The organism is Pseudomonas sp. RIT-PI-q (assembly GCF_001297125.1).
Taxonomy (GTDB): domain Bacteria; phylum Pseudomonadota; class Gammaproteobacteria; order Pseudomonadales; family Pseudomonadaceae; genus Aquipseudomonas.
The window spans coordinates 1-57,671 of sequence record NZ_LHPC01000013.1; the positions used below are offsets into that span (position 1 = coordinate 1).

General features: G+C 60.1%; 50 protein-coding genes (1 of these 50 running past the window's edge). 19 read left to right on the top strand and 31 right to left on the bottom strand.

The window, feature by feature from the left end; translation table 11 throughout:
* Positions 1-336 precede the first annotated feature (336 nt).
* The 5 genes from AEQ67_RS02855 (at position 337) to AEQ67_RS02875 (ending at position 6,201) form a co-directional block, all read left to right on the top strand.
* Positions 337-2,001, top strand: coding sequence for an AMP-binding protein (locus tag AEQ67_RS02855; RefSeq protein ID WP_059402376.1), 1,665 nt, complete (start codon positions 337-339; stop codon positions 1,999-2,001).
* Positions 2,002-2,017: 16 nt separating this feature from the next.
* Positions 2,018-2,779, top strand: a complete 762-nt coding sequence (locus AEQ67_RS02860) for an SDR family NAD(P)-dependent oxidoreductase (RefSeq protein WP_059402377.1) — start codon at positions 2,018-2,020, stop codon at positions 2,777-2,779.
* 12 nt (positions 2,780-2,791) lie between these two features.
* Positions 2,792-3,985, top strand: a complete 1,194-nt coding sequence (locus tag AEQ67_RS02865) for an acetyl-CoA C-acyltransferase (protein WP_059402378.1) — start codon at positions 2,792-2,794, stop codon at positions 3,983-3,985.
* 142 nt (positions 3,986-4,127) lie between these two features.
* On the top strand, positions 4,128-5,255 hold the full coding sequence (locus AEQ67_RS02870; protein ID WP_059402379.1) for an acyl-CoA dehydrogenase: 1,128 nt from the start codon (positions 4,128-4,130) through the stop codon (positions 5,253-5,255).
* A gap of 172 nt (positions 5,256-5,427) precedes the next feature.
* Positions 5,428-6,201, top strand: a complete 774-nt coding sequence (locus AEQ67_RS02875) for an enoyl-CoA hydratase (RefSeq protein WP_059402380.1) — start codon at positions 5,428-5,430, stop codon at positions 6,199-6,201.
* Between the two features lie 97 nt (positions 6,202-6,298).
* On the opposite strand, the gene AEQ67_RS02880 is transcribed toward AEQ67_RS02875, so the two are convergent.
* Both AEQ67_RS02880 and AEQ67_RS02885 read right to left on the bottom strand, forming a co-directional pair.
* The gene (locus AEQ67_RS02880; protein WP_059402381.1) at positions 6,299-7,450 is read right to left on the bottom strand and encodes an acyl-CoA dehydrogenase family protein; all 1,152 of its coding nucleotides are present in this window, start codon (positions 7,448-7,450) and stop codon (positions 6,299-6,301) included.
* Between the two features lie 3 nt (positions 7,451-7,453).
* On the bottom strand, positions 7,454-8,560 hold the full coding sequence (locus AEQ67_RS02885) for an enoyl-CoA hydratase/isomerase family protein (protein WP_059402382.1): 1,107 nt from the start codon (positions 8,558-8,560) through the stop codon (positions 7,454-7,456).
* A 494-nt stretch (positions 8,561-9,054) separates the two neighbouring features.
* Between AEQ67_RS02885 and AEQ67_RS02890 the strand changes: the two genes are divergently transcribed.
* The 7 genes from AEQ67_RS02890 to astA all read left to right on the top strand — a co-directional run bounded on the left by AEQ67_RS02890 (position 9,055) and on the right by astA (position 14,955).
* On the top strand, positions 9,055-9,834 hold the full coding sequence (locus tag AEQ67_RS02890) for a transporter substrate-binding domain-containing protein (RefSeq protein ID WP_059402383.1): 780 nt from the start codon (positions 9,055-9,057) through the stop codon (positions 9,832-9,834).
* A 62-nt stretch (positions 9,835-9,896) separates the two neighbouring features.
* Positions 9,897-10,622 (top strand): ABC transporter permease, encoded by a 726-nt coding sequence (locus AEQ67_RS02895; RefSeq protein WP_059402384.1) that lies wholly within the window; start codon positions 9,897-9,899, stop codon positions 10,620-10,622.
* Positions 10,619-11,329 (top strand): ABC transporter permease, encoded by a 711-nt coding sequence (locus AEQ67_RS02900; RefSeq protein ID WP_059402385.1) that lies wholly within the window; start codon positions 10,619-10,621, stop codon positions 11,327-11,329. The genes AEQ67_RS02895 and AEQ67_RS02900 overlap by 4 nt, the downstream gene beginning before the upstream one ends.
* Positions 11,330-11,392: 63 nt before the next feature.
* Positions 11,393-12,154 carry an ABC transporter ATP-binding protein gene (locus AEQ67_RS02905; RefSeq protein ID WP_059402386.1) on the top strand — a complete coding sequence of 254 codons (762 nt, stop codon included), beginning with the start codon at positions 11,393-11,395 and terminating at the stop codon, positions 12,152-12,154.
* Between the two features lie 12 nt (positions 12,155-12,166).
* Entirely contained in the window at positions 12,167-12,646 is a 480-nt protein-coding gene (locus AEQ67_RS02910; protein ID WP_007974731.1) for an Lrp/AsnC family transcriptional regulator, read from the top strand.
* Positions 12,647-12,985: 339 nt separating this feature from the next.
* A complete protein-coding gene (gene ctlX / locus AEQ67_RS02915; protein WP_059402387.1) occupies positions 12,986-13,921 on the top strand; it encodes a citrulline utilization hydrolase CtlX in 936 nt (311 codons plus the stop codon).
* Positions 13,921-14,955 (top strand): arginine N-succinyltransferase, encoded by a 1,035-nt coding sequence (gene astA / locus AEQ67_RS02920; protein WP_059402388.1) that lies wholly within the window; start codon positions 13,921-13,923, stop codon positions 14,953-14,955. Before ctlX ends, astA begins: the two co-directional genes overlap by 1 nt.
* A 194-nt stretch (positions 14,956-15,149) precedes the next feature.
* Here the strand turns inward: astA and AEQ67_RS02925 are convergent, their stop codons facing one another.
* The 9 genes from AEQ67_RS02925 to argH all read right to left on the bottom strand — a co-directional run bounded on the left by AEQ67_RS02925 (position 15,150) and on the right by argH (position 24,831).
* The gene (locus AEQ67_RS02925) at positions 15,150-15,857 is read right to left on the bottom strand and encodes an HPP family protein (protein ID WP_059402389.1); all 708 of its coding nucleotides are present in this window, start codon (positions 15,855-15,857) and stop codon (positions 15,150-15,152) included.
* Positions 15,858-16,019: 162 nt separating this feature from the next.
* Positions 16,020-17,198: an MFS transporter gene (locus AEQ67_RS02930; RefSeq protein ID WP_059402390.1), complete on the bottom strand. Its 1,179-nt coding sequence runs from the start codon at positions 17,196-17,198 to the stop codon at positions 16,020-16,022.
* 149 nt (positions 17,199-17,347) lie between these two features.
* Positions 17,348-18,697: an MmgE/PrpD family protein gene (locus AEQ67_RS02935; RefSeq protein WP_059402391.1), complete on the bottom strand. Its 1,350-nt coding sequence runs from the start codon at positions 18,695-18,697 to the stop codon at positions 17,348-17,350.
* Entirely contained in the window at positions 18,694-19,581 is an 888-nt protein-coding gene (locus tag AEQ67_RS02940) for a polysaccharide deacetylase family protein (RefSeq protein ID WP_059402392.1), read from the bottom strand. Before AEQ67_RS02940 ends, AEQ67_RS02935 begins: the two co-directional genes overlap by 4 nt.
* Positions 19,574-20,422 carry a polysaccharide deacetylase family protein gene (locus AEQ67_RS02945; protein ID WP_059402393.1) on the bottom strand — a complete coding sequence of 283 codons (849 nt, stop codon included), beginning with the start codon at positions 20,420-20,422 and terminating at the stop codon, positions 19,574-19,576. Before AEQ67_RS02945 ends, AEQ67_RS02940 begins: the two co-directional genes overlap by 8 nt.
* Positions 20,423-20,713: 291 nt before the next feature.
* Positions 20,714-21,538: an ABC transporter substrate-binding protein gene (locus tag AEQ67_RS02950; RefSeq protein WP_059402394.1), complete on the bottom strand. Its 825-nt coding sequence runs from the start codon at positions 21,536-21,538 to the stop codon at positions 20,714-20,716.
* A 39-nt stretch (positions 21,539-21,577) separates the two neighbouring features.
* Positions 21,578-22,342 carry an amino acid ABC transporter ATP-binding protein gene (locus AEQ67_RS02955; RefSeq protein WP_059402395.1) on the bottom strand — a complete coding sequence of 255 codons (765 nt, stop codon included), beginning with the start codon at positions 22,340-22,342 and terminating at the stop codon, positions 21,578-21,580.
* 10 nt (positions 22,343-22,352) lie between these two features.
* Positions 22,353-23,231 (bottom strand): amino acid ABC transporter permease, encoded by an 879-nt coding sequence (locus AEQ67_RS02960; protein ID WP_059402396.1) that lies wholly within the window; start codon positions 23,229-23,231, stop codon positions 22,353-22,355.
* Between the two features lie 172 nt (positions 23,232-23,403).
* Complete coding sequence (gene argH, locus AEQ67_RS02965) at positions 23,404-24,831, bottom strand: argininosuccinate lyase (protein WP_059402397.1); 1,428 nt, start codon at positions 24,829-24,831, stop codon at positions 23,404-23,406.
* Between the two features lie 296 nt (positions 24,832-25,127).
* On the opposite strand from argH, the gene AEQ67_RS02970 reads away from it, so the two are divergent.
* A complete protein-coding gene (locus tag AEQ67_RS02970; RefSeq protein WP_059402398.1) occupies positions 25,128-26,093 on the top strand; it encodes a LysR family transcriptional regulator in 966 nt (321 codons plus the stop codon).
* A 447-nt stretch (positions 26,094-26,540) separates the two neighbouring features.
* Here the strand turns inward: AEQ67_RS02970 and AEQ67_RS02975 are convergent, their stop codons facing one another.
* From AEQ67_RS02975 to arnB, 9 genes are read right to left on the bottom strand one after another with little or no spacing between them, the layout of a single operon-like run.
* Complete coding sequence (locus tag AEQ67_RS02975; RefSeq protein ID WP_059402399.1) at positions 26,541-28,160, bottom strand: ArnT family glycosyltransferase; 1,620 nt, start codon at positions 28,158-28,160, stop codon at positions 26,541-26,543.
* Positions 28,133-29,512, bottom strand: a complete 1,380-nt coding sequence (locus tag AEQ67_RS02980; protein WP_059402400.1) for a UDP-glucose dehydrogenase family protein — start codon at positions 29,510-29,512, stop codon at positions 28,133-28,135. The genes AEQ67_RS02975 and AEQ67_RS02980 overlap by 28 nt, the downstream gene beginning before the upstream one ends.
* Entirely contained in the window at positions 29,509-29,910 is a 402-nt protein-coding gene (arnF, locus tag AEQ67_RS02985; protein ID WP_059402401.1) for a 4-amino-4-deoxy-L-arabinose-phosphoundecaprenol flippase subunit ArnF, read from the bottom strand. Before arnF ends, AEQ67_RS02980 begins: the two co-directional genes overlap by 4 nt.
* Positions 29,907-30,251 (bottom strand): 4-amino-4-deoxy-L-arabinose-phosphoundecaprenol flippase subunit ArnE, encoded by a 345-nt coding sequence (gene arnE, locus AEQ67_RS02990; RefSeq protein ID WP_059402402.1) that lies wholly within the window; start codon positions 30,249-30,251, stop codon positions 29,907-29,909. The genes arnF and arnE overlap by 4 nt, the downstream gene beginning before the upstream one ends.
* Positions 30,248-31,897 (bottom strand): lipid IV(A) 4-amino-4-deoxy-L-arabinosyltransferase, encoded by a 1,650-nt coding sequence (arnT, locus tag AEQ67_RS02995; RefSeq protein WP_059402403.1) that lies wholly within the window; start codon positions 31,895-31,897, stop codon positions 30,248-30,250. The genes arnE and arnT overlap by 4 nt, the downstream gene beginning before the upstream one ends.
* Complete coding sequence (gene arnD / locus AEQ67_RS03000; protein ID WP_059402404.1) at positions 31,894-32,778, bottom strand: 4-deoxy-4-formamido-L-arabinose-phosphoundecaprenol deformylase; 885 nt, start codon at positions 32,776-32,778, stop codon at positions 31,894-31,896. The genes arnT and arnD overlap by 4 nt, the downstream gene beginning before the upstream one ends.
* Positions 32,778-34,769, bottom strand: coding sequence for a bifunctional UDP-4-amino-4-deoxy-L-arabinose formyltransferase/UDP-glucuronic acid oxidase ArnA (arnA, locus tag AEQ67_RS03005; protein WP_059402405.1), 1,992 nt, complete (start codon positions 34,767-34,769; stop codon positions 32,778-32,780). The genes arnD and arnA overlap by 1 nt, the downstream gene beginning before the upstream one ends.
* Positions 34,766-35,785, bottom strand: a complete 1,020-nt coding sequence (arnC, locus tag AEQ67_RS03010) for an undecaprenyl-phosphate 4-deoxy-4-formamido-L-arabinose transferase (RefSeq protein ID WP_059402406.1) — start codon at positions 35,783-35,785, stop codon at positions 34,766-34,768. Before arnC ends, arnA begins: the two co-directional genes overlap by 4 nt.
* On the bottom strand, positions 35,782-36,930 hold the full coding sequence (arnB, locus tag AEQ67_RS03015) for a UDP-4-amino-4-deoxy-L-arabinose aminotransferase (RefSeq protein WP_059402407.1): 1,149 nt from the start codon (positions 36,928-36,930) through the stop codon (positions 35,782-35,784). The genes arnC and arnB overlap by 4 nt, the downstream gene beginning before the upstream one ends.
* A gap of 703 nt (positions 36,931-37,633) precedes the next feature.
* On the opposite strand from arnB, the gene AEQ67_RS03020 reads away from it, so the two are divergent.
* Positions 37,634-37,858 carry a hypothetical protein gene (locus AEQ67_RS03020; protein WP_059402408.1) on the top strand — a complete coding sequence of 75 codons (225 nt, stop codon included), beginning with the start codon at positions 37,634-37,636 and terminating at the stop codon, positions 37,856-37,858.
* A gap of 137 nt (positions 37,859-37,995) precedes the next feature.
* The gene (locus AEQ67_RS03025; RefSeq protein WP_059402409.1) at positions 37,996-38,886 is read left to right on the top strand and encodes a site-specific integrase; all 891 of its coding nucleotides are present in this window, start codon (positions 37,996-37,998) and stop codon (positions 38,884-38,886) included.
* Between the two features lie 10 nt (positions 38,887-38,896).
* On the opposite strand, the gene AEQ67_RS03030 is transcribed toward AEQ67_RS03025, so the two are convergent.
* From AEQ67_RS03030 to AEQ67_RS03075, 10 genes are all read right to left on the bottom strand, one after another.
* The gene (locus AEQ67_RS03030) at positions 38,897-39,967 is read right to left on the bottom strand and encodes an ABC transporter ATP-binding protein (RefSeq protein ID WP_059402410.1); all 1,071 of its coding nucleotides are present in this window, start codon (positions 39,965-39,967) and stop codon (positions 38,897-38,899) included.
* Positions 39,964-41,562: an ABC transporter permease gene (locus tag AEQ67_RS03035; protein WP_059402411.1), complete on the bottom strand. Its 1,599-nt coding sequence runs from the start codon at positions 41,560-41,562 to the stop codon at positions 39,964-39,966. Before AEQ67_RS03035 ends, AEQ67_RS03030 begins: the two co-directional genes overlap by 4 nt.
* 3 nt (positions 41,563-41,565) lie before the next feature.
* The gene (locus AEQ67_RS03040) at positions 41,566-42,579 is read right to left on the bottom strand and encodes an iron ABC transporter substrate-binding protein (RefSeq protein WP_059402412.1); all 1,014 of its coding nucleotides are present in this window, start codon (positions 42,577-42,579) and stop codon (positions 41,566-41,568) included.
* A gap of 433 nt (positions 42,580-43,012) precedes the next feature.
* Positions 43,013-43,570: a PqiC family protein gene (locus AEQ67_RS03045; RefSeq protein ID WP_059402413.1), complete on the bottom strand. Its 558-nt coding sequence runs from the start codon at positions 43,568-43,570 to the stop codon at positions 43,013-43,015.
* Positions 43,571-43,587: 17 nt separating this feature from the next.
* On the bottom strand, positions 43,588-45,243 hold the full coding sequence (locus AEQ67_RS03050) for a PqiB family protein (RefSeq protein WP_059402414.1): 1,656 nt from the start codon (positions 45,241-45,243) through the stop codon (positions 43,588-43,590).
* On the bottom strand, positions 45,224-45,883 hold the full coding sequence (locus tag AEQ67_RS03055; RefSeq protein ID WP_059402415.1) for a paraquat-inducible protein A: 660 nt from the start codon (positions 45,881-45,883) through the stop codon (positions 45,224-45,226). The genes AEQ67_RS03050 and AEQ67_RS03055 overlap by 20 nt, the downstream gene beginning before the upstream one ends.
* Positions 45,880-46,476, bottom strand: a complete 597-nt coding sequence (locus AEQ67_RS03060) for a paraquat-inducible protein A (RefSeq protein ID WP_059402416.1) — start codon at positions 46,474-46,476, stop codon at positions 45,880-45,882. Before AEQ67_RS03060 ends, AEQ67_RS03055 begins: the two co-directional genes overlap by 4 nt.
* Positions 46,477-46,773: 297 nt before the next feature.
* Positions 46,774-48,075 (bottom strand): NAD(P)/FAD-dependent oxidoreductase, encoded by a 1,302-nt coding sequence (locus AEQ67_RS03065; protein ID WP_059402417.1) that lies wholly within the window; start codon positions 48,073-48,075, stop codon positions 46,774-46,776.
* Positions 48,072-49,160, bottom strand: a complete 1,089-nt coding sequence (locus tag AEQ67_RS03070) for a polyamine ABC transporter substrate-binding protein (RefSeq protein WP_059402418.1) — start codon at positions 49,158-49,160, stop codon at positions 48,072-48,074. The genes AEQ67_RS03065 and AEQ67_RS03070 overlap by 4 nt, the downstream gene beginning before the upstream one ends.
* 179 nt (positions 49,161-49,339) lie before the next feature.
* On the bottom strand, positions 49,340-50,698 hold the full coding sequence (locus AEQ67_RS03075) for a glutamine synthetase family protein (protein WP_059402419.1): 1,359 nt from the start codon (positions 50,696-50,698) through the stop codon (positions 49,340-49,342).
* Between the two features lie 161 nt (positions 50,699-50,859).
* Here AEQ67_RS03075 and AEQ67_RS03080 point away from each other — a divergent pair, with 161 nt between their 5' ends.
* Positions 50,860-51,768 (top strand): helix-turn-helix domain-containing protein, encoded by a 909-nt coding sequence (locus AEQ67_RS03080; RefSeq protein WP_059402420.1) that lies wholly within the window; start codon positions 50,860-50,862, stop codon positions 51,766-51,768.
* 243 nt (positions 51,769-52,011) lie between these two features.
* Here AEQ67_RS03080 and AEQ67_RS03085 read toward each other — a convergent pair whose 3' ends face one another.
* Positions 52,012-54,390, bottom strand: coding sequence for a DUF3772 domain-containing protein (locus AEQ67_RS03085; RefSeq protein WP_059402421.1), 2,379 nt, complete (start codon positions 54,388-54,390; stop codon positions 52,012-52,014).
* Positions 54,391-54,818: 428 nt separating this feature from the next.
* Between AEQ67_RS03085 and AEQ67_RS03090 the strand changes: the two genes are divergently transcribed.
* The 3 genes from AEQ67_RS03090 to AEQ67_RS03100 all read left to right on the top strand — a co-directional run.
* Positions 54,819-56,165, top strand: a complete 1,347-nt coding sequence (locus AEQ67_RS03090) for an outer membrane beta-barrel protein (RefSeq protein ID WP_059402422.1) — start codon at positions 54,819-54,821, stop codon at positions 56,163-56,165.
* Between the two features lie 87 nt (positions 56,166-56,252).
* Positions 56,253-57,563 carry an ABC transporter substrate-binding protein gene (locus tag AEQ67_RS03095; RefSeq protein ID WP_059402423.1) on the top strand — a complete coding sequence of 437 codons (1,311 nt, stop codon included), beginning with the start codon at positions 56,253-56,255 and terminating at the stop codon, positions 57,561-57,563.
* A gap of 13 nt (positions 57,564-57,576) precedes the next feature.
* A protein-coding gene (locus tag AEQ67_RS03100) for an ABC transporter ATP-binding protein (RefSeq protein ID WP_059402424.1) crosses the window boundary here: on the top strand, positions 57,577-57,671 show its start. It continues 631 nt past the right edge of the window; 95 of the gene's 726 nt are visible here — the first part of the coding sequence; its start codon is at positions 57,577-57,579; its stop codon lies beyond the right edge, outside the window.

A 57,671-nucleotide genomic window follows, 5' to 3' on the forward strand; every position in this document is an offset into this window, starting at 1 on the left:
CACTCAGGCATTGGTGATACTGGCTCGCAAGCTTGCTCGGATCGTATTCGCTCTACTGAAAGGACAGGGCGAATACCAACCCAAAGCTGGTTGAGGGCTTCCCCTCAACCATAGAATCTCCCACAGGATTTGTACGTTTTCAAAATTGACACATGACCTGTGGGAGCGGGCTTGCCCGCGATGGCGGCCGCCCAGGCGCCAAACCTCTCCAACCTTGGCCAAACCAGTCAAGCAACTTGATAGCTTTGACCATTGCCCCACCCCCCGCGCAGAGCGAGTATTTCCCCGTAAATCAAGGTTCCCCCCACCTAATAAAAATACAGAGGGATTCTGGCAATGCGCGATTACTTGTCTGCTACATCACAGTTCAATTATCAGCACACCGTCGACGCCGCGCTCGCGGGCGATTTGACCGCACTCAACGCCTGCGTCGAGTGTTGCGACCGGCATGCCTTGCCGGGGCGCATCGCGCTGTTCTGGGAAGGCCGCGACGGCAGCGGCGCGACATACACCTTCAGCGACTTGCAGGACAAAGCCGCGCGTTTTGCCAATTTCCTCCTGGCCCAGGGCGTGAAGAAGGGCGACAAGGTCGCCGGCCTCTTGCCACGCAACATCGAATTACTGATTACCGTGTTCGCCACCTGGCGCATCGGTGCGGTCTATCAACCGCTGTTTACCGCCTTCGGCCCGAAAGCCATCGAACACCGCCTCGGCTGCTCCGGCGCCAAAGTGGTGGTAACCGACGCGGTCAATCGCAGCAAACTCGCTGAAGTCGCCGACTGCCCGACCATCGTCACCGTCGCCGGCCCCAAAGGCCAGGGCATTGTTCGCGGCGATTACAGTTTCTGGGCCGAACTGGCCAACTATTCCCCCGAGTGCGAACCGGTGCTGCTGACCGGCGAAGACCCGTTCCTGCTGATGTTCACCTCGGGCACCACCGGCCCGTCGAAAGCGCTGTCGGTGCCGCTCAAAGCCATCGTCGCGTTCCAGAGTTACACCCGCGACGCCGTCGACCTGCGCCCCGAAGATGCATTCTGGAACGTCGCCGATCCGGGCTGGGCCTACGGCATCTATTTCGGTGTCACCGGGCCGATGTCGATGGGGCATCCGATCACCTTTTACGATGGCCCGTTCACCCTCGAAAGCACCTGCCGGGTGATCAACAAATACGGGATCACCAACCTCACCGGTTCGCCGACGGCCTATCGTTTGCTGATCGCTGGCGGCGATGAATTCGCCAAGTCGATCAAGGGCAAGCTGCGCATCGTCAGCAGCGCTGGCGAGCCGCTGAACCCGGAAGTCATCCGCTGGTTCGCCGACAACCTTGGCGTGGTGATTCACGACCACTACGGGCAGACCGAACTGGGCATGGTCCTGTGCAATCACCACGCGCTGGAACACCCGATCCACATGGGCGCCGCCGGTTTTGCCTCGCCGGGCCACCGTATTGTGGTGCTGGATGACGAGTACAAGGAACTGGGCGTCGGCGAGCCCGGCATTCTAGCCATCGACCGCACCGAGTCGCCGATGTGCTGGTTCGCCGGTTACGAAGGTGCACCCACCAAAGCCTTCGTCGGCAATTATTACCTGAGCGGCGACACCGTCGAGTGGAACCCGGACGGCAGCATCAGCTTTGTCGGGCGCAGTGACGATGTGATCACCACTTCCGGTTACCGCGTCGGCCCGTTCGACGTGGAAAGCGCGTTGATCGAACACCCGGCCGTGATTGAAGCCGCCGTGGTCGGCAAGCCAGATCCGGAACGCACCGAGCTGGTGAAAGCCTTCGTGGTGATTTGCTCGCAATACCGTGCAACACCGGAACTGGCCGAGGAGCTGCGCCAACACGTGCGCAAGCGTCTGGCCGCGCATTCGTACCCCCGTGAAATCGAATTTGTCAGCGAGTTGCCGAAAACCCCAAGCGGCAAATTGCAGCGCTTTATCTTGCGCAACCAGGAAATCGCCAAGGCTCAAGAGGCCGCCGCGAAGAACGTTTCAGCTTGAATCCAAGGAAACAATGATGCAGATCGAAAACAAGGTTTTTCTCGTCACCGGCGGTGCGTCCGGCCTGGGCGCGGCCACCGCTGAAATGCTGGTCGCGGCTGGCGCCAACGTGATGCTGGTGGACATGAACGCCGAAGCGGTTGCCGCTCAAGCTGAACGTCTCGGCGCGAAAAGTGTGGTGGCGGACATCAGCAACGAAGCAGAGGCTGAAGCGGCGGTGCAGGCCACGGTCAAAGCCTTCGGCGGCCTCAACGGTCTGGTCAACTGCGCCGGCATCGTGCGTGGCGAGAAGATCCTTGGCAAGAACGGCCCGCACGCCTTGGCCAGTTTCAGCCAGGTGATCAACGTCAACCTGATCGGCAGCTTCAACATGCTGCGCCTGGCGTCGGCGGCGATTGCCGAAACCGAAGCCGATGCCGACGGCGAGCGCGGTGTGATCATCAACACCGCCTCGGCAGCCGCGTACGACGGCCAGATTGGTCAAGCCGCCTACGCCGCCTCCAAAGGCGCGATCGTCAGCCTGACCTTGCCCGCCGCCCGCGAACTGGCGCGCTTTGGCATCCGTGTGATGACCATAGCCCCGGGCATTTTCGAACCCCCGATGATGGCCGGCATGACCCCGGAAGTTCGCGCATCACTGGCCGCTGGCGTGCCGTTCCCGCCGCGCCTGGGCAAACCGGACGAGTATGCCGCGCTGGTCAGGCATATCATTGAAAACAGCATGCTCAATGGCGAGGTGATCCGTCTCGACGGTGCCTTGCGCATGGCCGCCAAATAAGGAGGATTTGTCATGACTATTGCCAACGATCCAATCGTTATCGTCAGCGCCGTTCGTACCCCGATGGGTGGTTTCCAGGGCGAACTGAAAAGCCTGCCCGCGCCGCAGCTCGGTGCGGCAGCGATCAAAGCTGCGGTTGAACGCGCCGGGATTGCGCCGGATGCGGTTGAAGAAGTGCTGTTTGGCTGCGTACTGCCCGCCGGTCTCGGCCAGGCACCTGCACGTCAGGCCGCACTCGGCGCCGGGCTGGATAAATCCACCCGTTGCACCACCCTGAACAAGATGTGCGGTTCGGGCATGGAAGCGGCGATTCTCGCTCACGACATGCTGGTCGCCGGCAGCGCCGACGTGGTGGTCGCCGGTGGCATGGAAAGCATGTCCAATGCGCCGTACCTGCTGGACCGCGCCCGCAGCGGCTACCGCATGGGCCACGGCCGGGTGCTCGATTCGATGTTCCTCGACGGTCTGGAAGACGCCTATGACAAAGGTCGCCTGATGGGAACCTTTGCCGAAGATTGTGCCGAAACCAATGGTTTCACCCGCGAAGCCCAGGATGCATTTGCCATTGCTTCGACCACCCGTGCCCAGCAGGCGATCAAAGATGGCAGCTTCAAGGACGAGATCGTCCCGCTGACCGTGACGGTCGGCAAAGAGCAGGTGCTGATCAGCAACGACGAGCAGCCACCAAAAGCCAAACTGGACAAGATCGCTTCGCTGAAACCGGCGTTCCGCGAGGGCGGCACCGTGACGGCGGCGAACTCCAGTTCGATCTCCGATGGCGCGGCGGCATTGGTGTTGATGCGTCGTTCCGAAGCGGAAAAACGCGGCCTCAAGCCGCTGGCGGTGATTCACGGCCACGCGGCGTTTGCCGACACCCCGGGCCTGTTCCCGGTGGCCCCGGTGGGCGCAATCAAGAAGCTGCTGAAGAAAACCGGCTGGTCCCTGGACGAAGTCGATCTGGTCGAAGTCAACGAAGCGTTCGCGGTGGTCAGCCTGGTCACCATGACCAAACTGGAAATTCCCCACGAGAAAATCAACGTACACGGTGGCGCCTGCGCCCTGGGTCACCCGATCGGTGCGTCCGGCGCGCGGATCCTCGTGACCTTGCTCTCGGCCCTGCGCCAGAAAGGCCTGAAACGCGGCGTTGCAGCCATCTGCATCGGCGGCGGCGAAGCCACGGCCATGGCCGTGGAATGCCTGTATTGAGGCTGACGCCAACCCCTGTGGGAGCGGGCTTGCCCGCGATGGCGGTGTTCCAGACGCCCACGATGTCGTCTGACAGATCGCTATCGCGGGCAAGCCCGCTCCCACAAGGTCTTGCGTTTCAACTTGATTTTAAGGATTCACCATGATTCCCAATGACGAACAACTGCAGATCAGCGACGCGGCCCGGCAATTCGCCCAGGAACGGCTGAAACCGTTCGCCGCTGAATGGGACCGCGAACACCGCTTCCCCAAGGAAGCCATCGGCGAGATGGCCGAACTGGGCTTTTTCGGCATGTTGGTGCCGGAGCAGTGGGGCGGTTGCGACACCGGTTACCTGGCCTACGCCATGGCCCTGGAAGAAATCGCCGCCGGCGATGGCGCCTGCTCGACCATCATGAGCGTGCACAACTCGGTGGGTTGCGTGCCGATCCTCAAGTACGGCACCGATGAACAGAAAGAACGCTTCCTCAAGCCATTGGCCAGCGGTTCGATGCTTGGCGCCTTTGCGCTGACCGAACCCCAGGCCGGTTCCGATGCCAGCGGCCTGAAGACCCGCGCCAGGTTGAACGGCGATCACTACGTGCTCAACGGCTGCAAACAGTTCATCACCTCCGGGCAGAATGCCGGTGTGGTGATCGTGTTCGCCGTGACCGACCCGAGTGCCGGTAAACGCGGGATCACCGCGCTGATCGTGCCCACCGATTCACCCGGCTACAAAGTCGCGCGGGTCGAAGACAAGCTCGGCCAGCATGCCTCCGACACCTGCCAGATTCTGTTCGAAGACGTGAAAGTGCCGGTAGCCAACCGGTTGGGCGAGGAGGGCGAAGGTTATCGAATCGCCCTGGCCAACCTTGAAGGCGGCCGTGTCGGCATCGCTTCGCAATCGGTGGGCATGGCCCGCGCCGCCTTCGAAGCGGCCCGCGACTACGCCCGCGAGCGTGAAAGCTTCGGCAAGCCGATCATCGAACACCAGGCCGTCGCATTCCGCCTTGCGGACATGGCGACCCAAATCGCCGTCGCCCGGCAGATGGTGCATTACGCGGCGGCGCTGAGAGACAGCGGCAAACCGGCGCTGGTCGAAGCGTCGATGGCCAAGCTGTTCGCTTCGGAAATGGCTGAGAAAGTCTGCTCCTCGGCGTTGCAAACCCTCGGCGGTTACGGTTGCTTGAACGATTTTCCACTGGAGCGGATCTACCGCGACGTGCGGGTCTGCCAGATCTACGAAGGCACCAGCGATATTCAGCGCATGGTCATTTCGCGCAATCTCTAAAGGAACCCCCGTAGGACCTGTAGGAGCTGTAGGAGCTGTAGGAGCTGTCGAGTGAAACGAGGCTGCGATCTTTTGATCTTGTCTTTAAAAAGAAACATCAAAAGATCGCAGCCTCGTTTCACTCGACAGCTCCTACGGGGGGATCGGGTCTTATGCAAAGCAGGAGTGAAGTATGAGTTACGAAACGATTTTGTTGGAAACCCACGGTCGAGTTGGCCTGATCACGCTCAACCGTCCGCAAGCCTTGAACGCGTTGAATGCGCAAATCGTCAGCGAATTGAACCATGCCCTCGATGGCCTGGAAGCCGATTCGAACATCGGCTGCATCGTCCTGACCGGCTCGAAAAAAGCCTTCGCCGCCGGTGCCGACATCAAGGAAATGGCCGAGCTGACCTATCCGCAGATCTACCTCGACGACCTGTTCAGCGACAGCGATCGCGTGGCCAACCGTCGCAAGCCGATCATTGCGGCGGTCAACGGTTTTGCCCTGGGCGGTGGTTGTGAACTGGCGCTGATGTGCGACTTCATTCTGGCCGGCGACAACGCCAAATTCGGCCAGCCGGAAATCAACCTTGGCGTACTGCCAGGCATGGGCGGCACCCAGCGCCTGACCCGCGCGGTGGGCAAGGCCAAGGCCATGGAAATGTGCCTCAGCGGTCGACTGATCGACGCGGTGGAAGCGGAGCGTTGCGGGATTGTTGCGCGGATCGTGCCAGCGGATGAGTTGCTGGAAGAAGCGCTGAAAGTCGCGGCGTTGATCGCCAAGAAATCGTTGCCGATCGCGATGATGATCAAGGAAAGCGTTAACCGCGCGTTTGAAGTGAGCCTGTCGGAAGGCGTGCGCTTTGAACGTCGGGTGTTCCATGCGGCGTTTGCGACGCAGGATCAGAAAGAAGGGATGGCGGCGTTTATTGCCAAGCGTGAGGCGGAGTTCGTCGGCAAGTAATGTAGCGTTCTCGCGGACGCTTTCGCTGGCAAGCCAGCTCCTACAGGGGAATGCATATCCTTGTAGGAGCTGGCTTGCCAGCGAAGCTTTTAAGACTTCAAACCAGATAGTGCTTGAGCTCCCGGGCAATCACCATCCGTTGTATCTCGCTCGACCCTTCATAAATCTGCGTAATCCGCGCATCCCGGTAGTAGCGCTCAACCGGGTAATCCTCCAGATACCCATACCCGCCATGAATCTGCATCGCCGACGAGCAGACCTTCTCGGCCATTTCTGACGCAAACAGCTTGGCCTGCGACGCCTCCGACAGACACGGCTTGCCGGCACTGCGCAACCGTGCCGCGTGCAGGATCAACAGCCGCGCCGCGTTCAACCGGGTGTGCATGTCCGCGAGCATATTGGCGATGCTCTGGTGCTCGATGATCGGCTTGTCGAACTGCACCCGGTCACGAGAATAAGCCAGCGCCGCTTCGAACGCCGCACGGGCAATGCCCAATGCCTGCGCCGCGATGCCGATGCGCCCGCCTTCAAGGTTCGACAGGGCAATCGCCAGTCCCTTGCCGCGTTCACCCAGCAGGTTGGCTTCAGGAATCGTGCAATTGCTCAGGGTCACTGCGCAGGTGTCGGAAGCGCGGATGCCCATCTTGTGTTCGGTGCGATCAACGATGAAGCCTGCGGTATCGGTCGGCACCAGGAACGCCGAGATGCCACGCTTGCCCAGGTCCGGATCGGTCACGGCAAACACGATCGCCAGTTTCGCCCGTTTGCCGTTGCTGACGAATTGCTTGGCGCCGTTGATCACCCACTGGCCGTCGCGCAGTTCAGCGCGGGTGCGCAGGTTGTGGGCTTCGGAACCGGCCTGGGGTTCGGTCAGGCAGAAGCAGCCGATGGCCTGGCCGCTGGCCAGATCCGGCAACCAGGTCTGTTTCTGTTCTTCAGTGCCGTAGTTGAGCACCGGCCCGCAGCCGACCGAGTTGTGGATGCTCATCAGCGCACCGGTGGCGCCGTCACCGGCAGAAATCTCTTCCACCGCCAAGGCGTAGGCGACGTAGTCGACATAGGTGCCGCCCCATTCCTCAGGCACCACCATGCCCAGCAGTCCCAGTTCGCCCATCTTCGCGACCAGGCCGTCATCGATCCAGCCGGCCTTTTCCCAGGCCTGGGCGTGGGGCGCGATTTCACCACGGGCAAAATCCCGGGCCATGTCGCGGATCATCACTTGCTCTTCGCTCAATTCGATATCGTGCATGGCTCAGCTCCCGCTGTGGTTGAACCCGGTGAAAAAACTCGCGACGTGCTCGGCGTCCAGCGCCTGCAAGGTCGGCGGGTTCCAGCGCGGGTTCTTGTCTTTGTCGATCAGCAAGGCACGCACGCCTTCGATCAGGTCGCCGCGCTCGAACCACTGGCGGTCCAGGTGCAGCTCAAGGGCGAAGCAGTTTTCCAGGCTCAGGTGCCGACCGCGACGCAGCATTTCCAGGGTCACGCCCATGGCCAGTGGCGAACGGCTTTCCAGCAGATCAGCCGTGGCAATGGCCCATTGATGGCTGTCGGCGACGGTGACTGCTCGCAGTTGCTCAACAATACTCGGCACATCGGGCAGGGCGAAGAAGTGATCGATGGCCGGGCGCAGCGCCATCAGCGGCGCGTCGGGCAACTGTTGCACCGCGAGTTTTGCCAACAGGCCTTGAAGGTCCTTGAGCGGCGTTTCGTGCCATTGCAACTGGTCGAGCTGTTCGTCCAGCGTGCCCAGTTTGGCGCTTTCCAGATACCAGTCGGCCAGGCCGCAGTAGAGCGCATCGGCGGCGCGAATCTGCACGCCGCTGACGCCGAGGTAAATACCCAGTTCACCCGGCACGCGCGACAGGAAGTGGCTGCCACCGACATCCGGGAAATAACCGATGCCCACTTCCGGCATCGCCAGGCGGCTTTTCTCGGTGACAACTCGCAGGTCGGCGCCTTGCACCAGGCCCATGCCGCCGCCGAGGACAAAACCGTCCATCAAGGCCAGCACCGGTTTGCGGTAATGGTGGATCGCGAGATCGAGGGCGTATTCCTCGACGAAGAAATCCTGGTGCAGCGTGTCGCCGCTTTTATAGCTGTCATACAGCGAGCGGATATCGCCACCGGCACAGAAAGCTTTCTCGCCGGCACCGCGCAACACCACCGCATACACCTGCGGATCCTGAGCCCAGGCATCGAGCTGATGCTGCAGGTTGCGCACCATGTCCAGGGTGATGGCGTTGAGGCCGGCGGGGCGATTCAGGGTCAGGTGACCGATGTGGTTGCGAACCTCGGCCAGCACTTCGTTTTGCGTGGCATCCATGGACGAAGTCCCCTTCGATGAAACCTGAGCAGTCATCACTAACTCCCTGCTTTTATTGTTCTTTATAGAGAAGCTCGCGCGCGAGCGATGGTGGATCGTACCAGTGCAAATTTGTGATGTACAACCCGGAAAAGTGCAGCTTGCCTGTGCATTTTTACCTTAAGGGGTAGATCAAAAGATCGCAGCCTTCGGCAGATCCTACAGGTCGTGCACGATCGATATTTTCGATCTATTACGGTCGACGACAGAATCGGCTGTGAAACGCCTTCGTTCAGCACAGTTGAGCTGTCTGGACAGGGATTTACGACACCAGCGCCGTCCCGGCAATTGGCATTCTGGCGGTCCATTTCAAGCGCTTCTTGCAGTGCGCCTGGAACGGACTGCACCCCGACGACTGGCCAGGACCCGTCGAAAACAACAACAAATACGGCTGCGGTAAACACCGCATCGACTCTCTGCCCCTGTCAAAAAAGTGTGGTTCGGCGTAGGCGCCGGCCGCGATAAATCAAAATAATCCGGGACTCAAGAAGATGAACATCAAATGGCTGACCTTGCCGGCACTCGCGTTGCTGTGCTGCTCCACCGGCGCCAGCGCCAAGGAATGGAAAGAGTTGCGATTCGGCGTCAACCCCAGCTATCCGCCTTTTGAGTCCACCACCGCCGATGGCGGTGTGCAGGGCTTTGGCGTGGACCTGGGCAATGCGATCTGCGCCGAATTGAAGCTGACCTGCGTGTGGGTCAGCAATGACTTTGATGGGCTGATTCCGGGCCTCAAGGCCGGCAAGTTCGACGCCATCGAGTCCTCGATGACCGTCACCGAGACGCGCAAGAAACAGATCGATTTCACCGACCGTCTGTACGCCGGGCCGACCGCGATTGTCACGCGCAAGGATTCCGGTTTGTTGCCCACCGCCGAGTCCCTGCGGGGCAAGACCATCGGCTATATGCAGGGCACGATTCAGGAAACCTACGCCAAGGCCAAACTGGGCCCGGGCGGGGTGAAGCTCAAGGCCTATCAGAATCAGGATCAGGTATACGCCGACCTGGTTTATGGGCGTCTCGATGCGTCGATCCAGGACAAACTGCAAGCGCAAATGAGCTTCCTGACCTCGCCGCAAGGCGCCGATTTCCAGAACAGCGAAGGCATCAGTGACCCGATGGTGCCGTCGGAAATCGCCATCGGTGTGCGCAAGGACAACGAAGAGCTCAAAGGCATGCTCAATGCCGCCATCAAGGCCCTGCATGACAAGGGCATCTACGCGCAGATCCAGCAGAAACACTTCGGCGATCTGGACCTCTACAACAACTGATCCTCGCGCCCCGGTCGCTGTGTCGCAGCGGCCGTACGGGCGCCTCAAGACAGGTGACTGGCGTGAATTCCTTCCTGAATCTGATCGGGGTCGATCTTTCGGCCCTGCAAGGCTATGGCCCTTTGTTGCTGCACGGCACCTGGGTCACTCTCAAATTGTCGGCACTCTCGCTGCTGGTGAGCATGGCACTGGGGCTGCTCGGGGCGGCGGCGAAACTGTCGCCGCTGAAGCTGTTGAACTTGCCCGCGACCTTCTACACCACATTGATTCGTGGCGTACCGGACCTGGTGCTGATGCTGCTGATTTTCTACAGCCTGCAAGGCTGGCTGAGCAGCCTGACCGAGGCGATGGGCTGGGCCTACATGGAAATCGATCCATTCGTGGCCGGCATCATCACCCTGGGCTTTATCTACGGCGCGTACTTCACCGAGACCTTTCGCGGGGCGATCCTCAGCGTGCCGCGCGGGCAGCAGGAAGCCGCCGCGTGTTTTGGCCTGAACCGCTGGCAGCGTTTTCGCTACGTGGTGTTCCCGCAGATGATGCGCTTTGCCTTGCCGAGCCTGGGCAACAACTGGCTGGTGTTGCTCAAGGCCACGGCGTTGGTGTCGATCATCGGTTTGTCGGACCTGGTCAAGGTCGCGCAGGAGGCCGGTAAAAGCACCTTCAACATGCTCGACTTTCTGCTGCTGGCGGCGGCGCTGTACTTGCTGATTACCAGCGCGTCGAACTACGTCTTGCGCGTGCTGGAGCGGCGCTACAACCAGGGTGTGCGGGGGATGGCGCGATGATCGAGTTGATTGCCGAATACTGGAAACCCTTTCTGTTCACCGATGGCGATACCCTGACCGGTCTGGCCATGACCTTGTGGCTGCTGGTGGCGAGCATCGTCATGGGGTTTTTCCTGTCGCTGCCCCTGGCGATCCTGCGGGTGTCGCGCTGGGGATTGCTGCGCTGGCCGGTTCAGTTGTTTACCTACGTGTTTCGCGGCACGCCGCTGTATATCCAGTTGCTGATTTGCTACAGCGGGATCTACGGCATCGCCGTCGTGCGGTCGCAACCGCTGCTCGAAGCGTTTTTTCGTGACGCGATGAATTGCACTTTGCTGGCGTTCACGCTCAATACCTGCGCCTACACCGTGGAAATTTTCGCCGGGGCGATTCGCAGCATTCCCTACGGTGAAATCGAAGCGGCCCACGCCTATGGTCTGAGCGGCTGGCGCTTGTACTGGCGGCTGATTCTGCCTTCGGCGTTGCGCCGGGCGCTGCCGTATTACAGCAACGAAGTGATCCTGATGTTGCATGCGACGTCGGTGGCGTTCACCGCGACCATTCCCGACATCCTCAAAATCGCTCGGGACGCCAACGCCGCAACCTTCATGACTTTTCAGGCCTTCGGCATCGCCGGTCTGCTGTACCTCGCCTTGTCGTTCGGCCTGGTCGGCGGCTTCCGGCTGGCGGAGAAGCGCTGGCTGAGTTTCCTCGGTCCGACTCACTGATTTTTTCTCTCCAGAACAGAGCAGGGCAGCGTCGCGACCGGCGCTGCTGCAGGAGTTTTTTGCATGTACAAACTCACGGTTGAAAATCTGTATAAACGTTTTGGTGACAATGAAGTGCTCAAGGGCGTCTCGTTGAACGCACGGGCGGGCGATGTGGTGAGCATGATCGGCGCCAGCGGCTCGGGTAAAAGCACCATGCTGCGCTGCATCAACTTCCTGGAGCGGGCGGACGAAGGCGCCATCGCCCTGGACGGCGAGCGCGTTCTCACGCGTCAGGGCGTCGGGGGCATGCGCGTTGCCAACCCGAAGCAGTTGCAGCGCTTGCGCACACGCCTGGCGATGGTGTTCCAGCATTTCAATTTGTGGAGTCACCTGACGGTACTGGAGAACATCGTGCTGGCACCGTGTCGGGTGTTGGGCGTGAGCCGCAAGGTTGCCGAAGAAAGTGCGCGGGCCTATCTGGACAAGGTCGGATTGCCACAACGCGTGGCCGACCAATACCCGGCGTTTCTGTCCGGTGGCCAGCAACAACGGGTGGCGATTGCCCGGGCGCTGGCGGTGGAGCCGGACATTCTGTTGTTCGATGAGCCGACCTCGGCACTCGACCCGGAATTGGTCGGTGAAGTATTGAAAGTGATTCAGGCGCTGGCCGAAGAAGGCCGGACCATGTTGATGGTGACTCATGAAATGGGTTTTGCCCGGCAGGTCTCCAGCCAGGTGTTGTTCTTGCATCAGGGACGAGTCGAGGAGCAGGGTGATGCAACGATCCTCGATGCGCCAAACAGTGAACGTTTACAGCAATTTCTATCGGGTCGTTTGAAGTGAGGCAAGACGTACATGGCGGACATCCGCGATCTGTCGATCGTGCTTGATCGTATCGATCAGGCAATCATCGAAGTGCTGCGCCACGAAGGGCGCATCACTTATCAAAAGCTGTCCGAGCGCGTGCACTTGACGCCCAGGCCATGCCTGGAACGGGTGCGCAAGCTCGAACAGCTCGGGGTCATTCGCGGGTATGGGGCGATTCTCGATGAGAAGAAGCTCACACCAGGCTTGTCGTTGCTGGTGTTGGTTGCGCTGTCGAACCAGAGTGGGCGGGCAGCGCAAAAAGCCTTCGAGGCCAAGGTCCGCGCCTGTCCGCAGGTGCTGGAATGCCGTTTGATCAGCGGTGCGTTCGACTACAGCCTGCGCATGCGCTGCAGGGATATGGAGCATTACCGGGTGCTGACCGAAGTCTGGTTCGACGACCCGGATTTGCACATCGACAAGCTGGTCAGCCATCCGGAATTGGCGATGGTCAAGACCACGATGGAGTAACGCCGCAACCCTGTAGCAGCTGCCGAGCCTGCGAGGCTGCGTTCGGCGGCGAAGCCGTCGTAAAACCTGATGACGCGGTCTACCTGAATCACCGCGTTTGCTGATTTTACGACTGCTGCGCAGCCGAACGCAGCCTCGCAGCCTCGCAGGCTCGGCAGCTGCTACAGGTTCGGCAGCTGCTACAGGCTCGGTGTTTACACGGAAAGTTGCCTCGCCGAATCGGCTGAACGATCCACCATCTTCAGCCGTTTCCATCACCACAAACCCCCGTATCAACCGGGTTTTCCAGCCTCCGAAACAGACAATGAGCCTCTCTCAACCCTCATTGAATCTGTGCCCATGCAAACCACCAATACCGTTTTGATGATTCGCCCGACACGTTTCTCCTTCAATCAGGACACGGCGGCGAACAACCGTTTCCAACAGCCGGCCGCCGTGTCCGAAGACGTGCAGCTCAAGGCCTTGCAAGAGTTCGATGGCTACGTCGCCGCGCTGCGCAGCCATGGCGTCGAAGTCCGGGTGCATAACGATAGTGACGCGCCGCATACCCCGGACTCGATCTTCCCCAACAACTGGTGGAGCAGCCATCCCGACGGCACATTGGTGCTGTACCCGATGCAAGGCCACAACCGACGTCTGGAGCGGGACAAGGGCGTGCTCGACTGGCTGCGTGACGAGTACCGGGTCGAGCAGTTGCTGGATCTGTCCAGTCTCGAACAGCAGGAAGTATTCCTGGAGGGCACCGGCAGCATGGTGCTGGATCGGCAGCAGCGTATTTGCTACGCCGGCTATTCCACCCGTACCCACGCCCGCGCGCTGGATCAAGTGGTCAATCATCTCGGTTACGAGCTGTGCGCGTTCAACGCGGTAGACCGCCAGGGCGTCGCGATTTACCACACCAACGTGATGATGAGCGTCGGCACCCACCTGGCCGTGGCGTGCCTGGCGTCGGTCACAGAGCCCGGCGAACGTCTGGCCCTGCGTTCGCGGCTCGAGGGCAGCGGCAAGCAGGTGATCGTCCTGAACTGGGCGCAGCTGGAATCCTTCGCCGGCAACATGCTGGAAGTTCACAACGCCGCGGGCGAGCCGCTGCTGGTGATGTCGCGCACGGCGTGGCAGTCGCTGGAGGCCGACCAACGTCGTTTGATCGAAGCCCACACCACGCCGCTGCCGGTCAACATCGACACCATCGAACGCATCGGCGGCGGCAGCGCACGCTGCATGTTGGCCGAGGTGTTTCTGCCCAAACACCAGACTCCCAGGGAGCAAGTGTGATGATCGTCCGTCCCGCCACACCCGCAGATCTGCCGGCCCTGCTGGCCCTCGCCCATAGCGCTGGAACCGGTTTGACCACCTTGCCCGCCGATGCGTCGCGCTTGCGTCAGCGTCTGGAGTGGGCCGCGAAAACCTTCGCCGGCGAGGCGCAACGCGCTGATGCCGACTACCTGTTTGTGCTGGAGAACGACCAGCAGGAAGCGATCGGTATTTGCGCACTGGCCGGCGCGGTCGGCTTGCGTGAGCCCTGGTACAACTATCGGCTGGGGCTGTTTGTCGCGGCATCGAAAAACCTCGGGATCAATCAGCAATTGCCGACGTTGTTCCTTGGCAACGACATGACCGGCCATTCGGAGCTGTGCTCGCTGTTCCTGCATGCCGATCACCGCAGCGGCCTGAACGGCCGCTTGTTGTCGAAAGCGCGGTTCCTGTTTCTGGCAGAGTTTCGCGAGCAATTTGGTGACAAGGTGATTGCCGAGATGCGCGGCTACTCGGACGAAGAGGGTGTTTCACCGTTTTGGGAGGGCCTGGGGCGACACTTCTTCAAGATGGATTTTGCCGATGCCGATTACCTGACGGGCCTGGGCAACAAGACCTTCATCGCGGAGCTGATGCCGAAGTTTCCGCTGCCGACCTGCCTGTTGCCGGAAGCGGCGCGAACGGTCATCGGTCGGGTTCACCCCAACACCGAACCGGCACTGGGCATGCTCAAGGCTGAAGGATTCGAACACCGGGATTACATCGATATCTTCGATGGCGGGCCATTGATTGAATGCGCCACCGGGGATATCCGTGCGGTGCGTGACAGCCAGGTGCTGCAACTGAGTATCGGCACGCCGGGGGAACAGGCGGCGACTTACCTGATTCATAACCGCCAGTTTGCCGAGTGCCGAATTACCGCGGCCCCGGCGCGGATGGCGGCCGGGACGCTGATTGTCGATGCGCAGACTGCGAAAACGTTGGGATTGAGTGCAGGCGCGTCGGTGCGCGCGGTGAGCCTGGCGGTGCCAGCCCGGCAACAGTCCGCCGCTTGACCAATCCAACCCAACCTGTAGCAGCTGTCGAGCCTGCGAGGCTGCGTTCGGCGGCGAAGCCGTCGTAAATTTATACAATGCGGTGTATCAGACAAATCGCATACACCGGATTTGCGAGGACTGCGTCCTCGAACGCAGCCTCGCAGGCTCGACAGCTGCTACAGGTGACAAGGTTAAAAGGTGCGTGGGCGCTGTCAGGTTCTGCTGCTGAGCACTTCGCTGATGCTGCGCCGTTTGGCATGCAGTTCGCTGATGTGGATCAGTTGTTCCAGGTCTTCGGGCGTGACATCGAAGAACGCTTCCATGTCCGCCAACGCCAGTTTCAGGTCTTGGGCGGTGATCGCCTGGCTGTCGACCGGAGGATGATCAGCGGGCACCACGGCAACCGGATCGCTGGCGCGTTTGGGGTAACGAATGCGCGTCAGGTTATTGAACACCAGGGCGCTGAACAGCATGGTTGCCGCACTGAGCATCACCGGGCCGAGGGCTTTCCAGTCCATGGCAATGGTCGCCGGGTCGGCCAACACTAACAGCAGCGCCAACGCCCCGGCTGGCGGGTGCAGGCAACGCAGCCAGCACATCAGAATCAGCGCCATGCCAGCCGCCAGGCATGCGCTGCCCAAAGTCCGCCCAAGCACGTGAGCCACCAGCAGCGAAACCACCCCGGCGCAGAGGTAGCCGCCCAGAATCGACCACGGCTGGGCGAGGGCGCCGGAGGACACGGCGAACAGCAGCACCGCCGAAGCACCCAATGGGCCGATCAGGTGTTGGGCCACTTCCATACCGAAAACCTGAGCGCACAGCCAGACGCTGAACAGCGTGCCCAGGGACATACCGATGGCCGCGCGGCTCCATTCCGAGGGGCGGGTGTTGATGGCGGCGGGTAACCAGCGAGCGAGCATGATAAAAATCGATCCGTTAATAAAAAAACCCAGGCAAAAAAAGGGCTTGCCGGGGATACCCAGAAAGCCCTTGAAGGTGTTCCAACTATTGGGGGAGGAACGAGCACAGTGTGCCGTTCATTCCAGACGCTGACTAATTCATATTAATGCAGCTTTAGTGCATTAATTTTGCTGTAAGGCCACCCGCCGGCCGCTCATGAAACACAGGAATCCCCCCATCGCGGTCAGCGCGCTCAAGGCATAAAACATGGTCGGCGCCGGCGTATGCATCAGCAGGAAACCGCAAATCACCGGGCTCAGGGCACCGCCGAGGGCGGCGAGGTTCTGCGCGCCGTAGTAGCTGCCGCGCAGTTCCTCCGGAGCCAGGGTGTCGACGAAGAGAAATTCGGCGGGGTAGATGATCATTTCACCGAGGGTGAAGATGAACATCGCCACGCACCAGCTCACCAGGCTGTCGGCCAGACTGAACCCGATCAACCCGACGATGAACAGGCTGGTGCCGCCGGCAATCCAGTAGCGCAATTGCTCGCGCTTGAGAAAACGGCCGATCTGGTATTGCAGCAGGATCACGCTGATGGCGTTGCAGGCGAGCAGGGCGGCCATGGTTTCCAGGGCACGCTTGGAGTCGTGGGTCACCAGCAGGTATTGCGACAGGTACAGGGTGAAGCGCCCATGAACCACGGTGCTGAGCAAACAGCCGCAGGTGAACATGATCAGGGTGCGGTCGTTCTTCAGGGTCACCAGGGTCTTGAGGAAACTGGCCGGCTGGCCGATCACGGGCGTCTGGGCCGAGTCCTTGGGGATCCCGATCATCAGGAAGATGCTGAAAAACGCGATGCCGCCGGCAATCAGGAACGGTGCAATCGGGTACACACCGGCAATCACCACCCCGAGCATCGGCCCGGTGGCGTAGCCGATGTTGGTCAGGGTGTAGCGCAGGGAAAATGCCTTGGCGCGCTGGCCCATGGGCAGGTTTTCGCTGAGGATCGCCTTCGAACCAATCAGGAATAATGCCGAGGCGGTTTCAGTGATCACCAGGGTCGCGGTGGTCAGGTAGAGGTTCTCGGCGAAGGTCAGCAATACGAAGCCGATGGCGCTGGAGAGCATGGCGAGGATCAGCAGCCGGCGCTTTTCCAGGCGGTCGATGATGTAGCCGCCGTAAAGGGCGAGCAGGGTGGCGATGAACACCGCGATGCCCAGCAACAGGCCAACATCCTGTTGGTTGAGGCCGAGTTTATTGCTCAGGAACAGCGTGAGCAACGGGCTGGTGATGGCGCGGCTGACGACGATGGTCAGCGAAACAATCATCAAGCGGCGGATAACGAGCGAGTAAGTGGCCACGGTGGGGCAAATGTCCTTATTTAGGTTCTATGGTGTTCGCCGGTGTACCGAGTTGCGGCCATCGCGGGCAAGCCCGCTCCCACAAAAGCGCCGCGTTCCCTGGGGGAGCGGGCGTGCCCGCGATGAGGCCGGAACAGGCAATGCAAAACTCAAGTCAGCCACCGACCCAGAGACCGAATCGATTCCAGTTCTTCAAACCGCCACAACTGTTCAAGCAGTTCCTCCGCCTGCAATCGCGGCATCACCCGCACCGCCAGGCTGAAAAACTTCTCCTCCAGCGCCTCATCACTCAACGGATTCCCCGGAGCCCCCAAGGGTGGATCGACACACAGGCTCGCCTGCCGACCGTCCACGGTTCGCACGCTCACCGCCGGCTCGCCATCCTCTGACAGTTGCGAGTCCACATCAAGGCGAATACGCGACATCCACAGGCCAATCCGCGGATCGCTGCGCTGCGCCTCGTCATAAGCCTCCAACCGGCAATGACCATGGACCAGCCGCGCCGCGAGGGCATACGGCAGGCTCATCTGCGCCGCCGCCAGCGTATTCACGTCGCGGCCACCGCACATGTCCTGCAGAAACCCGCACAACGACACCTGAACATCTTCGACCTGATCGACATCGACGTGCAGTTGATTAAGCAACAGCCCCAGCGCGTCGATCGCCGAATGCGTTCCCCGGCACGCGGCGTACGGCTTGATCGAGCAGCGCGCGAGTTTCCACACCACGCCCAGGTCGGCATCCAGCGCCTGCGGTTGCGAAGTCACACCGGCAAGGGTTTTCAGAAAGCCGCCCCAGACATCATCAAACAACTTCGTCGGCCCGGTGATGCCTTGCTGCGCAAACCGCGCCGCCAGTAATCCACCTTCGGCAGCGCGACCGCTGTGCAGTTTTTTGCTTTGCGAGCCATCGTGGATAAAGGCCCACAAGCCGCCGCTAAAACTGCCGGCGATGCCCAGCGCCGACATCGTCTGTTCGGCATTCAAGCCGAGAATCCGCGCACTCGCCGCCGCTGCACCGAACACCCCGCAGGTCGCTGTGGAGTGCCATCCTGCACCGTTGTGGGCTGAGTAACCGCCACAGGCTTCGAGCACCCGGCGACCGCCTTCGTAGCCGATCACCCCGGCCGTGATGAACTCACGCCCCCCCCCCGGTTTTGCCGACATCGCGCCCGCAGCCATGACCGCCGGCAGCACCACCGCGCCGGAATGATCGCAGCCACCTGTGTCATCGAGCTCCAGGGCATGCGCTGCGACGCCGTTGAGCATCGCAGCCTGGGCCGCACCGACCCGCAGATCAGTGCCCCAGACCAACGTGCTGCCGGTTTCGCCGTCGAACACCTGACGCGCCTGTTTGGCCACATCACTGTCAGCCCCGGCCAGCGTCGCGCCGAAGGTGTCGAGAATGTGCCGTTTGGCTTGCGCCACCAATGCCGGTGGCAAGTCTTCAAATCGCAAGTCGACGCAGAATTGCGCCAGTCGCTGCATCCGCTCAGTCATACGCTGTAATCCCGATAATGGCGCTCATACACCGCCGCCGGATGATCCTCGGTGACGGTTGCCGCCGAATCCGCCCACCATTGCGCGACTTCGGCCCCGGTGGCGATCCACACGTCATCGTGCTGTTGAATCCCCTCAAGCAACTCGCGCAACACCCCAATGCGCCCCGGCGTAGCGATAATTTCCGGGTGCAGGCGCAGCACATAACACAGCCCGAACCGGTGAAAGCCGGCGAAGTCCATTTGCAGGTTGCCCAAGGTATGGCTGTAAGAGGCGATCCGCGATTGCGCCGGTGGCACGGCGGGGCTGAGGTTGAAGGCGAAGTAGGGTTCGTCTTCCAGTTCGTAGTGCAACGGCAACTCGATCACCTCGGGCGCGGTTGGGTGAGCGAACGGCAAATCATCGCCGCGCCACGACGACGACCAGCGAATGCCGTGGTGCTTCAATGCCTCGATAAAACCCGGTGCGCCGTTGCCGGCCGGGATGCGAAACCCGGCTGGACGCTGGCCGGTCAGCGCGGTCAAGGCTTCGCAACCTTTGGCGATGTCGGCGCTCTGCGCGGCCAGGTCGAGGGTGTCGTAATTCTGATGGCGATAGCCAGCGCAGGCAATTTCATGCCCGCCGGCCTGGATTGCGCGGATGTGTTCCGGGTTTTCCTCGGCGACGATGCCGGGAATGCACCAACTGCTGGAAACCCCCAGTTCTGCAAACAAACCGAGCAAGCGTTCGACGCCGCGTTGGGTGCCATAACGCCAGACCGACAGGGTCTTGTCGCGTCCGGCGACTTCCGGGGCCTGGGTGAGAATGCCGTGGATGTCGTTGTAATCGACGGTCAGCACCACGGCGCAACGGTAGCCTTTGGGCCAGACAGTGGAATCAGCCATGGTGATGCTCCTTGAGCCACCACTGGGCGACATCGCGGCAAGTGGCGAACCACACGTCATCACGCTGGCGCATGTGTTCGAAGAGTTTTTCCAGCAACAGGATGCGTCCCGGTTTGCCGGTGATCTTGGGGTGGAACAGGGTGGTCAGGCACAGCCCTTCGTTCATCGCGCCGTCGTATTCGCGGCACCAGTTGTCGAGGGTCAGCTCGTAACTGGCAGTACGGTCCAGCCCCGACGGAAAATTCGGTGCGCGGGTGTAGGCAAGGGAGGCGTAGTCGTCCATTTCCCAGCGACCGGGGATTTCCACCAGCGGCGTGTCGAAGCCGGGGACGTTGACCAGATACGGCCGGTCATCGCCGCGCATGCTGCTGGAATAGGTGACGCCGGCTTCCACCAGCATCGCCGGGGTTTCGGCGCGCCAGTCGCCGGACGGGGTGCGAAACCCTTCGGCGCGGATGTTCAGGTGTTTCCAGAACACCTCGCGAGACAGCTTCATCACGTCCTTTTGCTGTTCCAGCGTCAGGGCGTAAAAGGATTCGTGTTTGTAGCCGTGGTACGCCACTTCATGCCCGCGCTCGACAATCGCCTGGCACTGTTTCGGCCAGTTCTCCACGACCCAGGCCGGGACGAAAAACGTGGTCGGGATCCGGAACTCGTCGAGCAGATCGAGGATGCGCGGCAGCGCCCGGTAAGGACCGTAACCGCCGAAACCGAAGTATTCGGGTTTGCGCCAGATCGAGCCGTTGAGCATGGCATCGCCAGTCGGGCCATCGAGGTCGAAGGCCAGGGCGAGACAGGCTTTGTGCTGGCCGGGCCAGGTGGGTTGGGGTGAGGAGGACATCGTGGCGCTCCATTGATCTATAGGTAAAACACAATCCCTGTGGTCAACCGGGATCCCTGTGGGAGCGGGCTTGCCCGCGATGAGGCCAGCACATTCGACAGCGATGTCGCCTGTCAGGCCGCCATCGCGGGCAAGCCCGCTCCCACACTGGATTTGGGTCGATCACACTGTTGTGGTCTGCCGGGAACCCTGTAGGAGCGAGGCTTGCCCGCGAAGAGGCCGTCACAGTCAACATCACCGTTGACTGAAACACCGCCTTCGCGGGCAAGCCTCGCTCCTACAGGGCAAGCCTTACTTGCCGGCGTTGATGGTTACGGTCTTGACCGCGCCCAATTCCAGGTCCCATTTTTTCAGGATGGTCTGATAGGTGCCGTCGTCGATCATGCTCTGCAACGCGACTTTCACCGCTTCGCTCAACTCAGGCTTTTTCTTGCTCACGCCCAGCCCGGTGAACTGCTCGGAAATCGGCAGGCCCACGGTCTTGTACATGTCCTTTTCCTGAGTCTTCAGGTACGACAAGGTTTCGCTGCCCTGCATCGCGGCATCGATACGGCTCTGGCGCAATTGCGCACGGGCATCGGCCGAACCTTCGGTGCCGATCACGTTGATCGCCGGCTTACCGGCGGCTTCGCAGTTGGCCTTGCTCCACTCGGCGATTTCCGCCGGGAACGTGGTACGGCGGCTGGTGCCGACTTTCTTGCCGCACAGGTCGATGATCTCGTTGAAGTCCTTGTTTTTCTGCAAGGTGTAGAACTGCGGGCCGCTGGTGAAGTAATCAACGAAAGTCACACTGGCCTGACGTTCGGCGGTGTCGGTCATACCCGACAGGACCATGTCCACACGGTCGGTGGTCAGCGCGTTGATCATCTGCTCGAAGCCGGTTTCCTGCCATTTGATCTTCACGCCCAGACGTTCGGCCAGGGCGTTGCCCAGGTCATAGTCCAGGCCAGTCAGCGTGTTGGTCGCCGGGTCCTTGAAATCCATCGGCGGGTAGTTCGGCATGATCGCTACGACGACCTCGCCCTTGGCCTTGATGCTGGCTGGCAATTCGGCGGCGAAGCTAACGCTGGACGCCATCAGGCCTGCGAGTACTGCTGGAATAACGAAATTCTTCATGGTCGTTCTCTTATGAGTGTTGTGAGCGCCAAAGGACGCTTAGGTTCGAACGGCAGAAATGAAGCTTTGGGTGCGCGGGTTTTGCGGACTTATTAGTATTTCTTCGGGGCTTCCAGCCTCCACGATCTGCCCGCCGTCCATGAACACCATGCGGTTGGAAACTTCGCGAGCGAAGCCCAGTTCATGGGTGACGACGATCATGGTCATGCCGGTCTGCGCCAGATCGCGCATCACCGACAGCACCTCACCGACCAGTTCCGGGTCGAGTGCCGAAGTGGGTTCATCGAACAGCATCAGCTTGGGCCGCATGGCCAATGCACGGGCAATGGCGACGCGTTGTTGCTGACCACCCGACAGCTCGATCGGGTAGCTGTTGCGCTTGTCGGCCAGGCCGACGCGAGCGAGCAATTCCACGGCTTCTTCGTGCGCCTCTTTGGGCGAACGCTTGAGCACCTGGCATGGCCCTTCGATGATGTTTTGCAGCACAGTCATGTGCGGGAACAGGTTGAAACGCTGGAACACCATGCCGGTGGACAGGCGTTGACGGGCGATTTGCGACTCGTTGAGCTCGTGCAGTTTGTTGCCGACGACGCGGTAACCGACCAGCTCGCCGTCGACCCAGAGGCCGCCCTTGTCGATCTTTTCCAGCTGGTTGATGCAGCGCAGCAAGGTACTTTTGCCGGAGCCGGACGGGCCGATGATGCACAGCACTTCGCCTTGCTCGACTTCGATGTTGATGTCCTTGAGGGCGTGGTAATGGTCGTAATACTTATTCAGGCTGACGGCCTTGACGATGCTTCTCATGTGCGGCTCCTCAAGAACGCTTGCCGGCGCCGCGAGCGAAACGACGCTCCAGACGGCTTTGACCAAAGGACAGGACGGTGACCGTGGCCAGATACCAGATACCGGCGACAATCAAAAGCTCCATCACCCGGGCGTTGGCGTAGTAGATGTTCTGGGCGTTGTAGAGCAGTTCCGAGTATTGGATGACACTCGCCAGCGAGGTCATTTTCACCATGCCGATGAACTCGTTGCCCACTGGCGGAATGATGACGCGCATGGCCTGCGGCAGAATGATCCGACGCAGCGCTTGCAGGCGCGGCATGCCGATCGACTTGGCCGCTTCGTACTGACCGGCGTCCACCGACAACAGGCCGGCGCGCACCACTTCAGCGGTGTAGGCGCCCTGGTTGATGCTCAAGCCGAGGAGGGCGGCCACGAACGGGGTCATCAGGCTCACGGTGTCCATTTCGAACAGCCCGGGGATGCCGATGGTGGGAAAAATCAGCGCCAGGTTGAACCACAACAGCAGTTGCAGGATCAGTGGCGTACCGCGGAACAGCCAGGTGTAGGTCACCGCCACGTAGCGCAGGATCGGGTTGGCCGACATGCGCATGATCGCCGTGATCACCCCGAAGACGATGCCCAGGGCCATCGCCAGCACCGCCATGACGATGGTGTTGAGCAAACCCCACATGATCGCCTGGGACGTGAGGAACTGGCCGATGTACGACCATTCGATCTTGCCTTCGGCGAAGGCCCGCACCAGGCCGAGAATCGCGATGACGATCACGGTGGCGAAGAAAATCCGCCCGTAATAACGCCGTGGCACGTGGTGGTACTGGGTGATATCGAACTGGTTGTCTGCCAGTTTGCGCTCCGCCTGGAGTCGTTCTGCCTGAGTCTGGCTCATGTTGTTTCTCCGTACGCCGCCCTCGTTACAGGCGGCGCGTATGGTTTTCGGGTTAAGCGCAACTCCTGTGGGAGCGGGCTTGCCCGCGAGTGCGGCGGGTCAGTCAACATGGATGTTGAATATGAAACCGCCATCGCGGGCAAGCCCGCTCCCACAGGTTTTGTGTCCTTGTTCAGAGGCGGAAGCCCTGATAGTTCTCGGTCCATTGCTGTTGGGCGGCGAGGGCGGTTTTCAAGCGGCCGATCTGCTCGCGCACCTGTTGCGGCGCAGTGCCGCCCCAGCCACTGCGCGCGGCGATAGCGGCTTCGAGGGTCAGGGCCTCACGTACTTCCGGCGTTAGGCGCGGATCGATCTCGGCCAGCAGCGCCGGCGAGGCTTCCCACAGTTCGATGTCGTGTTTCTCACAGGCCTGGACCAGCGCACCGGTGATTTCGTGAGCTTCCTTGAACGGCACGCCGCGCATGGCCAGCCAGTCGGCGACTTCTGTAGCGAGGGTGAAACCCAGTGGGGCCTGACGACGCAGCTCTTCGACGTTGACCTTCATGGTCGCGACCATCCCGGCCATCGCCGGCAGCACCAGCAGCAGGGTGTCGACGCTGTCGAGCACGCCGTTTTTGTCTTCGCTCAAGTCGCGGTTATAAGACAGTGGCAGGGATTTGAGGATCGACAGCAGACCGGTCAGGTTGCCGATCAGACGGCCAGCCTTGCCCCGAGCCAGCTCGGCGATGTCCGGGTTCTTCTTCTGCGGCATGATCGAGCTGCCGGTGGCGTAGGCATCGTCCAGTACCACCCAGCGAAATTGCCGCGACGACCACAGGCAAAACTCTTCAGCGAGGCGAGAAATGTTGATCCCGAGCATGCTGGCGATAAACAGGAATTCAGCGACGTGGTCACGGCTGGCGACAGCGTCGATGGAGTTTTCACACACGCCGCTGTAGCCCATTTCCTTGGCCGACTGTTGCGGCAGGCGAGCGATAGCGGAACCGGCCATGGCCGCCGCGCCGAGTGGCGACAACGAAGTGCGCACGTCCCAATCCACCAGGCGTTGCACGTCACGCAGCATCGATTGGGCGTGGGCCAGCAAGTGGTGGGCGAAGACGATGGGTTGCGCTTGCTGCAGGTGAGTGAAGCCCGGGCAGATGCTCTCGATGTGTTGCTCGGCTTGATCCACCAGCGCTTGCTGCAAGGCCAGTACCTCAACGGCCAGGGTGCGCACGTGATCACGCAGGAACAAACGCAAGTCGTTGGCCGTCTGGTCGTTACGCGAACGGCCGGCGCGCAGTTTGCCGCCGAGGGCGCCGAGGCGTTCGGTCAGCAGGCGTTCGATGAAAGTGTGGACGTCTTCGTCGTCGAGGGTCGGTGCGATGCTGCCGGCGCGGAAATCATCACCAATGCATTCCAGCGCCTCAATCATCGTCAGGGTTTCTTGCTCGTCCAGCAGCCCGGCGCGCTGCAGTTCACGGGCATGGGCCTTGGAACCGGCGAGGTCGTACGGGGTGAGGCGAAAGTAGCGCTCGGGGCAACGGGACAGGGCCGCCAGGGCTTCGGACGGGCCGCTTTTGAAGCGAGCACCCCAGAGACGGTCGGTGGTTTGAGACATTGTTATTTTCCTCGTCGATAGAGCGAACAGAAGTCGGTGTGCCGGGCTTGAAACACGCGCCGTAAATCGTACGGGCGTGGTTAGGCCAGAGCAGTTTTCAAGAGGGCAGTTGCGAAAGGGCGAGAGCTGATCGAAGTGTCAGCTTTTAGTAGTTCGAAATCAGTGAGTTGGCACTGATGTGCGGAATTTATTAGCGGTTGCCAAGCCTGGTTTTCTGTGTTCATTATTATTGGCCAGCTATGTTTTTGTTGTTGAGCACAGAGTGTTGAATAGGGCGCCAGAGGTAAATAAGCATTATGGAAACCCCACTTTCCAATTCCGGAAACCCGCCACCGAAAACGTCACATCGAGCACCGCTGGCCCTCAGCGGCCTGGACTTCAAACTGCTCAAAGTGTTCAAGGCGGTGGTCGAGGCCGGGGGCTTCAGTGCGGCCCAAAACGAGCTGAATGTGGGGCTGGCAGCCATCAGCAAACAGATCTCCGACCTTGAGATTCGCATCGGCATGCGCTTGTGCACCCGAGGGCGGGAGGGTTTTCACCTGACTGAAGAAGGCAGTCTGGTGTATCAGGCGTCCATCGACTTGTTTGCCTCGGTCGACAACTTTCGCGATCGTCTTAGTTCGGCACAGAATGAACTCATCGGCGACCTTGGCGTGGGGGTGATTGACAATACGATTTCCGACGTTAATTCACCGTTAGTTGCTGCGCTTAGAAGAATCAATGAAGAATCACCGAAAGTAAGGTTCCAACTTCAGGCGTCGCAACTGGATGAGGTGGAAAGAGGCGTGGTAGAGGGACGATTAGTGGCGGGGATCGTGCCGGTTTATCAAAAAAGAGAAGAGTTTGATTACTACGCGTTGTATGAGGAACTCTCGGAGGTTTATTGCGCGGTCGGTCATCCTTTGTTCTCGATGGCGGACGCGGAAATGGGCAGTGATGTGCTCAAGGATTACGAGTGCATCAACCACCGTTATGCGATCCACCGCGAGAAGCTGAACTTTGCCCACTACGACAGTTTTTCTGCCTCAGCCACTCAGGTGGAAGCTGTGGCGCTGTTGATCAAGACCGGCCGTTTCGTGGGGTTCCTGCCCCGGCATTACGCGGCGGCAATGGTCGCTCAGGGGCAATTTCGAGCGGTGCGTCCAGACCTGATCAACATCGTTACGCCGTTCAATCTGATCCTGCGGCACAACACTGTGCGCAGTCCGCTGGTCAAGGCGTTTGCCCAGGCGTTGGGGGTCGATTTGAAGGCGCCGCTGTGATTTTGGCAGCGCTCAGAACGTGGTCAGGATTGATCTACTGATTTGCGACGAACATTAACTTGTGGCGTTGGAATACCTGGGGCTGCTACATGCAGCTCCGTATACGCATAATGCTGTAACAGTTTGGGATTGGGTTGGGGGCATATCCGTTGCTGCGGTAACGGCTGATTATGGTTTCGCTCTTACAGCGACTCACAGCAGATCAAAAGATCTCCCCCCTGTAGGAGCTGGCTTGCCAGCGAAGGGTTCAAAAACGCCACATTTATCCTGTCAAAACGCGCCATCGTTAACGTCCTTCGCTGGCAAGCCAGCTCCTACGGTTGATCGGGTTGCCTGGACGAACGCGGTGGAATGTAGGAGCTGGCTTGCCAGCGAAGCATTCGAATGCACCACGTTTATCCTGTTGAAACGCGTCATCGTTGACGTCCTTCGCTGGCAAGCCAGCTCCTACAGGGGGTTGAGGTGCAGCAGGACGAAATCGTTTTTGTCGAAACGGCCGCTGATCACGGGCGGCAATGAGCCTAGTGGCGTGCCCTGCAGGGCGCGGTAGTCGCTTTCATCCATCATCAACCATGCCGGCCCATGAAGGTTTTCCAGTTCTTGGGTGGACTCAGTGAACACCGGCTGCAAGTCCTGCTCGATATTGACCATGAACTTGATCGCCTTGGCGTCCTTGCCCATGGCATGCAACACCAGCGGCGCGGGGTCTTCCTGGACCATCGAAAATGCCGCACGGCTGAAGGTTTGCGTGTCATAGAGCCGACGTTCGACCGGTTCAAACACCAGAATGTAGACCGACCACAGCGCCAGCACCGCGCAAAAGGCCAGTGTTTGAGCCCGCCAACCGGGCCGCAAAAGCACGGCCAGGCCGATCACTTGCAACACGCCAAGAATGATCAGGATTGAAGTCAGCGCCGTCATCTGCTCGGGAAATCGTCGGCGCGCGACCAGCAATCCCACCATCAACAGACCCGGTATCAGCAACCAAAGCCCCTGCATCAATCCCCGCAACCAGACAAACACCCGACCCTGCACCACCTGAAACGGATACGCCGCAATGATCGCCGCCATGGGCAACATCGGCAGCAGATATCGGGCCTTTTTCGCCTGGGGGATCGACAAGCCGACCATCACGATCAACCCGGCTGCCATGCAGTATTGCAACAGGCGCAGCGCCGGTCCGTTCTGTCCTGGATTCGTCAGCCACACCACCGCCAGCACCAGCAGCGCCAACGGGTAAGCGAGTGCATAGTTGCCCAGCGAACTGGTGAAGTAATACAGCGAACCGCTGACACCCTCGCTGCCGTCGAGGCGCCCCATGAATTGCATGCGCACCACGTCCTGCATGAAGGCCGTGCCGCCAATAGCTTCGGCCAGCCACAACAGGGCGCCGACGCACACTGCCAGCAACACGGCGGCTGTCAGGCCGAAACCGAACAAGCGCTGCCATTGCCGATTGAGCACGAAGTAGCTGCACAACATGCCGGTGGGAATCACCAGGCCTATCGGGCCGCGAACGCCGAAGGCCAGCAGCAATAGCGCAAAGATCAGCAGCCAGCGGCGCTTCGCCTCGAAATGATCGGCGGCATAGCCGAGGTAAAACACCGCAAAAGCCAGCGCCGCGAGCATCAAGTCCTGGGACACGGCACGGGTTTCGGTGACAAAGGTGTTGGTCAGCAGCATCAGGGCGATGCTCAGCAAAGCCCAGCGTTGGGAGTAGGGCGCCAGCAAGCGGTACATCAACGTGACGATCACCGCCCCGGCGATGGCACTCGGCAACCAGGCACTAAGGCTGTTGACCTGCCCGAACGGCTGGGACAGCCACCAGATGAACAGCGTCGAAAGCGCCGAGTAATCGGCGTAAGGCTGGCCATACGTGGTCGGGAAAACCGACGGGCCGTGGCGCAGCATCTCTTGGGCAAACAGCACAAACCGCGAATCAAATCCGATCGTCGCCTGCTGATACACCCCGGTGCTGAACAGCAATAGCGCCAGCAGCCCAACTCCTACGGACTGCCGGCGAACACTGGACGACAGGATCAAGCGACGACCTGAGCCGCCGGCCACTGTTGATGAGGAATCGGCAGCTTGCGTGATTCACCGCGACCCATCGGGAAATACAGGAAACCACTGCGCGCCAGACGCTCGGCGTCGTACAGGTTACGCCCGTCGAAGATCACCGGTGCGTTGAGACGTTGTTGGATCAGGTCGAAATCAGGCGCCTTGAATTGCTGCCACTCGGTGCAGATGATCAGCGCATCGGCGCCGGAAAGGACCGACTCCGGAGTGCCCATGAGCATCAGTTTCGATTCGTCAGGGTACAACTGCTGGGTTTCCTGCATGGCCTCCGGGTCGAACGCACGCACATTGGCCTCGGCCGCCCACAACGACTCCAGCAGCACCCGGCTCGGTGCATCGCGCATGTCGTCGGTGTTCGGTTTGAACGCCAGGCCCCACACGGCAAAGGTCTTGCCGCGCAAATCACCCTTGTAGAACGCGTTGATGCGCTCGAACAGTTTGTGTTTTTGCCGCTGGTTAATGGCTTCCACCGCTTGCAGCAGATCGCTCGAGCAGTGGGCCTCTTCGGCACTGTGGATCAGCGCCCGCATGTCCTTGGGGAAACACGAGCCGCCATAACCGCAACCGGGGTAGATAAAGTGGTAACCAATGCGCGAGTCGGCGCCGATGCCCAGGCGCACCGATTCGATGTCGGCGCCCAAGTGTTCGGCCAGTTCGGCGATCTGGTTGATGAAGCTGATCTTGGTCGCCAGCATGCAGTTGGCGGCGTACTTGGTGAGCTCGGCGCTGCGCAGGTCCATGAACATGATCCGGTCATGGTTGCGGTTGAAGGGCCCATAAAGTTCGCGCATCACCTCACGCACCTCATCGCTTTCACAGCCGATGATGATCCGGTCCGGACGCCGGCAATCAGCCACGGCCGAGCCTTCTTTCAAAAACTCCGGGTTGGAGACGATATCGAACTGCAACAACCGGCCGACCTTGATCAGGCACTTGTCGATGTGCGCGCGCAGGGTGTCGCCGGTGCCCACGGGCACGGTGGATTTCTCCACCAGAATCACCGGTTGTTCACGATGCCGGGCGACGGCTTCACCGACCGACAGCACATAGCGCAAGTCGGCCGAGCCATCGTCCCGGGACGGGGTTCCCACGGCAATGAACAGCACTTGCCCATGCTGCACCGCAAACTTTTCGTCGGTGGTGAACTGCAGACGCTTGGCGTCCAGACTTTCACGCACCAGGCTGGCCAGCCCCGGTTCGAAAATGCTCACGTGGCCCTGTTGCAGCAACTCGACTTTCTTCTCGTCAATGTCCATGCAGACCACGTCGTGGCCGACTTCAGCCAGGACGGCGGCTTGCACCAGGCCAACGTAACCGCTACCAAATACACTGATTTTCATGAGGCACTCCTGAGTTCGGGCGCGCGAGCAGGTCGAGAGTTAATGGTGATGACGCCGAGGATGACCAAGGCCACGCCAAGGCTTTTGGAAAGGCTGAACGCTTCGTTGAACAGCGGCAGGCTGGCGGCCAGCAGGTACACCAGCGCATAGCTGATGCTCAGCAGCGAATACGCCCGGCCCAGGGGCAAATCCCGCAGGGCGAGCAGCCAGCAGAACATCGACAGGGCGTACGCGAGAATGGCGGCCAGCACCACGGCGACGGCGGACGGTTGAATAGCTGCAGTGAGCCATTGTTCGGGCTGCGGCAGGTGGCTCATGCTCCAGCGCATGCCCAATTGCGCGGCGCTGACCAGCAACACGCTGCTCAGGGCAAAAGTGATTCCGCGACGCAGGTTCATGTGTGTTGCCCCAGCAGAATCACGCCGCCAATCACCAGCGCCACGCCCAGCCAGTGACGCCGGTCGATGGTTTCGTGGAAAACGAAGCGGGCGACCAGAGTGATCAGCACAAAATTCAAGCTCAACATCGGGTAGGCGATACCGACTTCAAGGCGCTGCAATACCAGCAGCCACACCAGCAAACCCAGCCCCAGGGAGCCGAGCGCCAGCCACAACCACGGCGAACGCAGTTTCTCGCCCCAGCCCGACAACTGGCCACGCCAGCTTTCCACGGCGTACTTCTGGGCGATCTGACCCAGACAGGTCAGCAGGCAGGCGGTCAATAGCAGTAGCAGGCTCATGATTCGGCCTGCGGAAAAATCAAAATCACGAGATTGCCTTGTTCATAGCGCTTGCCATCCTTTGGCAGCAGTTCGACTTCGCGCAGCTCGTCGTCCCCCTTGACCCGCATCAGCACACCGACGGAACCGTTGCGGCGGGCTTCGCGCATCCCCTGTTGCGCCTGATTGGGGTCGACTCGCTGCTGCCCGCCGTCAGGATAGGCCCGGCCATATTTCAGTTCGCCTATCGTGTTGTACAAAGCCACGTCCCCACGTTTCAGGCGCCCGGCCAGGGCCGAGGCGGCGCCCAGGTCGTTGCTCAGCAACTGGCTGGCCTGGCCGAGTTCCTGCGCGTGCTCGAAGATGAATTGGTCGGGCATCTTGTTGGCGACCACTGAATCAGGCAGCCCGGCCGGCACCAAGCCAATCAGCAGCAGACTGCCGAAGGCCGGTGCCGCCCAGCATTGCAGGGGCCTGAAGGCTTGCAGCAGGTTGGCCATGATCCAGCCGGTCAGGCCGATGAACACCAGCACCAGGTTGTGCAGTTCATGGCTGTAGAGCGGTTTTTTCAGTTGCAGGTAAACCAGCGCGAGGAGGGTGACCAAACCCAGCACCAGGTTCAGCAGGCCATTGATGCCCAGTGCCCGGCCGTGCTCCAGCTTCAAACGGTCCGCCAGCGCATGGCCCAGCAACAACGCCAGGGGCAACAGGCACGGCAGGATGTAGCTCGGTAATTTGCCTTTGCTGAGGCTGAAAAACAGCAGCGGCATCAACAACCACAACAACAGGAAAGCGATATTCGACTGGCGACGTGTTTGCCATGCCTGCCGCAACGCCGGTGGCAACAACGCCGCCCACGGCAGACTGAACGCCACCAGCAACGGCAGATAAAACCACCACGGCGCGTCATGTTGCGCATCGTCCCCGGCGAAGCGACGAATGTGTTCATGCCAGAAGAAAAACCGCCAGTAATCAGGCTCCTGCGCATGCACCGCCAAGGCCCATGGCAAGCTGACGGCGATGGCCACGACAATCGCCAACGGACCGTAAACCAGCAGTTCACGCCAGCGTTTTTGCCAGAGCATCCAGGGCAGGGCGATCAGTACCGGCAGCAGCCAGGCCAGAAATCCCTTGGTCAGGAATCCCATGCCACAAGCGAAGCCCAACCCGGCCCAACCGATCAGCCGCTGGCCACGGCTGACACTGTCCAGCGCAAACCACAAGGCAACCAGACTCAGGTTGACCCAGAAGGTGAATTGCGGGTCGAGATTAGCGTAGCCCGCGGCGCCGGCGATTACCGTGAAACTCATGTACAGCAGCGCGCAGGCAAAACTCTTGCGCGGGTCGTTCCACATCCGGCGAGCGATCAGGAAGCACAGCAACACACTCAGCCCGGTACTCAGGGCTGAAGCAAACCGCACACCGAACAGGTTCTGGCCAAACAGCGCCTGGCTGGCGGCGATCATCCAGTAACCGGCCACCGGTTTTTCGAAATAACGCAGGCTCATGAAATGCGGCGAGACCCAGTCTCCGCTCAGGAGCATGTCCTGGCTGATCTGGGCATAGCGGGTTTCGTCGGGAATCCACAAGCCATGGCTGGCCATCGGCAACAGATACGCCAGCGCACAAATGGCCAGTAATAACGGCAATGCCCAGGGTTTGCTCATACGCCTTGCACCCCCAGCCAGCCTTCACGGCCTTCGAGCGTGCCACGCACCACACGCCCGATCGGCAAGGTGCCGGGTGCCTCGGGCAGCAGATCGCCCAAGGGTTGAAAACAGATGCCTCGCTGGCGCGCATCGGCCAGCAGTTGACGAAAATCGTTGGCCATCAGAATCCCTTCTACTTCGGCATGGATTGTGTAGATGTTGAGTTTTTCGGCGCTGAAGCGCTCAAGAATGAAGGCGTTGTAGTCCTTGGCCGCCACGGTCGGGCCGACCACTTCATCGAAGGTCGGCAAGTCCACCGGAATCTGCGGCGCACCCAAACCACCGCCGGTCAATGCGGGTTGGAACAGACTCTGCCCGCGGCAATCGCTGTTGTAACGAAAGCCGAAAGCCTGCTTGGCGTCGATCACTCGCTCGTCCGCGCGCCAACCGGCAGCGGCCGAGCACTCGACCTTTTGCCCGAGGATGTCGCTGAGCGTGTCTACGCCCTGGCGAATGTGCTCGATCAATTGCGCATCGTTCCAGCGCCCGGCATTGGCCTGCCACCCATGGTGATCCCAGGCATGCAGGCCGACTTCATGACCGGCGTCCCGGGCTTGGCGCATCAAATGCCCCAGGTCACGGCCAATCGGTTTACCCGGCCAGGCAGTGCCGGCCAGCAGAATGTCCCAGCCGTACAGGCCGGCGGCGTTGGAGCGGAGCATTTTCCAGAGGAACTGCGGGCGGATCAGACGCCACAAATGGCGCCCCATGTTGTCCGGCCCGACGCTGAAGAAAAACGTCGCCTTGACCTGCGCTTCATCGAGGATTTCCAGCAGTCGTGGCACCCCCTCACGGGTGCCCCTATACGTGTCGACATCGATTCGAAGGCCTGCCTGCATTAGGGCTTGTCCGCGATTTCGAGCATGGCCTCGCGCAAGAAGAAATCCAGCGTGTTGCCAATGGTTTCACTCATTTCCACGGTCGGCGTCCAGTCCAGCAGGCGCTTGGCGTTGGCGATGCTCGGTTTGCGGTGGGACACGTCTTGGTAACCGGTGCCGTAGAAGGCTTTGCTTTCGACATCGCGGAACCCGGCGAATGGCGGGAAGTTGTCGCGCAACGGGTGCGCTTCGAACTGGCGCAACAACTCTTCGCCCAACTGGCGAATGCTGGCTTCGTTGTCCGGGTTGCCGATGTTGATGATCTGGCCATTGCAGGCGTCGTTCTCGTTGTCGATGATCCGTGCCAGCGCTTCGACGCCGTCGGCAATGTCAGTGAAGCAGCGTTTTTGCTCACCGCCATCGAACAGGCGAATCGGCGTGCCTTCCACCAGGTTGAGAATCAGCTGGGTAATCGCCCGGGAACTGCCAATACGCGCCGAGTCCAGGCGGTCGAGGCGTGGGCCCATCCAGTTGAAGGGGCGGAACAGGGTGAAGTTCAGGCCTTTCTGGCCATAGGCCCAGATCACGCGGTCGAGCAATTGCTTGGAGATCGAGTAGATCCAGCGTTGCTTGTTGATCGGGCCGACGACGAGGTTGGAGCTGTCTTCATCGAAGTTGTTGTCCTGGCACATGCCATAGACTTCCGAGGTCGACGGGAAGATCACGCGCTTGTTGTACTTGACGCAGTAGCGCACCAGTTTCAGGTTCTCTTCGAAATCCAGTTCGAACACGCGCAGCGGGTTGCGGGTGTATTCGATCGGCGTGGCGATCGCCACCAGCGGCAGTATCACGTCGCACTTCTTGACGTGGTATTCGATCCACTCGGAGTGGATGCTGATATCGCCTTCGACGAAGTGGAAATTGGGGTGGCTGCGCAGACGCTCGATGGCGTCCGAGCCAATGTCCAGCCCATAAACTTCGTATTTATCGTCACGCAGCAAGCGTTCGGACAAGTGATTGCCGATGAATCCGTTGACGCCGAGGATCAGCACGCGGGTACGACGCGGAGCGCGCCCGGACTCGGCGCCACGCAACACGGAACCGTCGACCAGGCCGAGTTCACTGGCCAGTTGCGGGCCACTGAGGTACAGGCCGTTGTCGTTACGCTGGCCAGCGCTGATGAGCAAGGAATCCTCGCCGCAGGCGATACGCAACGGGTCGACGCTGATCACCCGGCCCGGCGCCTGGCCTTCATTGCCCTTGGCGACTTCAGCGCTCCAGACAATCAGCTTGTGCTCGCCCACGGCGCAGAATGCGCCCGGATAAGGTTGGGTGACGGCGCGCACCAGATTGAACAGTTCTTGCGCCGGTTTGCTCCAGACCAGTTTGCCGTCAGCCGGGGTTCGACGGCCAAACACCGTGGCTTTGGCTTCGTCCTGAGGCGTTTCACTGACTTTACCGACCAGCAACGCTGGCAAGGTATCGCGCAGTAGATCGGTGGCTGCTACACGCAATTTGCCGTGCAGGGTCAGCGCTGTGTCGTTGCGCTCGATGGCAACCTTTTGCTGGGCGAGGATGGCGCCGGCATCGGCACGCTTGACCATGCGGTGCAGGGTGACGCCGGTTTCGGTTTCACCGTTGACCAGCACCCAGTTGGCCGGCGCGCGACCACGGTAGCGCGGCAACAAGGAACCGTGCAGGTTGAACGCGCCTTTACGGGCGGTGGCCAGCAGCGGCTCGCTCAGCAGGTTGCGGTAGTAGAACGAGAACAGGTAATCCGGGTTGAGTTTGCTGATGCGTTCGATCCACAGCGGGTGATTGGCATCTTCCGGGGCATGCACCGCGATGCCTTTGCTGGCACACAGTTGCGCAACGGAGCCGTAGAACGCGTTCTCCTTCGGATCATCGGCGTGGGTGAAGACCGCGGCAATGTCATAACCGGAACTGAGCAAGGCTTCGATGCCGGCACAGCCAATATCGTGATAGGCGAAGACAACAGCTTTTGCACTCATGAGAGAACCTGATCTGAAGAAGTGGAAGTGAGGCCGTCAACGGTGACAACAGGGGCCGGCATGGCGGGTTGGCCGCGCAGGACTTTCTCGATAAAGAACCGGGGACGGGCGCGCACGTCGCTGTACATGCGCCCCAGGTATTCGCCCAGCAGGCCCATGCCGATGAACTGGCCACCGGTAAACACGAACAGCACGGCGAACAGCACAAACGTACCGCCACCGGCCCAACTGGCACCGAAGGCCAGGCGCAAGACAATCAAGGCAATGGCGAACAGCACGCCCAAACCGGCCATGGCAAAGCCGACAATGCTCAGCAGGCGCAGCGGGGTAGTGGTCATGCAGGTGATCAGGTCAAACATCAAATTGACCAGGCGCATCGGGCTGTACTTCGATTCGCCGTGTTCGCGCTCGGCGTGGGTCACCAGGATTTCCGTGGTGTGCCGGGCGAAGCTGTTGGCCAGGATCGGGATGAACGTGCTGCGTTCGCGGCAGGCGAGCATCGCGTCGACAATGCTGCGGCGGTAGGCCCGCAGCATGCAGCCGTAGTCGCTCATGGCGACGCCGGTGGAACGCTGCACCGCCAGGTTGATCAGCTTCGACGGCCAACGGCGCAAGGCCGAGTCCTGACGGTTGTTGCGCACGGTGGCGACCACGTCATAGCCGAGTTCGGCCTGAGCCACCAATCGGGGAATCTCTTCCGGAGGGTTTTGCAGGTCGGCGTCGAGGGTGATGACGACGTCGCCCTTGCACTGTTCGAAACCGGCCATGATTGCCGCATGCTGGCCGTAGTTGCGGTTGAGAATGACCGCCACCACCGGGCTGCATTCACGATTGGCGGCTTCTTCAAGGATCTGCGCCGAGTTGTCGCGGCTGCCATCATCGACCAGCACGATCTCGTAGTCATGATGCAACTGCTGGCACGCCGCTTCGGTACGCCTGAGCAATTCAGGCAGGCTGTCTTGCTCGTTGTAGACCGGGATGACGATCGACACGCAACGGATCGGATAAGGTTTCACAGGCTTTTGTCCACTATGTTTTCAATGGCGCCGACGACACGGTCGACGTCATTGACAGTCATGTCGGGGAACAACGGGATCGAACACAGCCGAGCCGAGTTCCATTCGGTGTTGGGCAGGTAAATATTGGGGAAACGTTGGCGGTAGTAGGTGTGCAGGTGTGTGGCGACAAAGTGAATGCCGGTGCCGATGTTCTGTTCCTGCAAGGCCTTCATGAACGCTTCGCGATCCACTCCACAGCGCTCGGCGTCGATGCGCAGGATGAACAGGTGCCAGGCGTGCTGCTGCGGGTAAGCCGGTATCGCCAGCGGTTGCACCGTTGAGCCTTCGAGGCGTTGCAGGTAGGCGCGGGCCAGCTCCGTGCGCTTGGCGTTGATGTCGTCCAGTCGCTCCAGCTGCACCAGGGCGATGGCGGCATTGATGTCGGCCAGGTTGTACTTGAAGCCGGGCTCGATCACCTGGGCCTGGGGTTTGCGGCCATGGGTCAGGCGGTCGTAGGCATCGACACCGAGGCCGTGAAACTTGAGCATGCGCACCCGGGAGGCGAGGGCTTCATCGTCGCTGACGAACATCGCACCTTCGGCGCAGGTCATGTTCTTGATCGCGTGGAACGAGAAGATCGCCGTGCCTTTCGCGCCGACATGACGACCTTTGTAGAAGGTGCCTGCTGCGTGAGCGGCATCTTCGATGACGGGGATGCCGTGTTTGTCGGCCAACGCATAAAGCGGATCGAGATCGAACGCGGCACCGGCGTAATGCACGGGAATAATGGCTTTGGTGCGGGCGGTGATCGCTGCTTCGATGTTCGACAGATCACTCATCAAGGTGTCGCGATCAACGTCGACAAACACCGGCGTGGCGCCCAACAGGCAAATCATGTTGGCGGTCGACACCCAGGTCTGCGACGGAGTAATAACTTCATCGCCCGGACCGATTCCCATTGCCAGTAACGTAATGTGCATCCCGCCAGTGGCCGAGGACAGTGCCACGGCATGACGACAACCGACGTAGTTGGCGAATTGCTCTTCCAGTTCCTGGTTTTTCGGCCCGGTAGTGATCCAGCCGGAGCGTAAAACTTGCTCTACGGCGGCAATTTCTTCATCGCCGATACTGGGTCGGGAGAAGGGGAGAAAAGCCTGACTCATTGTCACCTCTGGGGCTGATGGATCGGTGGCGTTCATTCTGAATTTATTGGATCCAATCAAAGCGTAGTCGCAAAAATAGAAGCTGCATCAATTAGTTGAGTCAGTACGCTAATAATCAGCATTAGTTGGCTTTCACCGACTGGGTCTGCAGTTGGGCAAGTCCCACGACCGCCCCAGCTCTATCGAGATTAGGCCCGATTTTGTGAAAGGAACATGAAAAACCGGTCGGCAAATCATTTATCTGAAAGCTATTAAGCCATTGTTCAGACTACGGCCGTTCATCGCGGTTTTTAGTAGAAAAGTCCTACAGAAGTGTTCCGCTTTATATGAAGGATGTTTCAATTATTAGTCCATTCAGCCAATGTTCAGACGACGCTCATTGCCCGGATTCTTGACGGGAACGGAGTCTATTGCACCGCCTGCATTACCACCCCGCATAGACTTCACTGCTGTTTGACGTAACGCTATGCAACACTCGGCGAACTAACTACAAGACAGTTGAAGTTGTGGTGTCTGGCAGGGGCAAAGCAACGGCAACGGCAAGATCAAAAGATCTACAACGAACGCAACATCTGAAACCACCGCCCCCCTGTAGGAGCTGGCTTGCCAGCGAAGGACTCAAAGTCGCCACGTTTATCCTGTTGAAAACCGTCATCGTTAACGTGCTTCGCTGGCAAGCCAGCTCCTGCAGGGGATTGGGTGTATGCACGCTTTACCTGGCACGCAGTTGCTGACGGTACTGCCTGCGCAGATTACCGAGGGCTTTTGTCGGATTCCCCTGGCGGGGCCATTGAAGATGCTGGAGTTGCCCTTTAAGGTGCCCTCGTTCTATGTGAACCTGCACCGGCACGTACGCAGCGATGAATCCACCGCACTGAAATGGTTTTGTGCGCAAATCCTGACATCGCTGAGTGATCTGCAAGCTTGATGTCGCGACCCTGCACCGTGTCGACGTCCGCGGGTTTAACGTGAGTACGCCATTTTTTTTTGCACTGTTTTCATTCAAGGCCGTTTCGTTTGATTGACTTACCTATTACTGCTCCAGCTGCTTCGAACATCAACCCGATGACCGTCTATCTGGCTCGACTGGCGCCGTCCAGCCAACTGACCATGCGTTACATTTTGCAGGACGCGGCCGATCGCCTGGGTTTCGAGGACATGAACGTCGAGGAGATTCCCTGGCATCAGCTGCAGCCCGAGGATGTGATTGCGCTGGTCGCGACCTTGCGCACCGACGGTTACGCACCCAACACTTCTTCGCTGTACGTCAATGCGGTGCGCGGGGTGATGAACGAAGCGTGGCGCATGAGCCTGATCAGTCAGGAACACTTGTTGAAAATGCGCTCGGTCAAGGGCATTGCCGGCACGCGGCTGTCCCAGGGGCGCAACCTCAAGCGCACGCTGATCCAGGAATTGATGGCGGTCTGCGCTGCCGATCCAAGGCCACAAGGCCTGCGGGACGCGGCGATCATCGGGATTTTGTACGGTTCGGGCATGCGCAAGTCGGAATCGGTGAATCTGGACCTGAACCAGGTCGATTTCACCGAGCGCAGCCTTCGGGTCACCGCCAAGGGCAACAAGCAACTGATCAAGTACGCGCCGGCCTGGGCCTTCGCCAAGCTGAATGACTGGCTGGAACTGCGGCGCTCGCAACTGAAAGAGGGTGAAACGGACGATGCGTTTCTGTTCAACCGCATTCGCCGGGGCAGCCACATCACCCGTGAGCGCATTACCAAACATGCGATCTACTACATCGCCCGGCAGCGGGGCGCGCAGGTCGGGGTGAAGATCATGCCGCATGATTTCCGCCGCTCGTTCATCACCCGGGTGATCGAAGAGCACGACCTGTCGATTGCGCAAAAACTCGCGCACCACAGCAATATCCAGACGACCGCCAACTACGACGTGCGCGATGACAATGAGCGGCGGCGGGCGGTTGATCGCTTCGATTTGTGACGCACGGGGTTCAGGGTTCGCTCAGGACGTGGGCATGGCCGATGGTCGAGACATGCACCGCGCTCCCCGCCGGTGGCGCATGCATGCCGGAGCTGCGCACCAGTAGCGAGCGGCCTGGCTGGTCTTCGTTTACCAACGACTCCAGTTCCACGGTCAACGTGCAGGTATTGCCGCCGAAATCCCGGTCCGTCACTACGCCTCTGCACCCTTGTGAATGAGCTTCGCCGGTGATCGGACTGCAGACCTGAAGTTGCTCTGGCCGCAGCATGATTTGCGCCGAACTGTTGTTGCGGTGGTTGTTGACCGGTATCCGCCCCAGGTCGCAATGCGCCCAGCCCGCTTCGATTCTGGCGGGCATGACCACGGCTTCACCGAGGAACAGTGCGGTTTGTTCATCGTCGGGATAGCGGTACAGGTCCAGTGGATGGCCGGATTGCACCAGCCGGCCCTGGCGCATCACTGCCAACTGATCGGCGAACGACAACGCCTCACTCTGGTCATGGGTGACCAGAATGGTGGTGACACCCGCGTCGGCCAGCAGTCGCGCGACCAATTTACGCATGGCGGCACGCAGGCCGGTATCGAGTGCGGAAAATGGCTCATCCAGCAACATCAATCGCGGCTGTTGGGCCAAGGCCCGCGCCAGGGCCACACGCTGTTGCTGGCCGCCGGAGAGTTCGTGGGGCCAGCGCTCGGCCATGTTCGAATCCAGCGCAACGCTGTCCATCAACTCGGCGATCCGCTGCTGTTTTTCCAGGCCCTTGGTGGACAGCCCAAAGCCAATATTGGCGGCCACGGTCATGTGCGGGAAGAGGGCGCCGTCCTGGGGAACATAGCCAATCAAACGCTGATGCGCGGGCACCTCGTGGGTGCTGTCGACGAGCGTCTGACCGTTGAGCGTCAGGCGACCTGAGTCCGGGAATTCGAAGCCGGCGATCATCCGCAGCAAGGTGGTCTTGCCAGAACCCGAAGGGCCGACGATGACTGTGCGGCTGCCGGTGGGCACCGACAGGCTGATGTTTTCCAGGGCCCGTTGAGAACCGTAGGCCTTGTAGATCGAGTGCAGTTCCAGAGTGTTCATCGGCCAGCCGTTCGTTTGGATTGGTGATAAAGGAGTCCGGTCAACGGCAGCGAGAGCAAGATCATCAGCAGGGCATAAGGCGCCGCAGCGGCATAATCGATTTCGCTGGTCATGGCCCAGAACCCGGTGGCCAAGGTGCGCGTGCCGTTCGGGGCGAGCAGCAGGGTGGCGGTCAACTCATTGGTGATCGCCAGAAACACCAGCGCGGCGCCTGCGGCAGCACCGGGTGCGGCCAGGCGCAGAGTGATCAGCCACAATGCCCGCGCAGGCGTGCGACCGAGGCTGCGGGCGATGTTTTCCAGTTCCACCGGTGCCTGGGCGATACCGGCACGCAAACTCACCAGGGCGCGCGGCAAGAACATCAGCAGGTACGCCAGCAATACCGTGATCGTGGTCTGGTAAATCGGCCGGGCAAAATGGATGGTGATCGTCACCAAGGCCAGGGCAACGACAATCCCCGGCAGCGAACTGGTGATGTAGTTACAGCTTTCCAGTAGCCGCTGCATTCGGCCCGGCGAGCGGATCGACAGCCAGGCAATCGGGATGGCCGCGCAGGTGGTGAGAATGGCGCCCGCGGCCCCGAACTGCAGGGTCTGTTGCAAGGCCGGCAGCAGTTCGCCCAGCTCCCAGACTTGCGTGCCGCCGGCGATCAGCCACTTGCCCAGCGTAATCAACGGCACACCCAGCGCCAGTGCGCAGGTGACGATTTGCAAGGTCAGTGCGAGTGCGGTTGCCCAGCTCTTCAGACGCACGACCCGCTGATCACGGGCGCTTCCCGAACCGACCCGGGCGTAACGCGCGTTGCCGCGAGCGGCGGATTCGACGGTCAGCATCGCCAGGCAGCACAGCGCGAGCACACTGGCGAGCATGTTGGCGGCCGGCCCGTTGAAGGTGGATTTGAACTGATCGAAAATCGCCGTGGTGAAGGTGTCGAAGCGGATCATCGCGTACAGGCCATATTCGGCCAGCAGGTGCAGGCCGACCAGCAAGGCCCCGCCGCAGATTGCCAGGCGCAGTTGCGGCAGTACCACGCGGAAAAATACCACCCAGGGTTTCAGACCCAGGGATTCGGCGACGTCTTCTATCGCCGGATCAAGCCGGCGCAGGGTTGCTGCGACCGGCAAGTAAAGGAACGGGAAGTAGGCGATGACCGAAACCAGCACCCCGGCAAACAATCCATGGATCGGTGGCACCAGACTGACCCAGGCGTAGCTGTGCACGAACGCCGGCACCGCCAAAGGCGCAGTCGCCAGCAACGACCACCAACGCCGCCCCGGCAAATCGGTGCGTTCGGTGAGCCAGGCCAGCGCCACACCGAGCGTGACGCACAAGGGAATTGTGATCACCACCAGCAACACCGTGTTGATCAACAACTCGCCGACCCGAGGTCGGAAAACCAATGGCACCAGGGTTGCCCAGCCAGTCTCGAACGACACGCCAATGACGAACGCAATTGGCAGCAGCGCCAGCATTGAAACCAGCACCGACAAACCAATCACCCACGCACCGCCGCGCCGCGCAAAGACACCGCGTGACCGTCGTCGCAAATTTGCGGGTATCGCCTCAGCGACACCCGCCGGCAGGGTTTCAGGCATCAATTAGAGCAGTCCGGCCTGAGTCATCAGCTCCACGGCTTTTTTACTGTCGAGTTTTGAGGCATCGACAGTCGGCGCGTCAAGTTGCTGCAAAGGCACCAGTTTGGGGTTGGATTCAGCGTTCTTGCCCACGGCGTATTCGAACGATTTACCGGTCTTGAGGATGGCCTGACCGTCTTTGCCAGTCACCCACTTCAGGAACGCCTGGGCTTGTTCCTTGTGTTGGCTGGACGCCAGGACGCCGCCGCCCGAGACGCTGACAAACGCGCCCGGATCCTTGTGCTTGAAGTAGTGCAGGGCGGTGTTCTTGCTGTTTTCGCCGGTCTTGGCCTGGTCACCGAAGCTGTAATAGTGGTAGATCACGCCGCTGTCGACCTGCCCGGCATTCACCGCTTTGAGCACGGCGCTGTTACCGCGATACGCCGTAAAGTTGGTTTTCATCCCTTTCAACCATTCGAGCGTGGCGGCTTCACCCTTGAGTTCGAGTACCGCGGCGACGATCGCCTGGAAGTCGGCACCGGCCGGCGAAGCACCCCAGCGACCTTTCCAGTTCGGGCCGGCGAGGTCCATCAGCGACTTGGGCAATTGCGCTTCAGGCAGTTTGCTCGGGTTGTAGACAAATACCGTGGAGCGCGCGGCAATCCCCACCCATTTGCCATGGGCCGGGCGATACGCTTCGCCAACCTGTTCCAGGGTGGTCGGGGCGACCGGAGCAAACAGCCCGGCGTTGTCGACCAGGACCATGGCCGGGGAGTTTTCGGTCAGGAACACGTCGGCCGGCGAGGCGGCGCCTTCTTGCACGAGCTGATTACCCATCTCGGTGTCGTCGCCGTTGCGGACGGTGACCTTGATGCCGGTTTCCTTGGTAAAACCGTCGATCCACGCTTTGGTCAGGCTTTCATGCTGGGCGTTGTAGACCACGATGCCGTCGGCATCGGCTGCGTACACATGGCCAGCGCTCAATAGAGCGGTAACCAACAGGGCTTTTTTCAGGAAGGAAGGGCGAGTGGAATTCATGCGGTAGCAGCTCCGGTTTTTTTTAGAATCGTGCGCGCAGACTCGACAGAATCGACGAGAAGGGTCGTCGATGAGTGTAGATCAATACGAATCATTTGCATGTTTAAGGCGCGGCGAATGTAGAGCTTGAATTGAGAAAAAAACGTCAAAATTTCATCACAAATGCATCTAGCTTGCGTTCGGCCTCTGTAGGCGCCTGGGAGGCTGCGATCGGCTCTGTAGCAGCTGTCGAGCTTGCGAGGCTGCGTTCGGCTGCGCAGCAGTCGTAAACCCTGAGCATGCGGTTTTCCTGACGCACCGCGTTGCCTGATTTCACGACTGCTGCGCAGCCGATCGCAGCCTCGCAGGCTCGACAGCTCCTACAGAGCCGAACGCAGCCTCGCAAGCTCGACAGCTGCTACAGAGCCGAACGTAGGCTTCTACAAATTGTGTATCAGGTTGATGGGCAACCTTTTTGCGTTCCGCTCGCGGTTTGGCTGATCAGTGCGGCCAGACGTTTGACATTGTTCTGCTGAGCCGCCACCAGCTCATCGATGGACGGGCCGGAAGGCGTCTGCAACGTGCTGCGGCACGTCACCAGCGAGACATCGGTTTGACCGAGGTCGCGCAGGCGCCATTTGACGTCGATCAAGCCGTATTGGCCGGGAATCGAGTCGAAGCGCTGCACATCCAGGCGCACCGAGACTTTGCGCCGGGGGTTGCTGTTGACCAGTTGATCCACCAGCGCGCTGCGCAGTTCATCCACCAGACTCGCGGCCCACCATTGGGTTTCCAGAATCGCCAGGCCACTGTTGCCCTGGCGGATAACTATCTGCGGACGGTCGACCTGCGGGGGCACGCTCAGGCCTTCGATCTGGATATCCTGCGCGCCGGACCTTGAGTTACCGCTCAATTGGGTCGGGATCAGGGTGTGAAATTGAATCGGATCACTGCGGCAGGCGGTGAGCAGCAACAGCGCAGTGACCAAGGTGATTTTGTACGAAAAAGCCATGGGTGTTGCTCCTGTGCTCAGTTGCGCGGTGGCGCTTGCAGATCCATTGGCGCGGCGTTGTTGGGGCGACCGCGGATCAGCGATTCCGGATGCCGTCCCAGGTAATCCGAGAGCTCACGCAACGAGCGCGACATGCGTCCGAGTTCGTCCAGGGTCTGGGTCAACTGCTCACGTTGCGGTGAATCCTCGGCCAGCGTCGAACTGGCCGAATTCAGGGTTTTGCTGACGTCCGCCAGGGTGGATTGCACGCCGGGCAGGGTCTTTGCGTTGAATTGCGTCAGGCCTTTGCGCAGTTCGACGAGGTTGCTGTCGAGGTTGCTGGCGATGCGCTCCACGGGCAGGTTGTTGATCTTGGTGATCATGGCCTCGAGTTTTTCCTGCAATTGTTCGAGGCTGCCAGGAACGGTCGGAATCATCACCGGGCGGGCGTTCGGATCGAACACGACTTTGTCTGCCTTGGGGTAGAAATCGAGGGCAATGTAGAGCTGGCCGGTCAGCAGATTGCCGCTACGGGCCTGTGCCCGCAGACCGTTCTCGATAAAGGTGCCGATCAGCCGAACGCCTGCGGCTTCGTCATTGGGGTCATGCTTCAAGGCCTCAAGCATTTTGATATGGGCCTGGCCGAGCCGTTGCGGGTAGATCACGATGCCAACATTGATCGGGAAACTGCGTTTTTTCGCGTCGAAATCCAGATTGACCGCCACGACTTTGCCGAACTCGACACCGAGGAATTCCACCGGTGCCCCGACCTTGAGGCCACGCAAGGCCTGATCGAAACGCAACACCAGGTATTGGCCCTTGCCGTTGGGTGGGGCGAGGGCGGTTTGCTGGTCTTCGAACAGTTCGAAGGTTTTTTCATCCCCGGCCAGCTCATCGTTGGGACTGTATTCCGGTGCCCGGAAGGCAATACCGCCGACCAGGATAGAGGACAGCGACTCGGTTTTTACCGAAAAGCCGTTGGCGCCAACATTCACGTCAATGCCGCTGGCGTTCCAGAATCGGGTGTTTTTAGTGACGTAGGCATCGTTGGGCGCGTGGATGAATACTTCGATGTTCACCCCTTTGCCGTCGGCATCCAGGGCATAGGCCACCACCTGGCCGACGGGAATCTTGCGGTAGTAAATGGGCGAGCCGATGTCCAGTGAACCGAGGTCTTCGGTGTGCAGCATGAAGCGCTTGCCCGGCTCGCCATAGGTAATCGGCGGCGGGTTTTCCAGGCCGGTGAAGTTCTTCGCGCGGGCATTGGACTGGCCGATATCGGCGCCAATGTAGTCCCCGGAAAGCAGGGTATCGATGCCCGACACCCCGCCTGCGCCGATGCGCGGGCGCACCACCCAGAACTGCGAGTCTTCGCGGGTAAAGCTTTCGGCTTGCTTGGCCAGTTTGACGGTGGCGTTGACACTTTTCTGGTCGTTGCTCAGCTCGACATCGGTGACTTGCCCGATCACCACGTTGCGGTATTTGACTTCGGTTTTGTTGGCGGTCAGGCCGCTACCGGTCTTGAAGGTAATGGTGATGGTCGGGCCCTCTTGCAGGATGCTGTGCACCACCAGCGAGATCCCTACCAGCACCGCGACAATCGGCACGATCCATACCAGCGAAACGCTGAAACGACGGGTCTTTACAGGTGCCTGGCCGGGGGCTTGCGGCCCGTCAGTGGCTTGCGACTTCATCCGTGACCTCCTCGTTGTTTTGCGGGTATCCCCGCTCTTTATCCCAGATCAGGCGCGGGTCGAAACTCATCGCCGACAGCATGGTGAACACCACCACCAGACCAAAGAACAGAATGCCCGGGCGCGGTTCGATATCGGCCAGGGCTTGAAACTTCACCAGAGCGGCCACCAGGGCCACCACGATCACATCGAGCATTGACCAGTAACCGATGAGCTCGACGAATCGGTACAGCGTTGACCTTTCCTTGCGCGCCCACTGGCTGTCGCGCTGCACGGTAACCAGCAGCAGCGTCAGGGCCACGAACTTGATGCCAGGCACCGCGATGCTGGCGATAAAAATGATCAGGGCAATGTCCCAGGCACCGTGCTGCCAGAACTCCAGTACGCCGCTCATGATCGTGCTATCGGCGCCGTTGCCGACCATCTTGGTGTTCATCACCGGCAGCAGATTGGCCGGGACGTAAAACGCCAGGGCCGTGAACATGTAGGCCCAGGTCCGGGTAATCGAGTTGGTTTTGCGCCGATGCAACGGCGCGCCGCAGCGCTCACATTCGTGGGGCTCGTGGGTCATGTCGCAGGCCAGGCCGCAGCTGTGACACAGGCACAGGTTGAGTTCGCTGGCCACCGGAGGCGTTTTCATAGGATGTCCCACAGCTCACGGACATCGCGCCCGGCGATACGGATCATCATCAGGCTGAGAATCGCCAGGGCAAACAGGCCGATGCCGGGCAACACATCCAGCAGTCCGGCGAGTTTGATCACCGCGACCATGGCACCCAGCAGACAGACCTCCAGCATGCTCCAGGGCCGGAGGGTTTCCAGCCAGCGCATGCAGAACCTGAAACCGGGCGAGCGCTGGTCCGCCAGGGCGAAGCCCAGGACCCAGATCAGCAGCACCAGCTGGAAAATCGGCGCGATGATCATGGCGATCGCCGCCACCATCGCAATGAACGTGATGGGCCCGTGACTCAGGGCCAATACCGAATCCCAGAGCGTGGCGCTGTTTTTCAGGCCTTTGAGGCTGATGCTCATCACTGGGTAGAAATTGGTGAAAATCCACAGCACCAGGGCGGTGAAGCTCAACGCCAGGCGCTGCTGCACCGTCAGGCCGTTATAGCGCTGAAGCACGCCGCCGCAGCGCGTACACAGGGTTTTTTGATGTTTGGCGAGCGTGACTTTTTCATACACGCAGTCGCAGTGCTCGCAAATGATCAGCTGGTCAGTCGTTGCCATAGGCCAAGCTCGACAGGAGGCAGAAAGTGATGAGCACTCCCTCAATATAGAAGTGCCTCGCGATTGAGCAAATCGAAAGGCTGAACAAGAGATGGGCCGGACGGTCATTTGTGACTAATGACCAATCAGATAACCTGACGCGATCCATGTAGCAGCTGGCGAAGCCTGCGTTCGGCTGCGCAGCAGTCGTGAAATCAGGCAACGCGGTCCTTCAGGATGACCTCGCGCTCAGGTTTTACGACTGCTGCGCAGCCGAACGCAGGCTTCGCCAGCTGCTACATGGTAAGCGTCGGTGCTTCATCCCAATACTTCGCGCAGGCGATACCAGAACATGCCAAGTGCCAGCAGGGGCGAACGCAGCAGCGGGCCGCCAGGGAAGGTCATGTGCGGCACCGCGCTGAACACATCAAACCCCTGACTGTGCCCGGCATGGATCGCTTCGCCCAGCAACTTTGCGCACCAATGGGTCACGTTCAGGCCATGACCGGAATAACCCTGGGCGTAGAACACGTTCGGATGCTGGCTCAAGCGCCCGACCTGCGGGAAGCGATTGGCGGAGATGCCGATCTTGCCGCCCCATTGATAGTCGATGCGCACATTAGCCAGTTGCGGGAACACCTTCAGCATTTGCGGACGCATGTAGGCCGTAATGTCTGCCGGATCACGCCCCGAATAGTGGCAGGCACCGCCGAACAGCAGGCGCCGGTCCGCCGAGAGCCGGTAGTAATCCAGGCCGACTTTCTGGTCACACAACGCGAGATTCTGCGGGATCAATTGCGCAGCCACGTCCGGCGGCAGCGGTTCGGTGGCAATGATGTAACTGCCCGCCGGGAGCACCTTGCCGCTCAAGTTTGGTTCGAGTTCTTCCAGGTGCGCGTTGCAGGCCAGCACCAGACTGCCCGCACGCACCGTGCCACCGGCACAACGGACCTGTGCGGTGCTGCCATGGATCAATTCCAGCACCGGGCTCTGCTCGAATATCCGCACCCCAAGGGAGTGCGCCAGCCGCGCTTCACCGAGGACCAGATTGAGCGGGTGCAAGTGACCCGAACCCATATCGACCAGACCACCGGCATACACGCCTGAATTCACCACTTGCTGCCGGATCTGCTCAGCGCCGACGAGGCGGGTTTCGTGGGGATAGCCCGACTCGGCAAGGCTTTCCTGTTCGGTCTTGAGTGCCGCGAACTGCGCCTTGGTATTGGCCAGCTCGCAGAAGCCCCAGCGCAGGTCGCAATCGATGCCGTGCTCACGAATGCGGTCACCCACCAGCGCCACCGATTCGATCCCCGCGCGCTCGAGATAGCGCACACCTTCTGCACCGACATGCCGGGCGAAACCGCTGAGGTCATGGCCAATACCGCGAATCAACTGACCGCCGTTGCGCCCGCTGGCACCCCAGCCAATCCGCCGTGCCTCGAGCAAGATCACCTTGAGCCCGCGCGGGGCCAACTCGATCGCCGTATTGATCCCCGTAAAGCCACCGCCGATCACACAGACATCGGCCTCAAGATCCGCAGTCAGTGCGGGGTAGGGCGCCATTCCGTTGGCCGATGCGGCGTAATACGACTGAGTGTGTTCGTTGCTGTACTGGTTCATTTGTTGGACTTCACTTTGCTCCAGGAACGGGTCATCAGACGCATGATCGCCTGGGGCGGGGTGGTCGAAATGTAGAGCTTGTCGAGGACTGCCTGCGGTGGGTAAACCTCTGGATTGTTCACCAGTTCGGCGTCCATGTACTGCTTGGCGGCCGGGTTCGGGTTGGCGTAACCGACCGAGGCACTGACCTTGGCGATCACTTGCGGGTCGAGCAGGTAATTGATGAACGCGTGGGCTTCTTTCGGGTTGCTGGCGTCTGCGGGAACGGCCAGCAGGTCGAACCACAAGTTACTGCCTTCCTTGGGAATGGCGTACGCGATGTTCACGCCGTTCTTCGCTTCCTTGGCCCGGTTCGCCGCCTGGAACACGTCGCCCGAGTAACCGAAGGCGACGCAGATGTCGCCGTTGGCCAGGTCCGAGACGTACTTGGAGGAGTGGAAATAAGTGATGTACGGCCGGATGCTCAGCAGTTTGGCTTCGGCTTTTTTGAAGTCTTCAGGGTTTTCGCTGCGTGGGTCCATGCCCATGTAGTTAAGTATCGCCGGGAACACTTCGTCGGCCGAGTCCATCATCGACACGCCGCACTGGCTCAGTTTCTTGATGTTCTCCGGTTCGAACAGCACCGCCCAGGAATCGATGTGATCGATGCCGAGCACTTGCTTGACCTTGTCAACGTTGTAGCCAATGCCGTTGGTGCCCCACAGGTACGGCACCGAGTGCGCGTTTTCCGGGTCGTTCTTCTCCAGCAGCGCCAGCAGTTTCGGGTCGAGGTTGGAGAAGTTCGGCAACTGCGAACGATCCAGTTTGAGGAACGCACCGGCCTTCACCTGGCGAGCGAGGAAGTGGTTGGACGGCACCACCACGTCATACCCGGTACGGCCGGCGAGCAGTTTGCCTTCAAGGGTTTCGTTGGAGTCGAACACGTCGTAGATCACTTTGATCCCGGTTTTCGCCTGGAAGTCGACGAGGGTGGTCTCGCCGATGTAATCGGTCCAGTTGTAGACACTGACCTGTGGCTGGGCCTGTGTTACGGCGCTGAACAGCACAGCCAGCGCGACCGGGACCACGGATTTCAATAGACGCATTCGACACCTCTTTGAGTTGTTGGTTTTTTCAGGCGTTTCTTTGGTGTTCTCTATCCCTGTGGGAGCGGGCTTGCCCGCGATGGCGGCCGGTCAGTCAACCGAAGTGTTGAATGTGCCGGCCTCTTCGCGGGCAAGCCCGCTCCCACAGGGAATGTGTGATGCCATGGGGAGCGAGGCTTTTAGACGCTCAGCAGCAGGAACTCGCGCTCCCACGAGCTGATCACGCGCTTGAAGTTCTCGTGCTCGGCGCGCTTGACCGCGACATAACCGCGAACGAATTTGCTGCCCAGATAGCGCGAGACGGTGTCGCACTCTTCCATCTGCGTCAGCGCGTCCTCGATGGTGATCGGCAAGCGCAGATTACGGCGCTCATAGGCCCGACCTTGCACCGCAGCGCTCGGTTCGACGCACTCGACCATCCCCAGATACCCGCACAACAGGCTCGCGGCAATCGCCAGATACGGGTTGGCATCCGCGCCCGGCAAACGGTTCTCCACCCGCATCGAGTCCGGGCTGGAGGTCGGCACGCGCAAGCCGACGGTACGGTTTTCTTCGCCCCATTCGACGTTCACCGGCGCCGAGGTGTCCGGCAGGAAGCGGCGGAACGAGTTGACGTTGGGCGCGAACATCGGCAGCACTTTGGGGATGTACTTTTGCAGGCCGCCGATGTGATGCAGGAACAGCTCACTCATGGTGCCGTCGGCATTGGCGAAGATCGGCTGGCCGGTGGCGATGTCCACCACACTTTGGTGAATGTGCATGGCACTGCCAGGCTCATCGCCAATCGGCTTGGCCATGAACGTCGCGGCGACATTGTGCTTGAGCGCCGCCTCACGCATGGTGCGTTTGAACACGGTGATCTGGTCCGCCAGGTCCAGTGCGTCGCCGTGACGGAAGTTGATTTCCATCTGCGCCGGGCCGTCTTCGTGGATCAGCGTGTCAAGGTCCAGACCCTGCAATTCGCACCAGTCGTAGACGTCTTCGAACAGCGGGTCGAACTCGTTGGCGGCGTCGATGGAAAACGACTGACGACCACTTTCCGCACGGCCCGAACGGCCCATCGGCGCCTTCAGCGGCAAGTCCGGGTCTTCGCAGCGCTGGGTCAGGTAAAACTCCATTTCTGGCGCGACAATCGGCTTCCAGCCCTTGTCGGTGTACAGCTGCAGGACTTTCTTCAGCACGTTGCGCGGCGACAGTTCGATGGGGTTGCCGAACTTGTCGAAGGTGTCGTGGATCACGATGGCCGTCGGCTCGATGGCCCATGGAATCACGTAGACCGCATCGGACACCGGTTTGCAGACCATGTCGATATCGGCCGGGTCGAGCAGGTCGTAGTAGATGTCGTCGTCGACAAAGTCCCCGGTTACCGTTTGCAAAAGCACACTTTCCGGCAGGCGCATGCCTCGCTCATGCAGGAACTTGTTGGTGGGCGCAATTTTGCCGCGCGCAATGCCGGTCAGGTCGCTGACGACGCACTCGACTTCGGTAATCTTGTGATCTTTCAGCCACGTCAGCAGCTGATCGAAAGGGGCATTCATAAAGACCTCGTTATTGGTTTTATTAACGCCAGGAGAAGCCGATTTCATCTTTCGGACACTTCCCCTGTAGCGCGTTGACGACTATCTTGGGCGAGCCTTGCGGTTCCATCTATCCACTTTAAGCAGCACAAAGCGCACCAAAAGAGTGCGCAAGGTCTCCCATGACAACCTGTAACTCGTTGCAAGTCCAAGCGTTCAACACGGCTGATGTGGCCGAACAAATCCTCGCCACACCGGGGTGGGTGCAGCATTACCAGCAGATGTCACCGGGGCATTTTGCCGGGCGGGTGCGCTATCTGGACCTGCAAGGCGTGGAGATTTACGAGGAGCAAATGAACACGCGGGTCGAGCAGAATTTCAGCGCGCCTGAGGGTTCGCTGGCGTTCTGTTTCGATCGAAGTGACAACGCGCTGTACGTGTTGAACGAGGAAAGCCGCAATATCTGGATCACCCCGGAGAATTACCAGGAAATCGCCGTGGTGTTCGGTCCGGAGTTTGTTCAGCGCCATGGGTTGAATGTCGCGCGGCTTGAAGGGTTGTTCATGGCGCCGCTGAATTCGGGGCAGAACGCGCTGTTCAGTCGCTGGTTGAGCGGGACGTTGACCCGGCTCGCGCAGACGCTTGATCCGCCGAGCAAAGAGGCGTTGACCCAGCAGTTGCTGGAGGACTGTTTGTACATCCTCGATAACGCCTGTGTGTGCCTTGATCGTGGCGGTTTGCAGCGCCGGGCCGAGGAACGCGCGGTGATGAAACGTATCGGTGAGTGGGCGGCTGATGCGCCGGAGGAAACCCTGAATCTGTTGGAGCTTTCACAGGTCGCCGGGGTTTCGTTGCGGCAGTTGCAGCATGCGTTCAAGGCCTATACCGGTATGACGCCGACTCATTGGCTGCGATTACGCCGACTCAACAGTGCGCACCGTGAATTGCTCAGTCGCTCGGCAATGGAAACCACCGTGGCGGAGGTGGCGATGCGTTGGTCGTTCTGGCATTTGGGGCGGTTTTCCAGCAGCTATCGAGCGTTGTTCAGGGAATTGCCGAGTGAGACGCTGAAGCGTGTAGGGCGGGGCTGATTGGTTGGTTGGGGGCCTATCCGTTTTTTGGGTGATGGCCGCTATGACAGCGGCCCCCCTGTAGGAGCTGGCTTGCCAGCGAAGCATTCGAATGCGCCACGTTTATCCTGGTAAAACACGTCATCGTTAACGACCTTCGCTGGCAAGCCAGCTCCTACAAGGGGGATGGTGGATTTCAGAGGTTGCGTTCGATTTTGATCCAGCCGTTGCTTGGGCTTCAGATCTGCCCCCCATTCATCCCACTCAAACCGCAGGCGCCGGTTTCGCCAGCTCAATACCCGCCGCCCCCAAACGCTTCAGAATCTCAAACAACAAGTCACTCTTGGTACTGGCCACAATCCTCGGGCTACTGACATACCCGGTAATCGTCAACGTAATCCCTTCCGGCGTCAGCTTGCTGAACCGCACCGACGGCGCAGGATTATCGAGAATGGTCTCGTGCTCACAATACGTCTCATACAACAGGTTTTTGACTTGCTCGGGATCGATGTCCAGCGGGAACACCAACTCAAGAATCGCCACCCCTTGAGCACTCCCGCCCATCGTCACATTGCGCAAATTTTGTGAAATCAGCTGCGAGTTAGGCACGATCACAATCGAACGGTCACTGAGCTGAATCTCGGTCGCCCGCACGTTAATCCGCCGGATATCGCCCTCAACCCCGCTGATGCTGATCAAGTCGCCGACCTTCACCGGACGCTCGGTGAGAAGGATCAACCCGGAAACGAAATTCTTGACGATTTCCTGCAAGCCAAAGCCGATACCCACCGACAAGGCGCTAACAATCCAGGCCAGATTGGTCCACTTGACGCCCAATGAAGACAACGTCAGCAAAATCACCAGCGCGTAGCCGATGTTACTGAACAGCGTGCTCAGCGACGCGCCCATGCCAGGGTCCATATCGGTCTTGGGCAGGAGCTCGTTGTCCAGCCACCGGCGCAGCGATCGAATCAGGTAGATGCCGATCAACAGTGCCAAGACCGCGTTCAGCAGGTTTTCCGGGATGATGTTCAGCTTGCGCAGGCCATCGCCGCCGAGTATCGCTGACACCCGGTCAATCAGTTGCCCGAAGGTCGATCCAACGCCCCCGACAAGCGTGGTAATCACAGCAATCAGTATCAAGGTCGCGCGGCCGAGCCCCGACAAAACCACCTCGATTTGTTCAAGCCTTACGTCGCCGATACCGAGCAGTTGCTTGATGGCCTTGCCACTGGGATGCTTTGGCGAAAACAGGTAATCGCACAGGTCCTTGAACAGCTGCGTCAGCAAATAGAAGCTGGAAATCACGATATACAGCCAGACAATTTCGTAGGTGATAAATCTGGCGAGGGAGATGTAACCGACCAACAGGCCCAACAACGAGATCAATACGCCGATGCTGATACCGGAATAAATCAAGCCTGCCAGCGTCGTACCGGCCTCAGGCGCTTCCCCGGCAATCACCATCGCTCGGCGGGTTTTATTGGTGCGCAGCAACAGTGCACCCAGAATCAGGGCAACGACCAGCGCGACGACGCCCCGGCAGAAGATAACCGCTTGCGAACTCATGCCCATCGCATTGGTGATCTGCGTCAGCGAAACCAGCACCAGCAGTGATGCGGCGAGCAAGGCCGGATATCGGCTCATCGCAAGCGCCACTTCATCGGCGATTCCAGGCAAACGCCAGGAAGGATTGCGCCTGGACAACAGGGCCCGACTCAGGCCGGTAATCATGGCGCAGGTATAAGCCAACTTCTCGATATCCTCGAAATAGCCTTGCAGCGGCTGCGTCAGGGGATCAAGTCGAGTGGCAGCGATCAAGATCAGTTGGATAGCGGCGCCTGCACTCAACAGGGTGGCGAGTACCGTCGATATCGCCAGTGAGCTTCGGCGCAAACGACCTTCCGGCACGTGATGGATGCAGAACCAGGTCAGCCCGCGTTCAGCCAACCTGCGCCCCAGCGACCAGAAAGCCAGGGCCAGCAACAACAAAGTGACAGTCGTGCCGCGCTCGCCGGGTTGCCAGGCGGGCCGGACGACACTGACGAACTGGTCGCTGAAAAAACTCAGGCGGTTTTTATCCTCCTCCTGGGGGGAAAACAGCGGTGACCAGAAACGAGGGTTGAGCAGGCTGGTCGTGCGCTGGACCAGTTCGGTCTCCAGTTGAGTGCGGCGAATGCTGGCGATCTGGGTGATGAGGTTGGCTGCGCCCAGTTTGATGGCCTGCAGTATTTTTAGATCATCATCCACCTTGTCTTTTTGTTCGGTGAGGTAGGTCCGCTGCTTTACCAGATCGGCTTTTTCCACGGCCAGGCTGGTTGCGGATGTCGTGCCGAGCACATTGAGCTGCGCTTGCAATTGCGCCTGCTCGGGCAGTAACACGGCCTCGAGTTTGCTCGTATCACTGAGGAGTAATTGAACACTGTCCTGGAAACCCACCAACTGCGTGTAATTGCTGCTCAACGACACCTGTTGTTTAAGGTTGTCGAGCCTGAGTTGCAGGGCTTCCAGATCGCCCTTTGACACGGTGGTGGTCGAGCTGGCCTCTGAAGTATTGGCGGGTTCGTCCGCCGACAGCGCCCCGATGTTCGCCGCCAACAGCGCAAACACTATGGACACGAGTAATTTCAGTGCAGGACGCATAAGGATGCCCCGGCGGCTTTAGCCATTCAGGTTAGGCCATGGCGTGTGCAGGCGCGAAAAATACTTCCGGTAGACACCTCATTCCCTGTAGGAGCCGAGCTTGCTCGCGAAGGCGGCGTGTCAGGCTACGTTGCTGTGATTGACACGCCGCCTTCGCGAGCAAGCTCGGCTCCTACAGGGTTCAGGCTCGGGCACGACAATTTGCCAAAGCGAATCCCCGCGGGATTGTTCTGAATACGCAAACACTGATGTCGCCGAGAATGGAATTGTTGGGGTAGGGGCGGGCTTGTAGCCTCCATTACGCCGAACACCACGATCTGCCAACGATTGGGTGGAGCTCAAGCCAGGGCTCATCAAGTTGCATACCTTGCTTTCGGCCACGCGCCTCTTCGGGGGTTTGGCTCCTAATAAAAATAAGGTAGGCAGGTATGAGTATTCGTGCGTGGGTTTGCGCAGCAACCCTGTTCGCTCCCGTTCTGGGCGCCAACGTTTTGTTTCCCTCAATCGCTTCGGCGGCGGACGATCCGATGGGCTCGCTGGTTCGCAGTGTTTTCGGCGATAGCCTGGAGCGCGAGCATGGCATCAAGATCTACGGCTGGGGCCAGGCAGGTGTGATCTATAACAACAACGGCACGGATGACGTCAGCAAACAGAGCTTCTTCAATACCGATGAAGGCGTGAACCTCAACCAGTTCGCCCTGGCCGTGGAGAAGAAACCCAAGAGCAATGTGGTCGGTCGTGTCGGACCGTTTCCCGGGCCGATGCCGCAAGAGGCTGACTGGGGTTTCAACGTCACCGCGCTGTATGGCAAGGATGCGCGCTTCTTCAAGACCTATGGCTGGGACGAGGACCTGAGCGTCAACCGCGACAACAAGGCTGAAGATCCTGCGTTCACCATCGCCCAGGCCTACGTCGACTTTTACTTTCCGGTACTTGGCGGATCCGACCTGATGATCGGGATTTTCCACACACCGCTGGAAAACGAAATCGGCTTCGCCTTGCCATCCCCAGCACCGACCGACTTCTACTCGCACACCTATTCCTTCATGCACGGCCCGGCCAAACATGCCGGTGCGCTGTACTCGTTCAAACTGCCCTCGGCACCGGGGGAAAGCATGTTGGGCTTCGAGCTCGGCGTGGTGCAGGGCTGGAACAACCTGCAAGACCCCAATCATGATCCCGACATCATCGCCAACGTGCGTTGGCGCTCGGCCGATTTCAGCACCTGGATCGACTGGGAAAACATCTACGGCAACGGTGCCGGCGACAGCTTCGCCGAATGCGCGTGTGGCTCGCCGTTGCCCGCCGGGACCAAGGATGACGACTACAAACGCGTCGCCTCTTACCTGACCTTGTCGCAAGTGCTCGACCCGAACAATCGCGTGGCGCTCGAGTTGAATTACGGCAAGCAAGAGCAGGGCGCCTTCGCCGGGTTTGCCAATAAAAGCGATGCCACCTGGTACGGCACCGACGTCAACTGGTATCACAAGCTCAGCGAAAACCTGATGTGGAACAGCCGCGCCGAGTGGTTCTACACCGATGCGCCGGTGCACGTGATGATGGCCAACATCGACCCGAATACCGGGATTCCCGATCCGACCTGGGGCAGTTTCTACGGGGTGACCACCAACCTGGCCTGGACGCCGACACCCAACCTGCGCCTGCGACCGGAATTGCGCTACGACATTCATTCCGGCCCCGGTCGCGATGCCTACGCCGATGGGCAAAAGGACTCACAGGTCGTTGCCTCTTTCGACGTCAGCTTCTTCTTCTAAACCGACTTCTTTCGTTTACCTCTGACCCTGCGTGATGGCCCAGCCACACGTTGCGACCCTATTCGTCCAGGCCTTTGGAGTCATTTCATGACAGACAACAATGATAAAAACCTGTTTGGCCGCGACTTCACCCGTCGTGATTTCCTGCGCAGCACCGGCGTTGCCGCCGGTGGCGTGGCGCTAGCCAGTCTGCCTTTCAACTTCGCCCTGGGCAGTGAGCGGGTGATCAAGCTCGGCTATGTCAGTCCGCAGACCGGGCCATTGGCGCCCTTTGCGGCGGCCGATAACTACATCATCGAATCGCTCAAGCAAGTGCTGAAGAACTCGATCAACGTGGCCGGCAAGGCCTACCGACTGGAGATCATCGTCAAGGACAGCCAGTCCAACCCCAACCGCGCGGCGGAGGTGGCGAGTGAGCTGATTCTGTCGGATCAGGTCGACCTGATGCTGGTGTCGTCGACGCCGGAAACCACCAACCCGGTCTCCGACCAATGCGAAATCAACGAGATCCCGTGCATATCAACAGTCGCGCCGTGGCAGCCGTGGTTCTTTACCCGTGGCGGCAAGCCTGACCAGGGTTTCGAATGGACTTATCACTTCTTCTGGGGCCTGGAGGATGTGATCGGTACTTACAGCTCGATGTGGGGCGCGATGCCGTCCAACAAAGTGGTCGGCGGTCTGTTCCCTAACGATGGCGACGGCAATGCCTGGGGCGATCCGAAACTGGGCTTCCCACCAGTGTTGGCGCAAAAGGGTTTCCAACTGGTCGATCCCGGTCGCTTTCAGAGCTTGACCGACGATTTCTCGGCGCAGATCGCCGCGTTCAAAAAGGCTGAGGTCGAGATCGTCACTGGCGTGGTCATTCCGCCGGACCTCAGCACCTTCTGGACCCAGGCTCGCCAACAGGGCTTCAAACCGAAAGCGGTGTCGGTCGGCAAGGCGCTGCTGTTCCCCACGGCGGTCGAAGCGCTGGGCAAGGCCGGCAACAACCTGTCGACCGAAATCTGGTGGAGCCCGACGCACCCGTTCAGCTCGTCCTTGACCGGCGCCAGTGCCGGGCAGTTGGCCCAGGGGTTCACTCAGGCCACCGGCAAGCAGTGGACGCAACCGCTGGGTTTCGTGCATGCGCTGTTCGAACTGGCGGTGGACATCCTCAAGCGCACCGAAGAAGTCGGCAACCCGCACGCGGTCCGCGATGCGTTGCTCAAGACCAACCTCAACACCGTCGTCGGGCCGATCAACTGGAACGGCGGGCCGGTGAAGAACGTCGCGAAAACGCCGCTGGTCAGCGGCCAATGGCGACTGGGCAATGACAACAAATATGACCTGGTCGTGACCAGCAATGCCACCGCACCAGCTATTCCACTGGGCGGCGAGATGCAGGCCATTACGTATTGATCGCGGGTGCACCATGCAACAGCCACTTCTGCAAATGAACGATGTGCACAAGAGCTACGGCTCGGTGAAGGTCACGGACGCGATAAGCCTGACCCTGCAACCGGGTGA

Coding starts and splice junctions, on each gene's coding strand:
- ctlX (WP_059402387.1), top strand. CDS start 12,986: ATGCAAACCACCAATACCGTTTTGATGATTCGCCCGACACGTTTCTCC.
- argH (WP_059402397.1), bottom strand. CDS start 24,831: ATGTCTCAAACCACCGACCGTCTCTGGGGTGCTCGCTTCAAAAGCGGC.
- AEQ67_RS02900 (WP_059402385.1), top strand. CDS start 10,619: ATGATCGAGTTGATTGCCGAATACTGGAAACCCTTTCTGTTCACCGAT.
- AEQ67_RS03070 (WP_059402418.1), bottom strand. CDS start 49,160: ATGCGTCTATTGAAATCCGTGGTCCCGGTCGCGCTGGCTGTGCTGTTC.
- AEQ67_RS02880 (WP_059402381.1), bottom strand. CDS start 7,450: ATGCACGATATCGAATTGAGCGAAGAGCAAGTGATGATCCGCGACATG.
- arnB (WP_059402407.1), bottom strand. CDS start 36,930: ATGAGTCAGGCTTTTCTCCCCTTCTCCCGACCCAGTATCGGCGATGAA.
- AEQ67_RS02855 (WP_059402376.1), top strand. CDS start 337: ATGCGCGATTACTTGTCTGCTACATCACAGTTCAATTATCAGCACACC.
- AEQ67_RS02870 (WP_059402379.1), top strand. CDS start 4,128: ATGATTCCCAATGACGAACAACTGCAGATCAGCGACGCGGCCCGGCAA.
- AEQ67_RS02945 (WP_059402393.1), bottom strand. CDS start 20,422: ATGTCCTCCTCACCCCAACCCACCTGGCCCGGCCAGCACAAAGCCTGT.
- AEQ67_RS03075 (WP_059402419.1), bottom strand. CDS start 50,698: ATGAATGCCCCTTTCGATCAGCTGCTGACGTGGCTGAAAGATCACAAG.
- AEQ67_RS03045 (WP_059402413.1), bottom strand. CDS start 43,570: ATGGCTTTTTCGTACAAAATCACCTTGGTCACTGCGCTGTTGCTGCTC.
- AEQ67_RS02970 (WP_059402398.1), top strand. CDS start 25,128: ATGGAAACCCCACTTTCCAATTCCGGAAACCCGCCACCGAAAACGTCA.
- AEQ67_RS02910 (WP_007974731.1), top strand. CDS start 12,167: ATGGCGGACATCCGCGATCTGTCGATCGTGCTTGATCGTATCGATCAG.
- AEQ67_RS03035 (WP_059402411.1), bottom strand. CDS start 41,562: ATGCCTGAAACCCTGCCGGCGGGTGTCGCTGAGGCGATACCCGCAAAT.
- AEQ67_RS03025 (WP_059402409.1), top strand. CDS start 37,996: ATGACCGTCTATCTGGCTCGACTGGCGCCGTCCAGCCAACTGACCATG.
- AEQ67_RS02950 (WP_059402394.1), bottom strand. CDS start 21,538: ATGAAGAATTTCGTTATTCCAGCAGTACTCGCAGGCCTGATGGCGTCC.
- arnA (WP_059402405.1), bottom strand. CDS start 34,769: ATGAGTGCAAAAGCTGTTGTCTTCGCCTATCACGATATTGGCTGTGCC.
- AEQ67_RS03050 (WP_059402414.1), bottom strand. CDS start 45,243: ATGAAGTCGCAAGCCACTGACGGGCCGCAAGCCCCCGGCCAGGCACCT.
- AEQ67_RS02885 (WP_059402382.1), bottom strand. CDS start 8,560: ATGACTGCTCAGGTTTCATCGAAGGGGACTTCGTCCATGGATGCCACG.
- AEQ67_RS02875 (WP_059402380.1), top strand. CDS start 5,428: ATGAGTTACGAAACGATTTTGTTGGAAACCCACGGTCGAGTTGGCCTG.
- AEQ67_RS03060 (WP_059402416.1), bottom strand. CDS start 46,476: ATGGCAACGACTGACCAGCTGATCATTTGCGAGCACTGCGACTGCGTG.
- AEQ67_RS02925 (WP_059402389.1), bottom strand. CDS start 15,857: ATGCTCGCTCGCTGGTTACCCGCCGCCATCAACACCCGCCCCTCGGAA.
- AEQ67_RS03085 (WP_059402421.1), bottom strand. CDS start 54,390: ATGCGTCCTGCACTGAAATTACTCGTGTCCATAGTGTTTGCGCTGTTG.
- AEQ67_RS03080 (WP_059402420.1), top strand. CDS start 50,860: ATGACAACCTGTAACTCGTTGCAAGTCCAAGCGTTCAACACGGCTGAT.
- AEQ67_RS02865 (WP_059402378.1), top strand. CDS start 2,792: ATGACTATTGCCAACGATCCAATCGTTATCGTCAGCGCCGTTCGTACC.
- arnD (WP_059402404.1), bottom strand. CDS start 32,778: ATGCAGGCAGGCCTTCGAATCGATGTCGACACGTATAGGGGCACCCGT.
- AEQ67_RS02935 (WP_059402391.1), bottom strand. CDS start 18,697: ATGACTGAGCGGATGCAGCGACTGGCGCAATTCTGCGTCGACTTGCGA.
- AEQ67_RS02860 (WP_059402377.1), top strand. CDS start 2,018: ATGCAGATCGAAAACAAGGTTTTTCTCGTCACCGGCGGTGCGTCCGGC.
- AEQ67_RS03065 (WP_059402417.1), bottom strand. CDS start 48,075: ATGAACCAGTACAGCAACGAACACACTCAGTCGTATTACGCCGCATCG.
- AEQ67_RS03040 (WP_059402412.1), bottom strand. CDS start 42,579: ATGAATTCCACTCGCCCTTCCTTCCTGAAAAAAGCCCTGTTGGTTACC.
- AEQ67_RS02980 (WP_059402400.1), bottom strand. CDS start 29,512: ATGAAAATCAGTGTATTTGGTAGCGGTTACGTTGGCCTGGTGCAAGCC.
- arnT (WP_059402403.1), bottom strand. CDS start 31,897: ATGAGCAAACCCTGGGCATTGCCGTTATTACTGGCCATTTGTGCGCTG.
- AEQ67_RS03030 (WP_059402410.1), bottom strand. CDS start 39,967: ATGAACACTCTGGAACTGCACTCGATCTACAAGGCCTACGGTTCTCAA.
- AEQ67_RS03095 (WP_059402423.1), top strand. CDS start 56,253: ATGACAGACAACAATGATAAAAACCTGTTTGGCCGCGACTTCACCCGT.
- AEQ67_RS02960 (WP_059402396.1), bottom strand. CDS start 23,231: ATGAGCCAGACTCAGGCAGAACGACTCCAGGCGGAGCGCAAACTGGCA.
- AEQ67_RS02955 (WP_059402395.1), bottom strand. CDS start 22,342: ATGAGAAGCATCGTCAAGGCCGTCAGCCTGAATAAGTATTACGACCAT.
- astA (WP_059402388.1), top strand. CDS start 13,921: ATGATCGTCCGTCCCGCCACACCCGCAGATCTGCCGGCCCTGCTGGCC.
- AEQ67_RS02940 (WP_059402392.1), bottom strand. CDS start 19,581: ATGGCTGATTCCACTGTCTGGCCCAAAGGCTACCGTTGCGCCGTGGTG.
- AEQ67_RS03090 (WP_059402422.1), top strand. CDS start 54,819: ATGAGTATTCGTGCGTGGGTTTGCGCAGCAACCCTGTTCGCTCCCGTT.
- arnE (WP_059402402.1), bottom strand. CDS start 30,251: ATGAGCCTGCTACTGCTATTGACCGCCTGCCTGCTGACCTGTCTGGGT.
- arnF (WP_059402401.1), bottom strand. CDS start 29,910: ATGAACCTGCGTCGCGGAATCACTTTTGCCCTGAGCAGCGTGTTGCTG.
- AEQ67_RS03055 (WP_059402415.1), bottom strand. CDS start 45,883: ATGAAAACGCCTCCGGTGGCCAGCGAACTCAACCTGTGCCTGTGTCAC.
- AEQ67_RS02890 (WP_059402383.1), top strand. CDS start 9,055: ATGAACATCAAATGGCTGACCTTGCCGGCACTCGCGTTGCTGTGCTGC.
- AEQ67_RS02905 (WP_059402386.1), top strand. CDS start 11,393: ATGTACAAACTCACGGTTGAAAATCTGTATAAACGTTTTGGTGACAAT.
- AEQ67_RS03020 (WP_059402408.1), top strand. CDS start 37,634: ATGCACGCTTTACCTGGCACGCAGTTGCTGACGGTACTGCCTGCGCAG.